The organism is Amycolatopsis sp. 3B14, from assembly GCF_050958625.1.
Taxonomy (GTDB): Bacteria; Actinomycetota; Actinomycetes; order Mycobacteriales; family Pseudonocardiaceae; genus Amycolatopsis_E; species Amycolatopsis_E thermoflava.
On the sequence record NZ_JBHZEN010000048.1, the window covers coordinates 1 to 55,587 of the forward strand.

Annotated in this window: 54 protein-coding genes, 2 tRNA genes and 1 pseudogene (1 of these 57 only partly in view); 23 read left to right on the plus strand and 34 right to left on the minus strand. The window is 71.6% G+C overall.

Annotation, left to right across the window (positions count from 1 at the left end; all coding sequences use genetic code 11):
- Positions 1-356 precede the first annotated feature (356 nt).
- From ACCP09_RS25685 to ACCP09_RS25700, 4 genes are all read right to left on the minus strand, one after another.
- Positions 357-1,748, minus strand: a complete 1,392-nt coding sequence (locus ACCP09_RS25685) for an FGGY-family carbohydrate kinase (RefSeq protein WP_433750975.1) — start codon at positions 1,746-1,748, stop codon at positions 357-359.
- A complete protein-coding gene (locus ACCP09_RS25690; RefSeq protein ID WP_027933656.1) occupies positions 1,745-3,076 on the minus strand; it encodes an MFS transporter in 1,332 nt (443 codons plus the stop codon). The genes ACCP09_RS25685 and ACCP09_RS25690 overlap by 4 nt, the downstream gene beginning before the upstream one ends.
- Before the next feature lie 73 nt (positions 3,077-3,149).
- Complete coding sequence (locus ACCP09_RS25695; protein ID WP_017985392.1) at positions 3,150-3,938, minus strand: DeoR/GlpR family DNA-binding transcription regulator; 789 nt, start codon at positions 3,936-3,938, stop codon at positions 3,150-3,152.
- Positions 3,939-3,947: 9 nt separating this feature from the next.
- The gene (locus tag ACCP09_RS25700; RefSeq protein WP_433750980.1) at positions 3,948-4,553 is read right to left on the minus strand and encodes a histidine phosphatase family protein; all 606 of its coding nucleotides are present in this window, start codon (positions 4,551-4,553) and stop codon (positions 3,948-3,950) included.
- Between the two features lie 68 nt (positions 4,554-4,621).
- Here ACCP09_RS25700 and ACCP09_RS25705 point away from each other — a divergent pair, with 68 nt between their 5' ends.
- The 7 genes from ACCP09_RS25705 to ACCP09_RS25735 are packed head-to-tail and all read left to right on the plus strand — an operon-like array spanning position 4,622 to position 11,129.
- A complete protein-coding gene (locus tag ACCP09_RS25705; protein ID WP_027933658.1) occupies positions 4,622-5,299 on the plus strand; it encodes an HAD family hydrolase in 678 nt (225 codons plus the stop codon).
- Entirely contained in the window at positions 5,296-6,984 is a 1,689-nt protein-coding gene (gene dhaL / locus ACCP09_RS25710) for a dihydroxyacetone kinase subunit DhaL (RefSeq protein ID WP_433750983.1), read from the plus strand. The genes ACCP09_RS25705 and dhaL overlap by 4 nt, the downstream gene beginning before the upstream one ends.
- Positions 6,984-7,448, plus strand: a complete 465-nt coding sequence (locus tag ACCP09_RS25715) for a ribose-5-phosphate isomerase (protein WP_017985389.1) — start codon at positions 6,984-6,986, stop codon at positions 7,446-7,448. Before dhaL ends, ACCP09_RS25715 begins: the two co-directional genes overlap by 1 nt.
- 28 nt (positions 7,449-7,476) lie before the next feature.
- The gene (locus ACCP09_RS25720; RefSeq protein WP_433750987.1) at positions 7,477-8,508 is read left to right on the plus strand and encodes a 2-hydroxyacid dehydrogenase; all 1,032 of its coding nucleotides are present in this window, start codon (positions 7,477-7,479) and stop codon (positions 8,506-8,508) included.
- Positions 8,505-9,953 (plus strand): FGGY family carbohydrate kinase, encoded by a 1,449-nt coding sequence (locus ACCP09_RS25725; RefSeq protein WP_431905351.1) that lies wholly within the window; start codon positions 8,505-8,507, stop codon positions 9,951-9,953. Before ACCP09_RS25720 ends, ACCP09_RS25725 begins: the two co-directional genes overlap by 4 nt.
- On the plus strand, positions 9,950-10,600 hold the full coding sequence (locus ACCP09_RS25730; RefSeq protein WP_378364679.1) for a class II aldolase/adducin family protein: 651 nt from the start codon (positions 9,950-9,952) through the stop codon (positions 10,598-10,600). The genes ACCP09_RS25725 and ACCP09_RS25730 overlap by 4 nt, the downstream gene beginning before the upstream one ends.
- Positions 10,601-10,637: 37 nt before the next feature.
- The gene (locus tag ACCP09_RS25735) at positions 10,638-11,129 is read left to right on the plus strand and encodes a GNAT family N-acetyltransferase (RefSeq protein ID WP_433750991.1); all 492 of its coding nucleotides are present in this window, start codon (positions 10,638-10,640) and stop codon (positions 11,127-11,129) included.
- On the opposite strand, the gene ACCP09_RS25740 is transcribed toward ACCP09_RS25735, so the two are convergent.
- Positions 11,126-11,431 carry a hypothetical protein gene (locus tag ACCP09_RS25740; protein ID WP_433750994.1) on the minus strand — a complete coding sequence of 102 codons (306 nt, stop codon included), beginning with the start codon at positions 11,429-11,431 and terminating at the stop codon, positions 11,126-11,128. The genes ACCP09_RS25735 and ACCP09_RS25740 overlap by 4 nt on opposite strands.
- A 120-nt stretch (positions 11,432-11,551) precedes the next feature.
- Here ACCP09_RS25740 and ACCP09_RS25745 point away from each other — a divergent pair, with 120 nt between their 5' ends.
- Positions 11,552-12,004 (plus strand): hypothetical protein, encoded by a 453-nt coding sequence (locus ACCP09_RS25745; protein WP_433750997.1) that lies wholly within the window; start codon positions 11,552-11,554, stop codon positions 12,002-12,004.
- Here the strand turns inward: ACCP09_RS25745 and ACCP09_RS25750 are convergent.
- The 7 genes from ACCP09_RS25750 to ACCP09_RS25780 all read right to left on the minus strand — a co-directional run bounded on the left by ACCP09_RS25750 (position 11,992) and on the right by ACCP09_RS25780 (position 18,390).
- Complete coding sequence (locus ACCP09_RS25750; RefSeq protein ID WP_027933665.1) at positions 11,992-13,425, minus strand: MBOAT family O-acyltransferase; 1,434 nt, start codon at positions 13,423-13,425, stop codon at positions 11,992-11,994. The two genes, ACCP09_RS25745 and ACCP09_RS25750, sit on opposite strands and share 13 nt — an antisense overlap.
- 167 nt (positions 13,426-13,592) lie before the next feature.
- The gene (gene rlmB / locus ACCP09_RS25755) at positions 13,593-14,549 is read right to left on the minus strand and encodes a 23S rRNA (guanosine(2251)-2'-O)-methyltransferase RlmB (protein WP_027933666.1); all 957 of its coding nucleotides are present in this window, start codon (positions 14,547-14,549) and stop codon (positions 13,593-13,595) included.
- Positions 14,550-15,941, minus strand: a complete 1,392-nt coding sequence (cysS, locus tag ACCP09_RS25760; RefSeq protein ID WP_027935722.1) for a cysteine--tRNA ligase — start codon at positions 15,939-15,941, stop codon at positions 14,550-14,552.
- A gap of 31 nt (positions 15,942-15,972) precedes the next feature.
- Positions 15,973-16,659: an HAD family hydrolase gene (locus ACCP09_RS25765; protein WP_027933668.1), complete on the minus strand. Its 687-nt coding sequence runs from the start codon at positions 16,657-16,659 to the stop codon at positions 15,973-15,975.
- Between the two features lie 41 nt (positions 16,660-16,700).
- On the minus strand, positions 16,701-17,168 hold the full coding sequence (gene ispF, locus ACCP09_RS25770; protein ID WP_123684663.1) for a 2-C-methyl-D-erythritol 2,4-cyclodiphosphate synthase: 468 nt from the start codon (positions 17,166-17,168) through the stop codon (positions 16,701-16,703).
- On the minus strand, positions 17,165-17,800 hold the full coding sequence (locus ACCP09_RS25775) for an IspD/TarI family cytidylyltransferase (RefSeq protein WP_027933670.1): 636 nt from the start codon (positions 17,798-17,800) through the stop codon (positions 17,165-17,167). The genes ispF and ACCP09_RS25775 overlap by 4 nt, the downstream gene beginning before the upstream one ends.
- A 98-nt stretch (positions 17,801-17,898) precedes the next feature.
- A complete protein-coding gene (locus ACCP09_RS25780) occupies positions 17,899-18,390 on the minus strand; it encodes a CarD family transcriptional regulator (RefSeq protein ID WP_020417039.1) in 492 nt (163 codons plus the stop codon).
- Between the two features lie 325 nt (positions 18,391-18,715).
- Here ACCP09_RS25780 and ACCP09_RS25785 point away from each other — a divergent pair, with 325 nt between their 5' ends.
- The 3 genes from ACCP09_RS25785 (at position 18,716) to ACCP09_RS25795 (ending at position 21,357) form a co-directional block, all read left to right on the plus strand.
- Positions 18,716-19,375, plus strand: a complete 660-nt coding sequence (locus ACCP09_RS25785; RefSeq protein WP_433751005.1) for a hypothetical protein — start codon at positions 18,716-18,718, stop codon at positions 19,373-19,375.
- Positions 19,376-19,408: 33 nt separating this feature from the next.
- Positions 19,409-20,767, plus strand: coding sequence for a DNA repair protein RadA (gene radA / locus ACCP09_RS25790; protein WP_027933672.1), 1,359 nt, complete (start codon positions 19,409-19,411; stop codon positions 20,765-20,767).
- A gap of 374 nt (positions 20,768-21,141) precedes the next feature.
- Positions 21,142-21,357, plus strand: coding sequence for a hypothetical protein (locus tag ACCP09_RS25795; RefSeq protein ID WP_433751009.1), 216 nt, complete (start codon positions 21,142-21,144; stop codon positions 21,355-21,357).
- A 51-nt stretch (positions 21,358-21,408) separates the two neighbouring features.
- On the opposite strand, the gene otsB is transcribed toward ACCP09_RS25795, so the two are convergent.
- From otsB to ACCP09_RS25810, 3 genes are all read right to left on the minus strand, one after another.
- Positions 21,409-23,940 carry a trehalose-phosphatase gene (gene otsB, locus ACCP09_RS25800; protein WP_123687190.1) on the minus strand — a complete coding sequence of 844 codons (2,532 nt, stop codon included), beginning with the start codon at positions 23,938-23,940 and terminating at the stop codon, positions 21,409-21,411.
- Between the two features lie 47 nt (positions 23,941-23,987).
- Complete coding sequence (locus ACCP09_RS25805; protein WP_017985373.1) at positions 23,988-25,430, minus strand: alpha,alpha-trehalose-phosphate synthase (UDP-forming); 1,443 nt, start codon at positions 25,428-25,430, stop codon at positions 23,988-23,990.
- An 82-nt stretch (positions 25,431-25,512) separates the two neighbouring features.
- Positions 25,513-27,033 carry a threonine/serine ThrE exporter family protein gene (locus tag ACCP09_RS25810; protein WP_027933674.1) on the minus strand — a complete coding sequence of 507 codons (1,521 nt, stop codon included), beginning with the start codon at positions 27,031-27,033 and terminating at the stop codon, positions 25,513-25,515.
- A gap of 151 nt (positions 27,034-27,184) precedes the next feature.
- Here ACCP09_RS25810 and ACCP09_RS25815 point away from each other — a divergent pair.
- Positions 27,185-27,257 (plus strand) — tRNA-Thr (locus ACCP09_RS25815).
- Positions 27,258-27,319: 62 nt separating this feature from the next.
- On the opposite strand, the gene ACCP09_RS25820 is transcribed toward ACCP09_RS25815, so the two are convergent.
- The 4 genes from ACCP09_RS25820 to ACCP09_RS25835 form a co-directional block, all read right to left on the minus strand.
- Entirely contained in the window at positions 27,320-28,159 is an 840-nt protein-coding gene (locus ACCP09_RS25820; protein WP_433751015.1) for a hypothetical protein, read from the minus strand.
- 59 nt (positions 28,160-28,218) lie between these two features.
- A complete protein-coding gene (locus tag ACCP09_RS25825; protein WP_433751018.1) occupies positions 28,219-29,508 on the minus strand; it encodes an SLC13 family permease in 1,290 nt (429 codons plus the stop codon).
- 10 nt (positions 29,509-29,518) lie between these two features.
- Entirely contained in the window at positions 29,519-29,959 is a 441-nt protein-coding gene (locus tag ACCP09_RS25830) for a CBS domain-containing protein (RefSeq protein WP_027933676.1), read from the minus strand.
- A gap of 194 nt (positions 29,960-30,153) precedes the next feature.
- Positions 30,154-30,978 (minus strand): HpcH/HpaI aldolase/citrate lyase family protein, encoded by an 825-nt coding sequence (locus tag ACCP09_RS25835; protein ID WP_433751021.1) that lies wholly within the window; start codon positions 30,976-30,978, stop codon positions 30,154-30,156.
- A 326-nt stretch (positions 30,979-31,304) separates the two neighbouring features.
- On the opposite strand from ACCP09_RS25835, the gene ACCP09_RS25840 reads away from it, so the two are divergent.
- From ACCP09_RS25840 to ACCP09_RS25855, 4 genes are all read left to right on the plus strand, one after another.
- Complete coding sequence (locus ACCP09_RS25840) at positions 31,305-32,117, plus strand: HpcH/HpaI aldolase/citrate lyase family protein (RefSeq protein ID WP_433751024.1); 813 nt, start codon at positions 31,305-31,307, stop codon at positions 32,115-32,117.
- A gap of 13 nt (positions 32,118-32,130) precedes the next feature.
- On the plus strand, positions 32,131-33,225 hold the full coding sequence (locus ACCP09_RS25845) for a Glu/Leu/Phe/Val family dehydrogenase (RefSeq protein WP_433751026.1): 1,095 nt from the start codon (positions 32,131-32,133) through the stop codon (positions 33,223-33,225).
- 51 nt (positions 33,226-33,276) lie between these two features.
- A complete protein-coding gene (locus tag ACCP09_RS25850) occupies positions 33,277-34,086 on the plus strand; it encodes a PrsW family intramembrane metalloprotease (protein WP_037322836.1) in 810 nt (269 codons plus the stop codon).
- A gap of 113 nt (positions 34,087-34,199) precedes the next feature.
- On the plus strand, positions 34,200-34,637 hold the full coding sequence (locus ACCP09_RS25855) for an ester cyclase (protein WP_017985363.1): 438 nt from the start codon (positions 34,200-34,202) through the stop codon (positions 34,635-34,637).
- 13 nt (positions 34,638-34,650) lie between these two features.
- Here ACCP09_RS25855 and ACCP09_RS25860 read toward each other — a convergent pair whose 3' ends face one another.
- The 5 genes from ACCP09_RS25860 to ACCP09_RS25880 all read right to left on the minus strand — a co-directional run bounded on the left by ACCP09_RS25860 (position 34,651) and on the right by ACCP09_RS25880 (position 39,821).
- On the minus strand, positions 34,651-35,859 hold the full coding sequence (locus tag ACCP09_RS25860; protein ID WP_433751031.1) for an RNA polymerase sigma factor: 1,209 nt from the start codon (positions 35,857-35,859) through the stop codon (positions 34,651-34,653).
- A 2-nt stretch (positions 35,860-35,861) separates the two neighbouring features.
- On the minus strand, positions 35,862-36,206 hold the full coding sequence (locus ACCP09_RS25865) for a YciI family protein (RefSeq protein WP_020417026.1): 345 nt from the start codon (positions 36,204-36,206) through the stop codon (positions 35,862-35,864).
- Between the two features lie 97 nt (positions 36,207-36,303).
- The gene (locus ACCP09_RS25870; protein ID WP_400983882.1) at positions 36,304-37,212 is read right to left on the minus strand and encodes an endonuclease/exonuclease/phosphatase family protein; all 909 of its coding nucleotides are present in this window, start codon (positions 37,210-37,212) and stop codon (positions 36,304-36,306) included.
- 75 nt (positions 37,213-37,287) lie between these two features.
- Complete coding sequence (locus ACCP09_RS25875) at positions 37,288-38,583, minus strand: MFS transporter (protein ID WP_123684673.1); 1,296 nt, start codon at positions 38,581-38,583, stop codon at positions 37,288-37,290.
- Between the two features lie 119 nt (positions 38,584-38,702).
- On the minus strand, positions 38,703-39,821 hold the full coding sequence (locus ACCP09_RS25880) for a PucR family transcriptional regulator (protein WP_433751036.1): 1,119 nt from the start codon (positions 39,819-39,821) through the stop codon (positions 38,703-38,705).
- Positions 39,822-39,929: 108 nt separating this feature from the next.
- On the opposite strand from ACCP09_RS25880, the gene ACCP09_RS25885 reads away from it, so the two are divergent.
- Positions 39,930-40,706 (plus strand): SDR family NAD(P)-dependent oxidoreductase, encoded by a 777-nt coding sequence (locus ACCP09_RS25885; RefSeq protein WP_433751039.1) that lies wholly within the window; start codon positions 39,930-39,932, stop codon positions 40,704-40,706.
- A gap of 1 nt (position 40,707) precedes the next feature.
- On the opposite strand, the gene ACCP09_RS25890 is transcribed toward ACCP09_RS25885, so the two are convergent.
- Genes ACCP09_RS25890 through selD form a run of 3 tightly spaced genes read right to left on the minus strand, consistent with a single transcriptional unit; the run spans position 40,708 to position 44,296 of the window.
- Positions 40,708-41,112: a CoA-binding protein gene (locus ACCP09_RS25890; protein WP_378333430.1), complete on the minus strand. Its 405-nt coding sequence runs from the start codon at positions 41,110-41,112 to the stop codon at positions 40,708-40,710.
- A 28-nt stretch (positions 41,113-41,140) separates the two neighbouring features.
- Positions 41,141-43,288, minus strand: a complete 2,148-nt coding sequence (locus ACCP09_RS25895; RefSeq protein WP_433751043.1) for a P-loop NTPase fold protein — start codon at positions 43,286-43,288, stop codon at positions 41,141-41,143.
- Between the two features lie 15 nt (positions 43,289-43,303).
- Positions 43,304-44,296, minus strand: a complete 993-nt coding sequence (gene selD / locus ACCP09_RS25900) for a selenide, water dikinase SelD (protein ID WP_433751046.1) — start codon at positions 44,294-44,296, stop codon at positions 43,304-43,306.
- A gap of 66 nt (positions 44,297-44,362) precedes the next feature.
- Between selD and ACCP09_RS25905 the strand changes: the two genes are divergently transcribed.
- From ACCP09_RS25905 to ACCP09_RS25920, 4 genes are all read left to right on the plus strand, one after another.
- A tRNA-Sec gene (locus ACCP09_RS25905) sits at positions 44,363-44,457 on the plus strand.
- Between the two features lie 18 nt (positions 44,458-44,475).
- Positions 44,476-45,756 carry an L-seryl-tRNA(Sec) selenium transferase gene (selA, locus tag ACCP09_RS25910; RefSeq protein ID WP_433751049.1) on the plus strand — a complete coding sequence of 427 codons (1,281 nt, stop codon included), beginning with the start codon at positions 44,476-44,478 and terminating at the stop codon, positions 45,754-45,756.
- On the plus strand, positions 45,744-47,441 hold the full coding sequence (locus tag ACCP09_RS25915; protein WP_433751052.1) for a SelB domain-containing protein: 1,698 nt from the start codon (positions 45,744-45,746) through the stop codon (positions 47,439-47,441). Before selA ends, ACCP09_RS25915 begins: the two co-directional genes overlap by 13 nt.
- A gap of 72 nt (positions 47,442-47,513) precedes the next feature.
- Positions 47,514-47,993, plus strand: a complete 480-nt coding sequence (locus ACCP09_RS25920) for a hypothetical protein (protein WP_020417016.1) — start codon at positions 47,514-47,516, stop codon at positions 47,991-47,993.
- Here ACCP09_RS25920 and ACCP09_RS25925 read toward each other — a convergent pair.
- Genes ACCP09_RS25925 through ACCP09_RS25940 form a run of 4 tightly spaced genes read right to left on the minus strand, consistent with a single transcriptional unit; the run spans position 47,990 to position 50,897 of the window.
- Positions 47,990-48,874: a TIGR03564 family F420-dependent LLM class oxidoreductase gene (locus ACCP09_RS25925; protein ID WP_433751056.1), complete on the minus strand. Its 885-nt coding sequence runs from the start codon at positions 48,872-48,874 to the stop codon at positions 47,990-47,992. The two genes, ACCP09_RS25920 and ACCP09_RS25925, sit on opposite strands and share 4 nt — an antisense overlap.
- Positions 48,871-49,524 (minus strand): TetR/AcrR family transcriptional regulator, encoded by a 654-nt coding sequence (locus tag ACCP09_RS25930; RefSeq protein ID WP_433751059.1) that lies wholly within the window; start codon positions 49,522-49,524, stop codon positions 48,871-48,873. Before ACCP09_RS25930 ends, ACCP09_RS25925 begins: the two co-directional genes overlap by 4 nt.
- A 39-nt stretch (positions 49,525-49,563) precedes the next feature.
- On the minus strand, positions 49,564-49,947 hold the full coding sequence (locus tag ACCP09_RS25935; protein ID WP_433751062.1) for a cupin domain-containing protein: 384 nt from the start codon (positions 49,945-49,947) through the stop codon (positions 49,564-49,566).
- A complete protein-coding gene (locus ACCP09_RS25940) occupies positions 49,944-50,897 on the minus strand; it encodes a helix-turn-helix transcriptional regulator (RefSeq protein ID WP_433751065.1) in 954 nt (317 codons plus the stop codon). The genes ACCP09_RS25935 and ACCP09_RS25940 overlap by 4 nt, the downstream gene beginning before the upstream one ends.
- 62 nt (positions 50,898-50,959) lie before the next feature.
- Between ACCP09_RS25940 and ACCP09_RS25945 the strand changes: the two genes are divergently transcribed.
- Entirely contained in the window at positions 50,960-52,036 is a 1,077-nt protein-coding gene (locus ACCP09_RS25945; protein WP_378333415.1) for an epoxide hydrolase family protein, read from the plus strand.
- Positions 52,037-52,081: 45 nt separating this feature from the next.
- Here the strand turns inward: ACCP09_RS25945 and ACCP09_RS25950 are convergent, their stop codons facing one another.
- From ACCP09_RS25950 to ilvD, 3 genes and pseudogenes are all read right to left on the minus strand, one after another.
- Positions 52,082-52,498, minus strand: a complete 417-nt coding sequence (locus ACCP09_RS25950) for a hypothetical protein (RefSeq protein ID WP_123684683.1) — start codon at positions 52,496-52,498, stop codon at positions 52,082-52,084.
- A 202-nt stretch (positions 52,499-52,700) separates the two neighbouring features.
- Positions 52,701-52,828, minus strand: a pseudogene (locus ACCP09_RS25955) (IS982 family transposase); the annotation flags it as partial.
- A gap of 38 nt (positions 52,829-52,866) precedes the next feature.
- The gene (ilvD, locus tag ACCP09_RS25960) at positions 52,867-54,534 is read right to left on the minus strand and encodes a dihydroxy-acid dehydratase (protein WP_433751070.1); all 1,668 of its coding nucleotides are present in this window, start codon (positions 54,532-54,534) and stop codon (positions 52,867-52,869) included.
- Between the two features lie 77 nt (positions 54,535-54,611).
- On the opposite strand from ilvD, the gene boxC reads away from it, so the two are divergent.
- Positions 54,612-55,587, plus strand: the 5' portion of a protein-coding gene (gene boxC, locus ACCP09_RS25965) for a 2,3-epoxybenzoyl-CoA dihydrolase (protein WP_433751073.1). The gene runs 641 nt beyond the window's last position; the window shows 976 of its 1,617 coding nt (coding positions 1-976); the start codon lies at positions 54,612-54,614; its stop codon lies off the right edge, out of view.

The following is a 55,587-nucleotide window of genomic DNA, read 5'->3' on the forward strand; positions in this document are numbered from 1 at the left end:
CTTCTGGTTTCTGCCTGTCGGCCAGCCCTGGGCGTCCGATTCTTCCTGCCAGGCCTGCCCGGGCTTCCGCTTCTGCCTATCGGGCCAGCCGCGGTATTCGGGTTTGCCTGTCAGGCCCCGCCCCGGTTTCCGGCCTTGTCCTGCTAAGGCCAGCCCGGCTTCGGTTTTTCCTGCCATCAGCTTTAGCTTCCGGTTTGCCTACCCAAGGCAACCCCTAGCTTCCGATTCGCCTGCCAGGCCCCGCGCCGGCTTCCAGTTCTGCCTGTCAGACCAGCCCCGGTATTCGGGTTGCCCGTCAAAGCACCTCTGGCTTCCGGTTCCCTGCCACAGCTTGCCCGGGCTTCCGGGTTTGCTCGCTAAAGCCAGCCCCGGTTCTTCAATTCCTCTTTGAACCGCTGGTAGTTCTCTTCCATCGGCTCTTGTTCCGCCGTGTCCGGCTCAACAACCGATTCTTCTCCGCCGATCATTTCCGCCGCTTCGGTCAATCCCCCCGGCAGTACCGCCGCGGCTGCGAGCATCGCCGCTCCGTAGCCGGTTTCGGCTTGGGGTGACACTCGCAGTTCGATTCCGCTGACCGTCGCTCGGATGCGGGTCCACAACGGACTCTTGCTTCCCCCGCCCGCGGCCACCAGCGGGCCGGTCACGGGCACCCCCAGCTCGCGCAACCGCTCCAACGCCAGCCTCTCCACGAACGCGACGCCCTCCAGGCGGGCCCGGTGCAGCTCCACCTCGTCCTGCGGCTCGCCCAGTACGAAGCCCCGGGCGTCGGGCGTGACGAACGGGAAGCGCTCGCCCGCGCGCTTCAGGGGGTAGGCCACCACTCGCGCGGGGCCGCGCCGCGCCGCCTCCGCATCCAGTTCGGCGAGGTTGGGGACACCGGCCACCGCCTCACCGCCGGTGTTCGACGCTCCGCCAGGTAGCCACCAGCCGTCCGGGTGGCGGTGGCTGTACAACGCTCCGGACGGGTCTCGCACCAGGTGCTCGGTCACGCCCTTCAACACGTAGGTCGTGCCGAGGATCCCTGCGAAACGGCCCGGCGTCACGGCGCCCGTCGCCAGCTGGCCGGCACAACCGTCGGTCATGCCGGCCACCACCAGGCAACCCTGGGGCAGGCCGGCGACCGGGCGGGGCAACTCGCCCAGCACGGTCGTCGGCCGCACGACCTCGGGGAGCCAGTCCACCCCGAAGTCGAACACCTCGGCCGCCCACTCCTCGCGCAACGGGTCGTACCCGCTCTTCAGGGCATGCGAGGAGTCGGTCGCCACCGGGCGGCCGAGGAGTTTTTCACCGATCAGGTCCGGTGTGTGACGGACACCGGCGGCATCCGGGTAGGCGCGGCGCAGCCAGTTGATCCGGCCCAGCGCCGCCGTCGGCGACACGCTCATCCCCAGCTCGTGCCACCGCTGCGCCCCCACCTCCGCCGCCTTCGCGTTGTCGTCCGCGCCGCGCCGGTCGTCGTACATCAGCGCCGGGCCCAGCGGCTCGCCCCGGCCGTCGACCGCGACGATCGTGCCCGAGGTGGCCGACACCGCGACCGCCCGCACCGGCTCGGCGACTTCGGCGGTCACCCGCCGCAGCACCGACTCGACCGCGGGCCACCACGCCCGCGCGTCCTGCTCGCTGCGGCCGGACTCGTCCCGGACCGGGGCGGGCAACGGCTCGGCAGCCGTCGCCCGCACCGAGCCGTCGCCGCCGACCGCGAAGGCACGCACCCCCGCGGTCGCGACGTCGACACCGACAACCGTCACGGGCGGACCGCCGTCACGTCCTGCAAGCTGACGTCCTCGTCGATGGCCTTCCGCGTGGCCTCCGGCAGCTTCAGGAACCGGGTGAGCACCGCCGCCACGATGTACAGCGCGGCGAAGATGATCACCACGCCGGCCGCGCCCGCCGGGCCGAGGAACAGCGACACGATCGCCGGCCCGACGAACGCCGCGGCACCGGCGCCCAGGTTCAGCAACGCCATCGCGCCGCCCTTGTTCTCCGGCGCGAGCGAGGGCAGCAGCGCCGAGATCGGCACGAACCCGGCCAGCGTCGCACCGTACAGCGCGCCCACGAGCAGAGCCACCCAGTAGTAGTCCGCGCCCAGCGACGTCGGCACGAAGTACAGCAGCAGGATCGAGATGGCGCAGCCGATCGCGCCGAACCAGAAGATCGTGCGCTGCCAGCCGATCCTGTCCGAGGCCACACCGAAGATCAGGTTGAAGAAGATGTTCGTGCCGTAGATGACCGACACCAGCAGCAGCCACCGGCCCTCGCCGAACCCGATCTGGTCGGCGAAGATCGTCGGGAAGAACACCAGCATGCCGAACTCCGGCGCGGTGTTGATGATCCGCACGATCATCCCGACGCCCACGCGCGGGTTCTTCCACGCGATCGACACGCTGGACACCAGGCTCTGCACCGGCTGGACGCCCTCCGGCGCGAGCCGCGTGAACCCGGTCCGCTCCCGCACCCCGAGCACGCACAGCAGACCGCCCGCGGCCAGGATGCCGACCGACAGCCACAGCGTGCCGTAGTGGCCGAGCACCGGGTTGGTGAAGCTCGCGACCAGCGAGCCGAGCGTCGGCAGGCCGCCGGTGAACGCGAAGTAGAACCAGCCGACCGCGGCGCCGAGCCGCGCGACCGGCGCCACCGCGGTGATCCACACCAGGAACCCGAACGCGAACATCGGGTACCCGAAGCCGCGGATGCCGTAGGTGATCAGCATCAGCGGGTAGTTCTCGCTGGGCACCGCCACGGCGAGGAACAGCACGTCGAACACGAGCCAGATCGCCAGGCCGATCCACATGACCCGGCGCGGCCCCCACAGCTCCGACAACGCGCCGGACAGCCAGGACGCGAGCATCACGGCCACGCCGTACGCGGTGATCACATAGGACGCGTGAATTTCGTCCCCGGCGCCGTGATCGGCCATGAACGGGGCGATGAACCCGGACTCCACCCCGTCGCCGACCATGAACAGCAACAGGCCGACGTACCCGAGGAACAACGGGGCCGGTAGCCCCCACCTGGCGAGAAGCCCCCCGAACCCCCTGTCCGGCTGGGACAACCTCGATGTTGCCGTCTGCGTCATCACGCCTCCATGAGTGTGCGAAACCCAAGTTATCATGGAGCACGTGAAATTAACACGCAAGGGTGTGATGCGATCAGACCTCGGCGACGAGCACGTTCGTCTGGTCCTCGTACTGGTCGAGCAGGTACGCGGACACCGCTGAGTCGACCACGAGGTGGTGGAAGTCCTCGATCTCGGCCAGCCGGTGCAGCGCGGTGCGCGGCATCTTGCTGGAGTCCATGAGCAGCACCCGGATCTCCGCGCTGGCCAGCATCGCCCGCTTGACCATGACGATCTCGGGCTCCTGGTGGAACGTCATCTCCGCGTTCATCGCCGAGGTCGACACGAACGTCACGTCCACGGTGAGCCGCTCGACGGCCTCCAGGCAGGGCATGCCGAGGAACGAGTCGTGGGTCGCGGAGTAGTCGCCGCCGAGCCCGATCAGGCGCACGTCGTCGACCTGCTTGAGCACCTCGATGATCCGCAGATAGTTCGTCGCCACGGTGAGCGGCGTGACCTGGTGCAGCAGCTTGGCCAGGGCGAGCGCGGTGGTCGAGTCGTCCAGCAGGATCGACATCCCGGGCTCGACCAGCGACAACGCCTTCTCGGCGATCGCGGCCTTCGCCTCGACGTGGGCGTTGAGCCGGTACTCGGTGTTGCTCTCGAACACCGTCGACGGCTGCGCGGAGACCCCGCCGCGGTACTTGCGCAGCAGGCCGCGCCGGGCCAGTTCGTCCAGGTCGCGGTGCACGGTCATCACGCTCACGCCGGTCAGCTCGGCCAGTTCCGCTGCGGACGCCTGGCCCTTCTTCACGACGTAGTCGGTGATGCGCTGCTGCCGGATGTTACGGGAGCGCGCGCTCCCGCTGGACTTGTCTTCCACGGGACAAGGCTAGGACGTGGGCAGGTTGAAGCGCCGCAGGCTCGTCGCGTCGCCGTCGATCCCGATCTCGGTGATGGCCGCGTTCTCCAGGCGCGGGAACACGCGGCGGTAGTCGCGGACCGGGATGCCGAGCAGTTCGCACAGCGTGACCCGGATCAGCGTGTTGTGCGCGACGACCAGCACCCGCCCGCCGTCTTCGCGCTTCGCGATGTGCCGCAGCGCCGCCGCTCCCCGGCGCGCGGCCTCGGCCGTCGGCTCGGCCCCGGGGAACGCGCCGGCCACCGGATCCGCCCGGAACGCCGCCACGACCTGCGGATCCAGCTCGGACAGCACCTTGCCCTCGGCGATCCCGAAGTGCACCTCGCGCAGCTCGTCGAGCACGACGGGCTCGAGGCCGAGCGCCCGCGCGGACGGCTCGGCGGTGACCCGCGCGCGCCCCTGCGGCGACCGGTAGAGCGCGGTGACCGGCTCGCCGGAACCGGCCAGATACGCCGCCAGCCCCTCGGCCTGTCTGCGGCCCCGCTCGGTGAGGCCGACCTCGCTGGTGCCGGCGTAGCGGTTCTCCGCGTGCCATTCGGTCTCGCCGTGGCGGACCAGCAGCAACTGCGTTCCCATCGGACCTCCCGTGACAAATCTCGGCGGCGGTGTTAATTTAACACCAACGGCGTGAAAGGGGTTGTTGCATGGGTTTCGCCGCGGTGGTGTTCGACCTCGACGGTGTCCTGGTCGAGAGTGAACACCTCTGGGAGGAGAACTGGGTCGCCTACGCGGCGGCCCACGGTGTCGAGTGGACGGCCGCCGACACCGCCACCGTCCAGGGCATGAGCGCGCCCGAGTGGGCCGCGTACCTGGCGGAGCGCAGCGGGACCCCGGAGACCCCGGAGCAGGTCGAGAAGGCCGTGGTCGACGGGATGATCAAGTCGATCGCCGACGGTGAGGCCCCGCTGCTGGACGGCGCCGACGCGATGGTGCGCGACGTGGCGGCCCGCGTCCCGGTCGCGCTCGCGTCCTCGGCGGCGCGCCGGGTGATCGACGCGGTGCTGGAGACCCACGGGCTGACGGGGGAGTTCTCGGCCACCGTGTCCAGCGCCGAGGTGCCGCGCGGCAAGCCCAGCCCGGACGTCTACGCCGAGGCCGCGTCCCGGCTCGGCTTCCGCGGCGAGGAGTGCCTGGGGGTCGAGGACTCCAGCAACGGCATCCGCGCCGCCGCGGCCGCGGGGCTGACCGTCATCGCCCTGCCCAACCCGACCTACCCGCCGAAGCCGGACGCGCTGGAGCTGGCCGCACAGGTCGCGGAGTCCAACCACGACGTCCGGAAGCTGCTGCTCGCCTACCTCGCCGGGGAGCTGGTGCGCTCATGACCACGCTGGGAACGGCCGCGACGTTCAAGCGGGACTGGCTGGACGGCTTCGTCACCGCGTACGGCCGCGAGGTGCGCAAGGTGCCCGGCGCGTACGGCGTGCTCGGCCGGAACGTGCCCCGGCGGGGCAAGGTCGCCGTGGTCATCGGCGGCGGCTGCGGCCACTACCCGGCCTTCGCCGGCCTGGTCGGGCCCGGCCTCGCCGACGCGGCGGTGGTCGGTGACGTGTTCACCAGCCCGAGCGCCGAGCAGGTCTACCGCACGGCCCGCGCCGCCGAGGGTGGCGCGGGGGTGCTGTTCGCCTACGGCAACTACGCCGGCGACGTCCTGCACTTCGGCCTCGCCGCGCGCCGCCTGGCCGCGGAGGGCATCGAAAGCCGCACCATCCTGGTCACCGACGACATCGCGAGCGGACCGGCCGACGCGCCGGAGAAGCGCCGCGGGGTGGCGGGCGACTTCATCGTCTTCAAGGTCGCGGGCGCCGCGGCCGAGCGGGGTGACGACCTCGACGCGGTGCACGCGGCGGCGGTCAAGGCCAACGCGCACACCCGCACGTTCGGCGTCGCCTTCGGCGGCTGCACGCTCCCGGGTGCCGACCAGCCGCTGTTCACCGTGGGCGAGTCCGAGATGGAGCTGGGCCTCGGCATCCACGGCGAGCCGGGGGTGCGCACCGTCGGCCGCCTCGGCGCGGCGGAGCTGGCCGACGAGCTGGTCGACGGCCTGCTGCCCGAGCTGCCGCGGGGCGACGGCCGGGTCGCGGTGCTGGTCAACGGCCTCGGCCGGACCAAGTACGAAGAGATGTTCGTGACCTACACCCGGATCCACGAGCGCCTCGCCGGCGCCGGGCTGACGCCGGTGCACACGGAGGTCGGCGAGTTCGTCACCTCGCTGGACATGGCCGGGGTCTCGCTGTCGGTGCTGGTGCTGGACGACGAGCTGGCCGAGCTGTACGGCGCGCCGTGCGACACCCCGGGCTACCGCAGCGGCGGGGCGATCCTGGAACCGGTCGAGCTCTCGTCCACAGTGGACAAGCAGTTGGCGCGCCCGGAGGGTGAGGGGGTCGAACTCGTCGACCGCCTGCTGACCGCGGCCATGCGCCGCATCGAGGACAACGAGTCCGAGCTGGGCCGTCTGGACGCGGTCGCCGCGGATGGTGACCACGGCCTCGGCATGACCCGCGGCATGCGAGCCGCCGTTTCGGCCGCCCGCGAGGCCGCCGGGTCTTCGGTGGCCGACACGCTGCTGGCGGCCGGGACCGCGCTTGCCGACGCCGCCGGTGGTGCGTCCGGCGCCCTGTACGGCGTGCTGCTCGCCGAGACCGGCGCGGGGCTGCGGGTGGACGAGATCACCACCGCGGTGGTCGCGGACGCGGTCGACGGCGCGGTGTGGGCCTTCACCGAGCTGGGCAAGGCCGAACTGGGCGAGAAGACCATGCTCGACGCGATCGAGCCGTTTCGGCAGGCGCTGCGCAAGCAGGCCGAGGCCGGCGCCGCGCTGCCGGACGCGTGGCGCGAGGCCGCGCAGGCAGCGACGCTCGCCGCCGAGGAGACCGCGAACCTGGTGCCCGCCAAGGGACGCGCGGCCCGGCTGGCGCAGCGCAGCAAGGGGCACGCCGATCCCGGCGCGACCTCGTTCGCCCTGATCGTCACGGCGATCGGGGAAGCTCTGGGCAAGGAGGGGAACTGATGCGGGTCGTGGTGGCCGCGGACAACGCAGGCGTGCTGCTGAAGAACGAGGTGCGGGACCTGCTGGCGAAGGACGAGCGGGTCACCGAGGTGATCGACCTGGGCGTGGACAGCCCGGACGACGACCGCGCGTACCCGATCTTCGGCCTGGCCGCGGCGGAGAAGATCGCCAACGGCGAGGCCGACCGGGGTGTCCTGGTCTGCGGCACCGGCATCGGTGTGGCGATCTCGGCGAACAAGGTGCCGGGGGTGCGTGCGACGGTCGCGCACGATTCATACTCGGCCGAGCGGTCGGTGAAGTCGAACAACTGCCAGATCATCACCTTCGGCGCCCGGGTGATCGGGGCCGAGCTGGCGAAGAAGATCGTCACCGAGTGGCTGGGGTACACGTTCGACCCGGGTTCGCCGAGCGCGGCCAAGGTCGCACACATCACCGAATACGAACAGGTCCACGCGGCCGGCTGAGGCCCGGCGGTTCAAGGAGGAGCCAGAAGTGCGCGTTCTCTGCGCGGGAGACGAGTTCGTCGGCAACAACCTGCTTGCCGACGCGGTCCGGGCCGAGCTGGCCACCGAGCCCGAATTCAGTAAGCTGTCGCTGCCCTGGCCGGTCGAGCCGTTCGGCCCGGTCGGCGGGGTGCACGAGGCGAGCGGCACCGAGGAGCAGGTCATCGAGGCACTGGCCGGGGCCGAGGTCGCGGTCACCCAGATGGCGCCGTTCACGAAGAAGGTCTTCGCCGCCGCGCCCGAGCTGAAGCTGGTGTCGGTGTGCCGGGGCGGGCCGGTGAACGTCGACCTCGCGGCTGCCACCGAGGCCGGCGTCGCGGTCACCTACGCGCCGGGCCGCAATGCGACCGCCGCCGCCGAGTTCGCGATCGGCATGATCCTCGCCGCCATGCGCCGCATCTCGACCTCGTCGGCCGAGCTGCTCGGCGGCACCTGGCGCGGTGACTACTACGCCTACCCGAACGCCGGGCTGGAGCTGGAGGGCACCACGGTCGGCCTGGTCGGCTACGGCGCGATCGGATCGCGGGTGGCCAAGGTGCTGGTCGCGTTCGGGTCGAAGGTGCTGGTCGCCGACCCGTACGCGAAGCCGGAGCAGATCGCGGCGGACGGCGCCGAGCTGGTCGAGCTGGACGACCTCCTCCGCCGCAGCGCGGTGGTCAGCCTGCACGCCCGCCTGACCGACGAGACGCGCCACCTGATCAACGCCGAGCGCCTTGCCCTGCTGCCCGAGGGCGCGGTGCTGGTCAACTCCGCCCGCGGCGGGCTGCTGGACTACGCGCCCCTGCCGGGCCTGCTGAAGTCCGGCCGGCTGGGCGCGCTCGCGCTGGACGTCTACGACGTCGAGCCGCCGCCCGCGGACTGGGCCCTGCGGGACGCGCCGAACGTGATCGCAACGCCGCACCTGGCGGGTGCCAGCCGCCAGACCGCGGAGCGCGCCGCGCGGATCGTCGCCGCCGAGGTGGGCCGCTACGCCCGTGGGGAGAAGCTGGCGAACGTCGCGAACCCGGAAGTGCTGCGATGATCATCGGCGTCGACATCGGTACTTCACTGACGAAGGCCGTCGTGTTCGACGAGGCCGGGGTGTCGCTGCACCAGGCCTGCACGCCGTCGGAGGTGCACCACCTGTCCGGCGGCCGGGTCGAGCAGGACCTCGACCAGGTCGTCGGCACGGTCGCGACCGTCGTGCGCGAGGTCGCGGCGAAGCTGGACGCCCCGGTCACCGCGCTGGCGCTGACCGGTCAGGGCGACGGCGTGTGGCTCCGCGACGAGGACGGCAACGCGGTGCGGCCGGCCATTTCCTGGCTCGACGGCAGGGCCAACGCGCTGCTCGCCAAGTGGCAGGCCGACGGGGTGTCGCGGGAGGTGTTCCGGCGCACGGGCTCGGGCATGTTCCCCGGCTGCGCGGCCGCCGTCTTGTCCTACCTGGACACCCACGAACCCGAGGTGCTGGACCGGGCCGCGGTGGCCGGGTACTGCGTCGACGCCGTGGTGCAGCGGCTGACCGGCGAGATCACGGTGGACGTGTCCGACGCGTCCCTGCCGTTCCTCGACCCGAAGACCCGCCGCTACGACGAGGGCGCGATCGCCGCCGTCGGACTGTCCCACCGGCGGAACCTGCTGGCCGAACCGGCGCCGCCGAAGGCCGTGTTCAGGCTGAACCGCCGTGGCGCCGAACTCCTCGGGCTGCCCGAGGGGCTGCCGGTCACCGCAGGCCCGTTCGACCTGCCCGCCAGCGCGATCGGCGCCGGGGTGCGCGCGCCGGGCGACGGCATCCTCACCGCCGGCACCACACTGGCCTGCCAGGTGCTCACCGACAACGCCGAGTTCGACGGCGAGGGCGAGCCGGCCGGCATGTTCCTGTCCACGCCGACGCCGGGCGAGTACCTGCACGCGATGCCGGCGATGGTCGGCACCGCGAGTATCGATTGGATCTGCCGTCTGCTGGGCATCGAGGTCACCGAGATCGGGACGCTGCTCGCGCAGAGCCCGCCCGGGGCCGCCGGGGTGCGGGCGCTGCCGTTCCTGTCCGCGTCCGGTGAACGGGCGCCGTTCGTCGACGCGTCCGCGCGGGCGCAGTTCGCCGGGCTGAGCCTGGAGCACGGGCGCGCGGACGTGGTGCGTGCGCTGTGCGAGTCGATCGCCTACGCGGCACGGCACTGCTTCGACGCGGCCGGTCTGTCCGGCCGGCTGTACGCGTGCGGCGGCGGGGTGCGCTCCGCCGAGTGGACGCAGATCTTCGCCGACGTGCTCGGCCGCCCGATCGTGATCCCGAGCGATCCGGGTGTCGGGGCGCGGGGTGCCGTCCTGGTCGCGGCCGAGGCGCTGAACCAGCCGTTCGACGCGGAGCTGTGGGCGAGCAGCTCGCGGACCGTGTCGCCGGTGCCCGAAAATGTCGAGTTCTACCAGAGCGGTTACGCGGATTACCAGGCGTCGCTGACCGCCGCGCGGGGGTTGTGGCGACTGTGATCCTGGCCGACGAACGGCGAGCGGTGTGCGAGTACGCGCGACGGCTGACCGCCGACGGGCTCGTGGTGGGCACCTCCGGCAACATCTCCGCCCGCTCGGGCGAGCTGATCGCGGTGACGCCGACCGGGGTGGACTACGGCGTGCTGACGCCGGAGGACATCCCGGTGGTGTCGCTCGACGGGTCCATTGTGGAGGGCAAGCTGCGGCCCACCAGCGAGATGCCGATGCACCTGTCGGTGTACACGAAGGCGGCCGACCCGGACGGCGCGCCGATCACCGGGATCGTGCACACGCACTCGGTGCACGCGACCGCGGTGTCCACTTTGGTCGACGAGGTGCCCGCGGTGCATTACATGCTGGCGACGATCGGCCCGTCCGCGCGGGTCGCCCGCTACGCGACGTACGGCACGGAGGAGCTGGCCGAGTCGATGCTCGCCGCGCTGGAGGGGCGCCGGGGCTGCCTGCTGGGCAACCACGGAACCATCACGTACGGCGATGGTCTGGCGGCGGCGTACAGCCGGGCCGAGCAGCTGGAGTGGCTCTGCCAGGTGTGGCTGCTCGCCCGTTCGGCGGGCGACCCGCGGCTGTTGCCGGCCGAGGAAATCGCGCACGTGGTGGAGAAGTTGCGGGGGTACGGCCAGAAATAGCTCGCGTGTGGTGGGCGCGGTCGGCATGCTGGGCCGGGTGGAGGAGACCGTCACCCATCTCGAGATGACCAGCCTCGCCGACCTGCGCCCGGCGGCACCCGTGCCCGGGGTCGCGGTGGAGCCCATTCCCGCCGACTCCCCACTGGTGCGCCCGACGACGGTGCGGATCGGCGAGCCGTACAACTGGCCGAGCTCCCGCTGGTCCGACGACGACTGGGAGTGGTACCTCTCCCGCGAGGGCCGCCACTGCGTGCTGATCCGTCATCTGGGCGAGATCGCCGGCCTGGCCGACTACCAGTCCCACGGCGACGGCGAAGTGGAGATCACCACGTTCGGCCTGGTGCCGGAGTACGTGGGCAAGGGCATCGGCGGCTACGCGCTGACCCTGGCGGTCGAGCAGGCGTGGCACCTCCCCCTGGACGTCCGCCGCGTCTGGCTGCACACCTCGGACCTCGACCACCCGCACGCCCTGCCGAACTACCACCGCCGGGGCTTCCGCACGTTCCGCACCGCCCGCGGACAACGCTAACCGTCCTCCCGCCTCGGCAGCGGCTCACCGCGGAGAAACGTCTCGTAGGCTTCCCGGGCGTCCTCTTCGACCTCCGGAAGCCCGGGGCCGTAGCGGGTGTCGGTCCGGTCGCGTTTCGGGCCGGAGAGCCAGAACAACTCGTCCGTCTCGACGTCGACGAAGTTCGCGCTCGGCAGACCGGTCCACCGCCGCAGCGTCCGGCCGTGGAAGTAGGCCGTCTGCCACGTCCGGGAAAACCGCACCCACCCAATCCACGACGGCCCGCGATCGGTGTCGAAGCCGGTCTTCAGCTGAACGAACATGATCCGCTCCGGCACGGCATCCCCCTCACCCCGGTGACACTGGGAAACGTAACGTTGAGCAGGGGAAACAGCCACTGGTTAAGTCGCGGGCAGGGGCAGGGCAAGACAAGGAGCCAGCCGATGTTCCAGAACTTCGGGTTGATCCCATCCGTGCGCAGCGGTGCCGTTCTGGGGCCTGCCACGCGCACGCGACGGGAGTTTCTGGACTTCGTGATCGATGGCCGGCCCCTGTTGTCGCTCTTCGACGGGGAGGACGTGGTTTCTGCGCTCGCCACTGATCTTCCGCCGCGTGCCCTGAGCAGGGAAGTGGACCGTCTGCGGCTCCGCGGTCCGTCCAGCCTTCCGAACGGGCGGCAGGTGCTCTACTGCTGTCCGGAGTGCGGTGATCTCGGCTGTGGAGCCATCACGGCGATGATCACCCGGCACGACGAACTCATCATCTGGCGCGACTTCCGCTGGCAGGACTCGCAAGACCAAGTGCTCGAAAGCTACCCGGACGTCGGTCCCTTCCGGTTCAGCGCAGATCAGTACCGGAACGTCCTGGAGCAGGGGCGCTCCACTCAGAACTGGTAGTACAGGAACGGGCTGAACGTCCCGTTCGCGACCAGGATCGCGGCGTACAGTGCGCCCGCCGTCATCACGCCGATCCGCAACCCCACCGCGCCGCGGGTTCGGGCGGACTCCAGCAGTGGCCCCGTGACCGGGTTGGCCGGTAGCGCGAAGATCGCCAGCGCGGCGATCAGGATGACCACCCGCTGGTTCGTCAGCGCCGCCTCGACGACGTCCGTCAGGCCGTCGAAGTCGGGGACCAGCATGTGCCCGATCATGGTGAACGCGTGCCCGATGTCGGCCGACTTGAAGAACACCCAGCCGAACACCACGAGCACCAGCGTGAGCACCCGGCGGCCCACGCGCGCGGCCACCGCGGGCGGGGTGCGGTCCCAGCCGAACCGGCGCTCGATGATCAGCAGCAGCCCGTGGTAACAACCCCAAACCAGGAACGTCCAGTTCGCGCCGTGCCAGAAACCTGTCAGCACGAACACGATGCACAGGTTCCGGTACGTCTTCGCCGCACCGGCGCGGTTGCCGCCGAGCGGGATGTACACGTAGTCGCGGAACCAGCGGCTCAGCGACATGTGCCAGCGCCGCCAGAACTCGGTCACCGTCACCGACGAGTACGGGCGCGCGAAGTTCTCCGGCAGCCGGAACCCCAACATGCGGCCCAGGCCGATCGCCATGTCCGAGTAGCCGGAGAAGTCGAAGTACAGCTGCAACGTGTACCCGACCGCGCCGAGCCACGCGATCGCGAACGTCATCTCGTCGCCGGGCGTCGCGAAGCATGCCTCGACCATCGGGCTCAGCGAGTCCGCGATGATCGCCTTCTTGCACAGCCCCAGCGCGAACCGCGGGAAGCCCGCCGCGATGTCGTCCAGCCGGTGCGACCGGTGCTGCGGCAACTGGTCCGCGATCTCCCGGTACCGCACGATCGGCCCGGCCACCAGCTGCGGGAACATCGCGATGTAGGTCACGAACGACACCGGGTTGCGCAACGCCCGCCGCTCACCTCGGTAGATGTCGACGACGTACGAGATGTGGTGGAACGTGAAGAACGAAATGCCGATCGGCAGCGCCAGGTGCGCCACCGGGAACGAACCGCCGAAGAGCTGGGTGAAGTAGTCGATCTGCTGCGTCGCGAACCCGGCGTACTTCCAGACCACCAGAATGCCGACGTCGAAGCAGATGACCGCGATCAGCAGCGACCGCTTCCGGCTCGACCGCGGCTCCCACGGGTTCGGCTCCAGCGCGGTGCCCGCCGCGAAGTTGACCACCATGCACGCCAGGAGCAGCAGGGTGAACGCGCCCGCGCCGCTGGCGTAGAAGACCAGGCTGGCGACCGCGATGATGCCGTTCCGCCAGCTCCTCGGCAGCACCAGCACGGCGAGCAACGTCGCCGGCAGGAAGTACCAGAGGAACAACGGTGAAGCGAACGACATCGACCTGGGGTCCCCCTGTGCAAGCGGATCAGCGCACTGACCTTAGCCGACCGGGTTGGCCCGAAGGAGTGAAACTCACCGCTTCCGCAGCGGGTGTGTGAAGTTCCCCGCTGGACGCCACAAAAAGGAACGGCGCCGGAGCCCCGGCGCCGCTCACGCAGCCACGATCAGATGCGCCCCGTCACGCGACGCCGCCGCGCGACCTCCGCCAGCAGCACCGCCGCCGCGACGGAGGCGTTCAGCGACTCCACCCCGGCGGCCATCGGGATCGACACCGTCTCGTCGCAGGTCTCGCGCACCAGGCGGGACAGGCCGCGCCCCTCGGAGCCCACCACGACCACCAGCGGGTCCGTCGCCAGCGACAGGTCGTCGATCCCGACCGAGCCGTCCGCGTCCAGGCCCGCGATCATCAGGCCCTCCTCCGCCCACAGCTTCAGCTGCCGGGTCAGGTTGGTCGCGATCGCGATCGGCATCTTCGCCGCGGTGCCGGCGCTCGTCCGCCACGCCACGGCCGTGATGCCCGCGCTGCGACGCTGCGGCAGCAGCACCCCGTGCGCCCCGAACGCCGCCGCCGAACGCACCACCGCGCCCAGGTTCCGCGGGTCGGTCACGCCGTCGAGCGCCACCAGCAGCGGCGGCTCACCCGAGTCCTTCGCGATCGCCAGCAGGTCGTCCGGGTGGCTGTACTCGAACGGCGGCACCTGCAGCCCGAGCCCCTGGTGCACCGCGCGGTTGGTCTTGCGGTCCAGCTCCTCGCGCGGGATCTCCAGGATCGAGATGCCCTTGTCCGCCGCCAGCCGCACCGCTTCGGTGACCCGGTCGTCGGCGTCGATGTTCAGCGCCACGAACAGCGTGGTGCCCGGCACGCCCGCGCGCAGGGCCTCGACCACCGGGTTGCGGCCGGCGATGATCTCCGGCCCTTCGCGGCGGTCGCGAGCCTTCTCGGCGCGCGCGGCAGCCGCCGCGGCACGCTTCTGCTTCGGGTGCCCGGGACGCATCTCCGCGCGCGGCGTCGGGCCCTTGCCCTCCAGCCCGCGGCGACGCTGACCGCCGGAGCCGACGACTGCACCCTTCTTGGTGCCCTCTTTGCGAACCGCACCCCGGCGCTTGGAATTGCCTGCCATTTAAGCTTCTTTCACGGTCCACACCGGACCATCGGGAGTATCTTCGACCGCGATTCCCGCCTTGAGGAGGCGGTCGCGCACGGCGTCGGCCCTGGCGAAGTCACGCGTGGCACGCGCCTCCTGGCGCTCCACGAGCATCGCCTCGACCAACTCGGCCAGTGCGGCCCTCGCCGGCGTCTCCGCCGCCGAGCTCTCCGCCCATTCCGGTGCCAGCGGGTCCAGCCCGAGCACACCCATCATCGCGCGCACCGAACCGGCGGCCGCGCGTGCCTTGGCGTCATCGCCGGAGTCCAGTGCCGCGTTGCCCTCGCGGACCAGGTTGTGCACGGCCGCGACCGCCGCCGGCGTGGACAGGTCGTCGTCCATCGCGGCGACGAACTCGGGCGCCAGCTCACCCGGCTCGACCGTGCCCGTCCGCTGCGCCGCCCGGCGCAGGAAGCCTTCGATCCGCCGGTAGCCCTGGGCCGCCTCGGACAACGCGCCGTCGGAGTACTCGATGGTCGACCGGTAGTGCGGCTGCACCAGGTAGTACCGCAGCTCGGCGGCCCGGTAGTTGCGCAGCATCGCTTCGATCGACACCACGTTGCCCAGCGACTTCGACATCTTCTCGCCGGACAGCGTCACCCACGCGTTGTGCAGCCAGAACCGCGCGAACGGGTCACCCGCCGCCTGCGACTGGGCGCGCTCGTTCTCGTGGTGCGGGAACACCAGGTCGACGCCGCCGCCGTGGATGTCGAACTCGGCGCCCAGGTAGGTGGTCGCCATCGCGGAGCACTCCAGGTGCCAGCCCGGCCGCCCGTCGCCCCATGGTGTCGGCCACGACGGCTCGCCCGGCTTGGCGCTCTTCCACAGCGTGAAGTCCCGCGGGTCGCGCTTGCCCTCGGCCAGCGTCTCGCCCTGCTGCACCTCGTCCAGCTTCTGCCGGGACAGCGCGCCGTACTCGGGGAACGTGGACACGGCGAAGTACACGTCGCCGCCCGCCGCGTAGGCGTGCCCGGCGTCGATGAGGCGCTGCATCAGCTCCACCATCTGCGTGACGTGCCCGGTGGCGCGCGGCGCGATCGAGGGCGGGAGGCAGCCGAGGACGGTGTAGGCCTCCTCGAACGCGCGTTCGTGCGTCGCCGCCCACTCCCACCACGGCCGTCCGGCGTCGGCCGCCTTGGTGAGGATCTTGTCGTCGATGTCCGTGACGTTGCGCACGAACAACACGTCCAGTCCACTGTGGATCAGCCAGCGGCGCAGGACGTCGTAGTTCAGGGCGCCGCGGACGTGCCCGATGTGCGGAATGCCCTGCACGGTGGCCCCACACACGTACATGGACGCCGTTCCGCTACGGGCGGGGTGGAACTCCCGCACGCTCCTGCTCGCGGTGTCGTACAGATGAAGGGCCACCCTGAAATGGTACGGGTCACCTTGACGCCGCTCAGAGCACCCCGTGCGTGCGCAGGGCCGTGAGCAGGCCGTCCGGGCGTTCGGTGGTCGGCAGCGGGTCGACGAGGGCGAACGCGCAGCCGAGCGCCTTCGCCCCGCCGTCGGCCTCCTCGCTGTCGCCGACCATGAGCGTGTCCTCCGGCGCGACCCCGAGCTTGTCGATCAGCAGCCGGAACACCTCGGGCTGCGGCTTGATGTAGCCCTCCTCGAAGGAGAGCAGGAACTCGTCGACGAAGTCGGTGTAGCCGCGCATCGCGAACGCGGGCCGGATGTCGAAGGCGATGTTGCTCAGCACGCCGACCTTGACGCCCTTGGCCGCGGTGTCCTTCAGCGCGGCCTCGGTGTCCGGGTACGGCGTCCACTCCGCGGGATCGATCAGGCGGTTGTAGAGCGCCTCGGCCTGGTGGGCGTGCGCGACGCCGGACTTGCGCAGCACCTCGAGGTAGATCTTGCGGTGCAGCGCCGGGTCGAGGTCCCGGTTCTCCCACGCGTGCTGGTACTCGTCGGACAGCTCGACGACCTGCCCGGTCGGGGCGGTCATGCGGCGCATCAGCTCGGTCTGCGCCTCGACGTCGAGCGGGGCGCCGTCGGGGGTCGTGAGGTCGGACAGCCAGCTGGAGTTCTGCTCGAGCCGGAAAAGGGTGCCGGAGAAGTCGAACATCACCGCCTGAATCGTCACAGACCACAGGCTACCGGGGACGACCTCCGGATTCGTGTGACTTATTCGGCCGGCAGCAGCAGGGCGGTGGCGACCGCGGCGATGCCCTCGCCGCGGCCGGTCAGGCCGAGCCCGTCGGTGGTGGTGCCGCTGACGCTGACCGCGCCGCCCGCGGCCTTGCTCAGCACGTCCTGGGCCTCTTCGCGCCGCTTGCCGATGCGCGGCGCGTTGCCGATGACCTGCACCGACGCGTTGCCCAGCCGCCAGCCTTCCGCCTCGACCAGCCGACGCGCCTCGGCCACGAACTCCGCGCCGTGGGCGCCTGCCCAGCGTGGGTCGCTGGTGCCGAACACCGCGCCCAGGTCGCCGAGCCCGGCCGCGGACAGCATCGCGTCGCACAGCGCGTGGGCGGCCACGTCACCGTCGGAGTGGCCGGCGCAGCCGTCGGCGCCCTCCCACAGCAGCCCGGCGATCCAGCACTCGCGGCCCGCCTCGATCGGATGGACGTCGACCCCGGTCCCGACCCTCAACCCTGCTCCTCGAGTAGTGCTTCCGCGACGGCCACGTCGAAGGCCGTGGTGAGCCGGAGCGCGGTGGGGTGCCCGGCCACGGTGCGCACGCTACCGGGCAGATCCGACAGCGGGTCCGCGCCGCGTGCGCAGAGCTCGCGGAGCACCTCGGGGCGGTAGCCGACGGGGGTCTGCACGACGCGCAGGTGGTCCCGGTCCGAGGTGGCGGCGATCACGTCGCCGGAAACGAGTTTGACGGTGTCGGTCACGGGTAGGACCGGGATGATCGCCTCTGCCCCGGCGAACACCGCCTCGGCCACCGCGCGGACGGTGGCGGGAGGCACGAACGGACGCGCGACGTCGTGCACCAGGACGACATCGGATTCCCCGGTGGCCTCGACGGCCGCCCGGACGGATTCGGCGCGATCAGGACCACAGGCCAGTACCCGGCACCGGGAACCGGCGCCGGGTACCGGCCGTATGATCAATTCACAATCCCCGAGCACGGGTTTGGGAACCGCCACCGCCAGGCGGTCCGCGCATCCGGACTCCAGCAGACCGTCCACGGCGTGCCGCAACAGCGGCGCACCGCGCACGAGCGCGCACGGATCCGGCCCCTCGGGGTCGGCGATGAGGACTGCCGCCACCTTCATCGCCGGGGTCTCACTTCGCGGGACGAGCTGTGTCTCATGGGGCACACGCAGTAGATGAGCACGTCTGCCCGGCTCATCTCGCGAGGTCAGCCTGTGCTCTAGACGGCCGCTGTCTCCAGGACCTCGTCGAGCAGCGTCTCCGCCTTGCCCTCGTCGGTGCCCTCCGCCAGGGCGAGCTCACTGACCAGTATCTGCCGCGCCTTGGCCAGCATGCGCTTCTCGCCGGCGGACAGGCCGCGGTCCTTCTCGCGCCGCCAGAGGTCGCGCACCACTTCGGCCACCTTGTTCACGTCGCCCGAGGCGAGCTTCTCGAGGTTGGCCTTGTACCGACGAGACCAGTTCGTGGGCTCCTCGGTGTGCGGCGCTCGCAGCACGTCGAAAACCCGGTTCAGACCATCCTGGCCCACGACGTCCCGCACGCCGACGATCTCGGCGTTGTCAGCGGGCACGCGAACCGTGAGGTCCCCTTGCGCGACTTTGAGGACGAGGTACTGCTTCTCCTCGCCCTTGATCACGCGGGTCTCGATCGCTTCGATGAGTGCGGCACCGTGGTGCGGGTAGACGACGGTCTCTCCGACCTTGAAAACCATGTGTCCTCTGCCCCTTTCGCTGCCTCCATCCTAGCACGCGGCGAGGGGGCCCACCTAGCGGGCCGAGATCGTCGTCGCAGGTCAGGGGCCATCCGGGGGGTTGACAAACCGATAAAGTGCATGCTCATGCAGGTGGTGGGGAACCCTGTCGACATTGATTCTCTGATCCATTGTGGACGGTTTCCGGCTCCCTCGGCGCACCCTCGGTGGCGGGCTTTCCGGCCATAGCTAGGCCCCTCCCGCCAGCCCACCACCACCCTCAACGGAGCCGCTTCGCGGCGCAGATAGGATCGGGCCGGTATAGCTTCTAGGAGGGACTGAGACCGTGAGGCTGCAGAAACGTCGTGTGGTCGGCGCGAGCGTGGTCGCCGTGGGTGCCGCCCTGGCTCTTGCCGGGTGCGGGGCCGGGCAGATCACCCAGACCAACACCATGCTGCCCGCGGTCAACGGCGCCATGGCCCAGGCGGGCAAGCTCGTCCTGCGGGACGCCGGCCTGGTGAACCGCAACGACTGCCAGCAGGCCTACGCGACCGGGTCGAGCGCCCCGCTGACGCTGGTGATCGCCAACGACGGCACCGCCGACGACGAGCTGCTCTCCGTGAGCAGCGCGAACGCGGCGAGCGCCACCGTCGAGGGTCAGAAGGCCATCGTCGCGGGCAGCAAGCTCCTGATCGGCCCGGCCACCGAGGGCGAGTCCGTGCAGCAGCCGGAGTCCAGCTCCGCCGCGCCGAGCTCGACCCAGACCTCGCCCACCTCGTCGGCGTCCGCGTCGCCGACCGCTGGTCCCACCGGGCAGCCGACCCGGATCGGTCACGCCGAGGTCGTCCTGCAGGGCATCAAGCAGGTCGTGTGGCCCGGCCAGACCATCCCGGTCACGTTCACCTTCCGGGATGCCGGCCCGGTCACCGTGAACCTGCCGATCCAGGCGCCCACGGTCGAGCTGAGCTGCCAGCCGTCCGCCGAGGCGGAAGCCGGCGGTCACTAGAACTGTCGGTGGTGCCAGCTAGCGTGACCGACCATGGTCAAGAAGGGCACCAGCTACCGCTGCGGTGAGTGCGGGTACGAGGCCGCCAAGTGGGTCGGCCGCTGCCCGGAGTGCCAGGCGTGGGGAACCATCGAGGAGCGCGGCGACGCCCGCCCGGCGATAGCCCGCGTGGCCGCGGGCGCGCCCAGCGCCCCGGCACGGCCGATCGGCCAGGTCGACATCGAGGCCGCCCGCGCCCGCACCACCGGCGTCGGCGAGCTGGACCGGGTGCTCGGCGGCGGGCTCGTCCCCGGCGCGGTCGTGCTGCTGGCCGGTGAGCCGGGCGTCGGCAAGTCGACCCTCCTGCTGGAGGTGGCCTACCAGTGGGCCCGCGGCGGGTCCGGGCCGGCCCTGTACGTCACGGGCGAGGAGTCCGCGGGGCAGGTGCGGCTGCGCGCCGAGCGGACGAAGAACGTGCACGAGGGTGTGTTCCTGGCGGCGGAGAGCGATCTTTCGGCGATCCTCGGACACGTCGACGCGGTCAAGCCGGGTGTGCTGATCGTCGACTCGGTGCAGACGATGGCCTCGCCGCAGGTGGAGGGCGCGCCGGGTGGCGTCACGCAGGTCAGGGCGGTCACGGCCGGGCTGGTGGCGCTGGCGAAGGAGCGCGGGCTGCCGGTCGTGCTCGTGGGGCACGTCACGAAGGACGGCTCGGTCGCCGGCCCGCGCGTGCTGGAGCACCTGGTCGACGTGGTGCTGCACTTCGAGGGCGACCGGCACTCGACCCTGCGGATGGTGCGCGGGGTGAAGAACCGGTTCGGGCCCGCCGACGAGATCGGGTGCTTCGAACTGCGCGAGGACGGCATCGTCGGGGTGCCGGACCCGTCCGGGCTGTTCCTGAACCGGCGGGAGGACGCGGTGCCGGGCACCGCGGTGACGGTCACGGTCGAGGGCAAGCGGCCGCTGCTGTGCGAGGTGCAGGCGCTCGTGTCGAGTGCCGGCGCGCCGCAGCCGAGGCGGGCCGTGAGCGGCCTGGACTCCGCGCGGGTGGCGATGATCCTCGCCGTGCTGGAGAAGCGTGGCGGGATCAAGCTGGGCGACCGGGACGTCTATTCGGCGACGGTCGGCGGGATGAAGGTCACCGAGCCCGCCGTGGACCTGTCCGTGTTGCTGGCGCTGTGGTCGTCGGTGCGGGACGTGGCGTTGTCGCCGCGGCTGGTGGTCGTCGGCGAGGTCGGGCTCGCCGGGGAGGTCCGCCGGGTCACCGGCGCCGGGCGGCGGCTGGCGGAGGCCGCGCGGATGGGGTTCACGCACGCGCTGGTGCCGCCCGACCCGGGGAAGCTGCCGGACGGGATCCGGGTGCTGGAGGTGGACTCGGTGGCGGCGGCCCTGCACGCGGCCAACTACGCCTGATTCCGGTGTCAGGCGCTGAGTCAGCGCGCGGCGCGAGGGTGTTCCCATGAGTGCGACGACCTGGACCGGGATGTCCACCTTCGAGGACACGGCCCTCGCCGTCACCAACATCCGCGGCCCCGACCGGTCCGTACGCCGCCTGGACGGGCCAGCGCCAATGGCGCCCGGTCGTGGCGGTCTGCGGACTGTTCCTTGGAGGCGTGCGGCTGCGACCTCGACGCGACCGGTGTGGAGCGGCCGATCCTCGTCGGCTGGTCCTACGGCGCGACGCTCGCTGGCCGCGCGGATGTCCGCCGAGCAGCACGCCGAGGTCAACATCGAGTTGAACGAGATCGCCGCGGCTCGCGCCGGTGCTGGAGAGCGTGTCCTGCCCGATGCGCCACGTCCTGGCCACCGGGTCGAACCTCGGCGGCGGCGCGGAGGAGATGGAGGCGTCGCGGGCCTCGCTCGAACCGGTGCTCGCCCGCAACCCGAACCTGCGGATCAGCGCGAAGGTCGCCGGCAACCACTCGAAGATCCTGCAAAAGGACTTCCGGGCCGTCGCCGAGGCCGTGCGCGAGGTCGCGGCGGCCGGCCGGGTGGCCCGTTGAGACGTGAACGGCCCCTCCGGACGTGCCGGAGGGGCCGTTCACGCAGTCGGATCAGGCGCCGGAGAGCAGCTTGGCGCAGCGGATCAGCCCGAGGTGCGAGTACGCCTGCGGGTGGTTGCCCAGCGAGCGCTCCGCCACCGGGTCGTACTGCTCGGGCAGCAGACCCGTCGGGCCGGCCGCGTCGACGAGCTGCTCGAACAGCTCCTCCGCCTCGGTGCGGCGGCCGGTCAGCAGGTACGCCTCGATCAGCCACGCGGCGCACAGGTGGAACCCGCCCTCGCCGCCCGGCAGGCCGTCGTCGCGGCGGTAGCGGTACACCGTGGAACCGCTGCGCAGCTCGGCCTCGATCGCGGTCACCGTGTGCTGGAACCGCTCGTCCGACGGGTCGATCAGCCCGGCCAGCCCGACGAACAGCGAAGCCGCGTCCAGGTCGGTGCCGTCGTAGGCGGTGGTGAACGCCTGGACCTCGTCGTTCCAGCCGTTGGTCAGCACGTCGGTCGCGATCTCCTCGCGCAGGTCGTGCCACCCGGCCGGGATCTCGCGCCCGTACACCTCGCCGAGCTTGATGGCGCGGTCGACGGTCACCCAGCACATGACGCGCGAGTACACCCGGTGGCGCGGCACGTGCCGTTCCTCCCAGATGCCGTGGTCGGGCTCCGACCAGCGCCGCGTGACGGCCTCGGCCATCGCGCGCACCAGCTGCCAGTCCTCGTCCCGCAGCTCGCCGCGCACCTGCGCCAGCTCGGCCACCAGCTCGACGACCGGGCCGAACACGTCCAGCTGCACCTGGTGGTTCGCCAGGTTGCCGACGCGCACCGGCCGCGAACCCGCGTAGCCGGGCAGCGAGTCGATCACGGCCTCGGCGCCCAGCTGGGTGCCGTTGATCGTGTACAGCGGGTGCAGCCGCTCCGGGCCGGCCAGCGTCGACAGCACGCCGTGCAGCCACCGCAGGTAGCCCTCGGCCTCGGCCAGCGAGCCCAGCCCGACCAGCTCCCGCACGGTGAACGCCGCGTCGCGGATCCAGCAGTAGCGGTAGTCCCAGTTCCGCACGCCGCCGATCTCCTCCGGCAGCGACGTCGTGGCCGCCGCGAGCACCGCGCCGGTGTCGGCGTTGCACAGTCCGCGCAGCGTCAGCGCCGAGCGCGCGACCAGCTCCGGCTCCACGTTCGGCAGCTTCAGCGTGGTCGCCCAGTCGCTCCAGTACGCGCCCGCCCGCGCCCGCCGCTCCGGTTCGGACAGCTCGTGTGCGGTCAGGTCGGTGGTGCCGCACCGCAGTTCGAGCACGACCGGCTCGTCCTGCGTGGGCTGTACCAGCGCGGTGGCGGTGTCGTGCAGGCCGTCGGAGGTGATCTCCCACGCCACGCCCGGCGAGCGCAGCACGATCGGCTCCGACGTGCCCAGCACGCGCAGGCCCTCGGGGTCCGGCACCAGCCGGACCGGGACACCGCCGAACTCCGGCCGCGGCGCGAACACCACGGACGCGGCGGCGGTCCCGGAGATCACGCGCACCAGGTCGGTGCGGTGCGGCGGGCCCTCCGGCTCCAGGTAGTCCGTCACCAGCAGCCGCGACCAGCGGGTCTCCACCGTCATCGTGTTCGGCAGGTACCGCTGGCCCAGCGGCAGGCCGTTGTGGTGCGGCTTGATCGAGAAGTGGCCTGCGCTGGTGCCGCCGAGCAGGTCGGCGAACACCGCGGGCGCGTCCGGGCCGGGGTGGCACATCCAGGTCAGCCGGGCGTCCGGGGTGACCAGCGCGACCGCGCGCTCGTTGGACAGCATGGACAGCCGCTCGATCGGCGGCGCCTGCTCGCCGTAGAGCCAGTTGCGGCGCTCCTCCAGCATGAACGCCAGCACCGTGGCGACGTCCTCGGTGCCGGGCACCCGGTAGGCGGCCAGGGTCTCGCCGTCGCCGACCTTGACGCCCACGTCGGGGCCGGACAGCCGCGCGAACGCCTTCTCGTCGGTCACGTCGTCACCGAGGAAGATCGCCGCGGTGGCGCCGACCTGGTGGCGCAGCGTGTCCAGCGCGCGGCCCTTGTCGGTCTGCACGACGGCCAGCTCGACGACCTCCTTGCCGTCGGTGGTCGTCACGCCCTCCCACGTGCACGGTCCACTGTGGACCTCGTCGAGCACGCGGCGGGCGGCGTCGCGGTCGGCGCGGCGGACGTGCACCGCGATGCTGGCCGGCTTGACCTCCAGGCTCACGCCGGGCACGTCGCCCGCGATGCGCTCCAGTTCCTGCTCGACCCTGCGGTGCAGGTCGCGGGCCTGGGCGTCGAGCTCGTGCACGAAGCCGATGTCGAATTCGGAACCGTGGCTGCCGACCAGGTGCACCTCGTGCGGCAGTCGCGACAGGATGGCGAGGTCGCGCAGCGCGCGGCCGGAGATGACCGCGGTTGTCGTCTCGTGCAGCCCGGCCAACGAGCGCAGCGCGCCCACCGACTCGGGCAGCGGGCGCGCCTCGTCCGGGTTGGTCACGATCGGAGCCAAGGTCCCGTCGTAGTCGCAAGCGACCAGCAATCGCGGCGTGCGAGCGATCTGCACGATCGCACGGCGCAGCTCAGCGGGCAGGGACTCGGCGGTCACCACTCCTCCTTAAGGAGCTCAAAAGCGTGTAGCTGCAGGTGGGCCACTCAGGCGGCCGGTTCGGACCCGAGTGCCTCGAGGAACGACCGTGCCCACCTGTCGACGTCGTGGGTGAGGACCTGACGCCGCAACGCGCGCATCCGGCGTCTGCCCTCGGCAGGGTCGAGCGTAATGGCCGCCTCCAACGCGTTCTTAACCCCGTCGAGATCATGCGGGTTGACGAGAAAAGCGCTGGTCAGCTCGGCGGCGGCGCCGGCGAACTCGGACAGCACGAGCGAGCCGCCGAGATCGTGACGGCACGCGACGTACTCCTTACAGACGAGATTCATCCCATCGCGTAGTGGGGTGACGACCATGACGTCGGCCGCACTGTAGAACGCGGCCAGCTCCTTGCGGTCGACCGACTGGTGCAGGTAGTGCACCACCGGGTGACCGACGCGGGCGAACTCACCGTTGATGCGGCCCACCATCTGCTCGATCTCGGTGCGCATCCGCTGGTAGTGCTCGACGCGTTCCCGGCTCGGGGTGGCCAGCTGGACGAAGGTGACGTCCTCGGGCTGGACCCGGCCCTCCTGGAGCAGCTCGTGCAGCGCCTGCAGCCGCAGGTCGATGCCCTTGGTGTAGTCCAGGCGGTCGACCCCGAGCAGGACGGTCTTCGGGTTGCCCAGGTCGCGGCGGATCTGCGCGGCCCGCTCCGCGACCTCCTTGGTGCGGGCGAGCGTGTCCAGGCCGGCCGCGTCGATCGAGATCGGGAACGCCCCGACCCGGACCGTGCGGTTGCCGACCTGCATCATGCCCGGCCGGGACCGGACCCCGACCGCGCCGCGGCTGGGCTCCAGACCGAGCAGCGTGCGGGCCAGCCACAGGAAGTTCTGCGCGCCGCCGGGCCGGTGGAAGCCGACCAGGTCGGCGCCGATCAGGCCGCGCACGATCTCCGCGCGCCACGGGAGCTGCATGAACAGCTCCACCGGCGGGAACGGGATGTGCAGGAAGAAGCCGATGCGCAGGTCGGGGCGCAGCTCGCGGAGCATGCTCGGCACCAGCTGCAGCTGGTAGTCCTGCACCCACACGGTGGCGCCTTCGGCCGAGACCTGCGCGCTGGCCTCGGCGAAGCGGCGGTTGACCTGCACGTAGCTCTCCCACCAGCCGCGGTCGAACACCGGCGGCGCGACCACGTCGTGGTAGAGCGGCCACAGCGTGGCGTTGGAGAAACCCTCGTAGTAGTCGCGGACCTCTTCGGTGGACAGCGAGACGGGGTAGAGGACCATGCCTTCGTCGCTGAACGGGTCGACGTCGACACCCGGCACGCCCGGCCAGCCCACCCACGCGCCCTTGCGCGAACGCAGGAACGGCTCCAGCGCCGACACCAAGCCGCCCGGACTCGCGGTCCAGCGCTGGTTGCCGTCGGCCGTCCGTTCGAGGTCGACGGGCAGCCGGTTGGCGACCACGACGAAGTCCGCCGAAGCCGTGCCGATCCCTGGTTCGCTCACGTGGCCATGCTCCCTTGTCGTCCGCTCGAACACTACCTCGCGACGGCGAACCAAGATCCACCGCGCGGTGGCCCACCAGCGGCTACTCCAGTCGCCGGTCGGTCGTCCGCAGCGGACCCGCCATCCGGGGGCCGGCGAGCTTCCGTTCGAGCCGGCCGAGACCGGTGCGGACCGGCTGCGCGAGGTACTCCCCGAGTACCACGCCTGCGGCCAGCGCAAGCCCGATCGCCGCGGCTTTGATCAGCGTGGAGAGGTTGCCGTTGCTCTGCGTGGCCAGCTCATACAGGCCACGGTACGTGGACAGACCTGGCAGCAGGGGCGTGATTCCCGACACCGCCACGACCAGCGGCGTCACCTTCAGGCGGCGGGCCAGAACGCCGCCGGAGAAGCCGATCACGACGGCCGCGACGGCGGAGGACGTGATGACGTCGAACCGGCCGACGATCACCAGCGCGCCATAGACGCCGGCGCCGATCGCGCCCGCGGCGGCGGCCACGAGCATCGACCGCAACGTCGAGTAGGAGGCGACGGCGAAGCAGGCGGCCGCGGCCGCGCCCGCCGGCACGATCACCAGCAGGCTGTCGGCGGTCTGCGCGGGCAGCACCGGTTCGGCCGGGGTGAAGCCGAGCGCCTTGGCGATGTTCAGCGCGAGCGCGACGCCGGTGATCAGGCCGGCGGACATCAGGATCGTTTCCATCGTGCGGCCCGCGGCGGTCACGTTGTAGCCGGTGATCGCGTCCTGCACCGCGGACACCGTGGACAGACCGGAGAGGAGCACGGTGATCGCCGCGGCGGCGACCAGCGTGGAGAACCGGGTCGGCACGAGTCCGGTGTTGACGGCGAAGGTGGCCAGCCCCGTCGCGACCAGCCCGCCGACGGCCTGCTGGAAGAAGAACGGCAGCGCGACGCGGTTGAGGAGGCGCCCGAGCCGGTCGATGAGGGCGGAGATGATCAGCGCGCCGACCGCGACGTCCAGGGTGCCGCTGAGCAGCAGGGTGATGAAGAAGGCCATGCCGCCCCAGGCCAGCGTGGCGAACCAGCGCGGGTACGGGTGCGGCGCGGTGGTGATCTTGTGCAGCTCGGTGTAGGCCTCTTCCGCGCTGAGGTTGCCGCGCAGGATCTGCTGGACCAGCATCTCCGTCTGCGACAGGCGCGTGTAGTCGAGGCTGCGCGAGCGGACGACGCGCAGGGCCGTGATCGGGTTCGCGTCGGTGCCCCGGTGGCAGGTGACGGTGATGGACGTGAAGATGACGTCCACCTCGCAGTGCGGGAGACCGAAGGCCGCGGTGAGCGACAGGATCGTCGCGGTCACGTCGGAGGCGCCGGCGCCGCTGGCCATCTGCACCTCGCCGATCCGGAGGACCAGGTCGAGGACGAAGTTGACCGTCGCCTCGTCCGGCAGGGCGGGACCGAGTTCGGTGGTCGCGTCCGGCGCCGGCTGCTCACCGGTCGGCGCTTCCAGGATGTGCCAGGCCCGGCGACGCGGCTCGGTCGCCCGCCGCCGCCGGTTCGCCTTCTCGACGCCCGGGTCCTCCGGCGCTTCGAGGATGTGCCAGCCGCGTCTGCGGGTCACCGGGCCCCGGACGCGCTGGGTGCTGTTCATACGGCCGTCACCTCCTTGATTGGCCTCCCGGGTGCCCATCGCCTGGATCACGCCGGTCGTTGCAAAGGGGCAACCGTGGCGTGCGCCACTTCGCCGATCATCCACGAATCCGGGGGGCCCGGCAGCGGTTGCTAGGATGACCCCCGATCAGGCCGACTTAGCTCAGCTGGTAGAGCAGCTGTCTTGTAAACAGCAGGTCAGGGGTTCGAGCCCCCTAGTCGGCTCTTCGCGCGGGCCGGGGTGTTCCCTGTGGTGGGAAACACCTCTGGTTCGTTGCCGGCGGGGCTCAGATCACCGTCCCCCACGAGGCGGCCATCCTGGCGGCGTCGCGAAGCATGAGGACCGCTCGGCGGGCCGGGCGAACCGCGTTCTTCAGGATCAGGCTGATGCTCTCCGCGCCGGCGACCTGACGGGCGAGGTCGTCCATCAGGCCCGCGACCTTGTCGATGTCGCCGACCTCGCCGAGTGCTTTGCGGAAACCGGCCCGTAGCTCGTCGAGAACGGGGGATTGGACGGTCTGATCGAGCACGTTCTTCACCTCGCGGATCAACTTGTCGGTTTCGGCGATGTCCCGCTGGGCGTTGCTCGCGCTTCTTTCCAGTTTCCGCGCCGGCTCGGTGATCACCTCGGCCATCTTGAGGATGGTCGCTTTGTACGCCGCCGGGTCGTTCCCCTGTTCGCCTGCTCGTGCGCCGTATTCGCCGAGCAGCACCGAGACGGCGGTGAAATCCGTTACCGCCTCCTGGAGCGTCATGGCTGTGCGTTCCAGTGCCGGCGTCAGGTTCTCGACCAGTTCGAGCAGACCGGGAGCGTCGGGAACATCGTCCGAATCGAGACCGTGGGCGGCGGGGTCGGCCGGTGTTTCAGTGGCGCGCTCGATTTCTCCGGAGAGGATTCGCGGGAGCTTCTCTTCGACTCGTTTCTGCGCGTCCATGAGCCTGCGCACGAGGCGGTGGATGCCCTCCATCCACTGCTGGCTGTCGCGACCAGCGCGGATGACCTCGTCCGGGTCGGGATGAAGAACGCCGTCCTGCCGACGGCGATGTCGAGCGTCTCCACGCAAATCCTGGACCCAGCCGATGTCTTCGCCGTCGATGAAAATGCGGATTTCTTCGTCGGTCTCCACCGCGTATTGATCCGTCAGGTCTTCTCTGACGTGGTCCGCGCAGGCTCGGCGTCGTGGGCTCACGCCAGCACGAAGTAGCGCAGCCACAGGTACGGCGCCGCCAGCGCGATGGTCATCAGCGTGACCACCGCGCCCTTCCGGGTGAATTCCCAGAACGAGATCGGCGTGCCGGCGCGCGCGGCGACTCCCAGCATCACCACGTTCGCGCTGGCGCCGATCGCCGTGAGGTTGCCGCCGAAGTCGGCTCCCAGGGCCAGCGCCCACCACAGCGCTTGGGCCTCGCCGGGGTCCGGCAAGTCGGCCACGAGGCCCACCACGAGCGGGCTCATCGTCGCCACGTAGGGGATGTTGTCGATGAAACCGGAGAGCACCGCGGAGACCACCAGGATCAGCATCACGGCCAGCAGCGCGTTCCCGCCGGTCGCGTCCGCCGCGAGCCGCGCCAGGTGGCTGATCAACCCGGTGTGCACGAGCGCGCCGATCATGATGAACAGACCCGCGAAGAACAGCAGCGTCTCCCATTCGACCGCGGCCAGGTAGTCCCGCGGGCGGGTGCCCGACACGAGCACGAGGACCCCGGCGCCGAGCAGTGCCACGACCGACGGGTCCAAGTGGAACACCGAATGCCCGATGAACCCGGTGAACACCAGCGCCAGCACAACGCCGCACTTCACCAGCAACCGCTTGTCTCGGATGGCTTCGCGCTCGTCGAGGGTCATCACCTCGGCGATGCGCGCCGGATCCGCGTCGAACGCGCCGCGGAACAGCCGGCGCAGCACCAGCGCGAACACGGCGACCTCGACGACCACGATCGGCGTCAGGTGGACGAGGAAGTCGTTGAAGGTCAGGCCGGCGCGGCTGCCGATGATGATGTTCGGCGGATCGCCGATCAGCGTCGCGGTGCCGCCGATGTTCGACGCGAACACCTCGGCGATCAGGAACGGCACCGGGCTGATCCCGAGCCGGTCGCACACCAGCAGCGTCACCGGTGCGATCAGCAGGACCGTCGTGACGTTGTCCAGGAACGCCGACGCCGTCGCCGTCAGCAGGACCAGCAGGACCATCACCCGCAGCGGCGAGCCCTTCGCGCGCTTGGCCGCCCAGATCGCGGTGAACTCGAAGACCCCGGTGCGGCGCAGGATCCCGACGATGATCATCATGCCGAGCAGCAGGAACACGACGTCCCAGTCGATGCCGGTGTCGTGCGAGTAGAACGCCTCGTCCGAGCCGACCACGCCAGCCGCCAGCACGATCCCCGCCCCGCCCAGCGCGGCGGCCGCCTTCGGGACGCGATCGGTCGCGATCAGCAGGTAGGCGACCGCGAACACGACGATCGCGAGCACGGTCACCGCGCACCGCCTACCGCAGCGCCAGCTCCAGCAGCCGGGACGCGGTGATCACCCCGGTGATCCCGTCGCCGTCCACCACGGCCACCAGCGGGGAGCGCAGCCGCGCCATCGCGGCGGCGACCTCCACGATCGTGTCGTCGGTCTTGACCACGGGCAGCTCCGGCCGGTCCTCGGGCAGCAGGGCACGGACGGTCTTGCCGTGCAGCTTCTCCGCCACGCGGTCGGCCATCGACTCCGACAGCACGCCGGCGAGCGACGGGTCGTCCTGGACGTACTGCGGCACCAGCAACCGCACCACCTGCGACGCGGGCAGCACCGCCACCGGACGGCCGCGCGGATCGGTGACGACCAGGCCGGGTAGCCGGTTCGCGGCCAGCAGGCGGGCCGCATCGAGAGCGTCCGAATCCGACGCGACGACCGGAAAGTCCTCGGCCATCTCCGACGCGTGCATGCCCGCAGCGTACGACGATCTCGCGGCGGTCACCGGTTCTTGCCGGGATCCTGACGAGCACCACCGCGCCACTCCTGCCGTCGACCGTTCACCCGGCCCTGCTCAGGACGGGTGTGCCGACCAGACTTCCCGGCGCGCCGACCGTAAAGATGCCGTACGGAGGCGACCGGGGCAAGCCGGGAGCGAGGAGTGGCTCAGCCGTGTTCGAGCACGCGGCGAGCCCGTTCGATGATCGGCTTGTCGATCATGTTCCCGTGCACATCCGTGCTCGCGCCGTCGGTGGCCGAGTCGAGCACGGCGCGCGCCCACGCGCGGGCCTCTTCGGTCGGAGCGAGAACCTCGTGGATGACCGAGATCTGGGCCGGGTGAATGCACATCCGGCCGGTGAATCCGAGCCGTGCGGCGTGCCGGGTGTCCTCGACCAGCTTCTGCTCGTCGCGGATGGCGATGGTCACGCCGTCGAGCGGCGGAGCGATTCCCGCCGCGGCCGACGCGAGGACGACGGCGGAACGGGCGTGCGCGAGCGCGAGGAGATCGCCGTGGTCGACGCCGAGTTCCTGCGCGAGATCCCCGTTGCCGAAGGCGACGCGGACGACTCCCGGCGCGGCGCAGATCGCCCGCGCTTCCAGGACGCCCGCCGCCGTCTCCAGGGTCGGGACCACACAGGAACCCTCCGGCAGACGGTCGATCAGGTCCTGGACCTGCGTCGGCCCCGTCGCCTTCGGCAGCAGGACGGAGCACGGCCCGTCCTTGAGAGCGGCGACGTCGTCCTCGTACCACGGGCTGGTCGCGTCGTTGACACGCACCAGCCCCGGCCCGCCTGCGGCACGCCACTGCCGCACGTTCTCCCTGGCCTCGTCCTTGCGGCTGGGCGCGACGGCGTCCTCCAGATCGAGCACGATGCCGTCGGCGCCGCTGGTCGCGGCCTTGCCGAACCGGTCGGGACGGTCGCCGGGGACGAACAAGATGGTGCGCGCGGAGGCGATCCGGTCGAAGTCCCTGCCCTGCTGCCCGTTCATCCGCAACCCTTCGAACCGTTCTATGAACCGATCATACCGTCTGGTGAAACCATGGTAGGCGGACTGCGCGTGGCTGGACAAGCCGCCGTCGGAGCCCGGGCGCCGGACGGTCGGTTGAAATCGGTTCCGGTGACCGCTTGCGGCAATTGTTCCGACAATTCATCGGAATGGTCCGGCTGAATTCACTGTCTCCGTCGAGGTGGCGTCGAGCTGCGTAAACAGGCGTGCGGTCAGTGGAACGAAACTCGGCTCCATGTCCCGGCGAAATCTCCCGGTGACATTCTTCGGTGTCCACGAAAAACCCGACGGAGGTTGTGATGACGGCGATGTCCGAATCCCTTGCGCGGGCGCGATCGGTGCTGTTCGTGCCCGGCCACCGGCCGGACCGCTTCGACAAGGCGGCCGCGACGACCGCCGACACCATCGTCCTCGACCTCGAGGACGCGGTCGGTCCGGACGAGAAGCCCGTCGCGCGCAAGAACGTCGCCGAGTGGCTCGCCGGTGGCGGACACGGCATCGTCCGGATCAACGACGCGGGCACGTGCTGGTACGAGGACGACGTCGCGATGCTCGCGGAGCGGCCTGCCGCCGTGATGCTGCCGAAGATCACCCGTCCCGCCGAGGTGGTCGACGTGGTGCGGGCGCTCGCGCCGGGTTCGTGCGTGATCGCGATCCTGGAGACCGCGGCGGGCGTGCTCAACGCCCAGGCGATCTGCTCGGTTCCCGGCGTCGTGCGCGCTGCGTTCGGCAACGCCGACCTCGGCAGCGAACTGGGGCTGGACCCCGCGCACCAGGCCTCGCTGGTCCACGCACGCGCCCAGGTCGTGCTCGGTTCGGCGGCCGCCGGGATCGTGCCCCCGATCGACGGCGCGACGCTCGACCTCACCGACCGCGACGCGATCACTGCCGATGCGACGCATGCGGCGGAGCTGGGCTTCACCGGCAAGGTCTGCCTGCACCCCAGGCAGGTCGACGTGGTCAACGCGGTGTTCACGCCCTCGCCGGAGGCGGTCGAGTGGGCTCGCCGGGTCCTCGCGGCCGCGGACAGCGGCGGCTCGATCAAGGCGGTGGACAACCAGATCGTCGGGAAGCCGATCATCGACCGGGCCAGGCGGCTGCTGGCGCAGGCCGGTTGCTAGCCGGGGAGGTTCGATGCAGCAGGGCGTGTTCGACCGGCAGTCGGGACACGAGCAGGTGGTGTTCTGCCAGGACAGCGAGTCGGGGCTGCGTGCGATCATCGCCATCCACTCCACGGCGCTCGGACCGGCGATGGGGGGAACCCGGTTCCACCCGTACCCGTCGGAGGAGGCCGCGCTGGCCGACGTCCTCGAGTTGGCCAAGGGCATGAGCTACAAGAACGCCGTGGCCGGACTGCCCCACGGCGGCGGCAAGGCGGTGATCATCGGCGATCCGCTGGTGGACAAGTCCGACGCGCTGTTGCGGTCTTACGGCCGATTCGTGGAAAGGTTGCACGGCACGTACATCACCGCCTGCGATGTCGGCACCACGGTGCGGGACATGGATGTCGCGTCGCGGGAATCGCAGTTCGTCCTCGGCCGTTCGCGGGCCGACGGTGGAGCCGGGGACTCCTCGGTGCTGACGGCCTTCGGGGTCTACCGGGCGATGCTCGCGTGCGCCGAGTACCGGTGGGGCACCCCGTCGGTCAAGGGGCTCCGGATCGCGGTCTCGGGAGTCGGCAAGGTCGGATCGCTGCTCGCCAAACTCCTCGTCGAGCAGGGGGCCCGAGTGGTCGCCCACGACATCGACGAGGAGGCCGTGCGGCGTCTCCGCCTGGCCCGCCCGGAAATCCGCGCCGCGGTGGACGGGCGGTCGCTCATGCGCAAGAAGACGGACATCTTCGCGCCGTGCGCGTTGGGCGGGGTGCTGGACGAGACCGCGGTGGGTCTGCTCGGTGCCGAAATCGTCTGCGGCGCCGCCAACAACCAGCTCGCCGAACCGGGCATCGCGAAGGAGCTGCACGACCGGGGAGTGCTGTACGCGCCGGACTACGTGGTGAACGCGGGCGGCGTGATCCAGGTGGCGGACGAGCTGCACGGGTTCACCTTCCAGCGCGCGAAGCGCCGGGCCGCGAAGATCTTCGACGCGACGCGGTACGTGCTGGAACTGGCCGACGAGGATGGCCTGCCGCCCGCCGCCGCGGCCGACCGGCTCGCCGAACGCCGGATGGCGGAGGCACGGCAGCGGGCCGCACGCGCCGGGGAGCGGGCGGAAGCGCCGACCGGGTAACGCCGCCTGGCGTCGGGCCGATTTCTGGTCACCGGCCTGAGCGGAGGTGCCATGCGGACGCGGACCGCGACTTGGAAGGTGACCTGGCGGTGGGCGTGGGTACTCGTGCTCGTCGTGGGGCTCGGGTTGTTCGAGCTCGTCCGGCGGGTTGTGCTGGCCACCGAGAACCCCAACCTGGTGCCCTCCCTGATCCTGCTCGGCGCGGTCGTCGGGCCGGCCACCTTCGTCGTCTTCGTGTGGGGGCGCCGGCTCTCCTTCGGGGTCGATCCGGTGCTCGTCGGGCTCGTCGCGGTGGTCGGGGGCGTCGTCGGCGTCGTCACGGCCGGGGCGCTGGAGTACGACGTCCTCAAGGACCTCGGTCCGTTCCAGATGGCCGGGGTCGGCGTCATCGAGGAGACCGCGAAGCTCATCGCGCCCGCCGTGGTCCTCGTGGTCGTCCGCGACCGCCGCGCGGCGACCGGGCTCCTGCTCGGCGTCGCGTCCGGGGCGGGCTTCGCGGCGCTCGAAACGATGGGCTACGCCCTCGTCGCGTTCCTCAAATCCCAGGGCGACATCAGCGCCGTCGACCAGACGCTGCTGATCCGCGGCGTGCTCAGCCCGGCCACCCACATGGCGTGGACCGGGCTGACCGCCGCCGCGTTGTGGGCCGCCGTCCGGCACCGCGGGCGGTCCCGCTGGATGGGCCGCTTCGCGGCGACGTTCGTCGTCGCCGTGGCGCTGCACGCCGCGTGGGACGGCATCGGCACGACGCTCAGCTACGTCGTGCTCGCCGCCCTCAGCCTCGGCCTCCTCGCACTGGCCGTGCACCGCATCGGCCACCGCCGCTCGCCCTACGGCCGCCGCGTCCGCGCCGCGCGATAAAGAGCCCTAAGCCTCTGTCCGCGTCGCGCGCGCCGGGTGTCCACTGCGGATCGCGGCCGCGGCAGTAGTCAGCGGGCGCCGCCCGCCCCGGCGCGGCCGGAAGGAGGCACCTCATGACTTCCGACGAGCGGCGCGAACGGTTGCGCCGGGTGCTGGACCTGATGTGGAACCAGGGCGAGCTCGACGCCTGCGAAGAGCTGTGCGCGCCGCACTGCACGTTCCACGACCCGAGCTTCGAGGTGGACGGCGTCGCCGGGTTCCAGCGCCAGGTCGGCGACCTGCGCACCGCCAACCCGGACCTGCACATGGACATCCACGACGTGCTCGTCGACGGCGACCTGTGCGCGGTGCGGTTCACGATGGGCGGCACCTCGCGGGCGGAGTTCCGCGGCCTGCCCGCGACCGGCAAGACGTACGTGATGACCGGCATGATGTGCGCCAAGTGGGCCGACGACCGGATCGTGGAGATGTGGGTCAACTACGACATGCTCGGCGCGTTGCAGCAGCTGGGCATCATCTCGGAGATGGCGCCACGCGAGACGGCAGGCTGAGCACCGCAACGCCTCAGCCCAGTTCGGCGAGGCGCAGGCGCAGGTGGGCGGCCTGCGGTTCGCTCATCCCGAGCGCCAGCGCTTGCCGGTACGCGGTCCGCGCCTCGGCTGCCGCGCCCAGCCGGTGCAGCAGTTCGGCGCGGGTCGCGTGCCACCACGGGTACGAAGTCAGTCCGGGGATCGCGTCCACCAACGCCAGACCGGCCGCCGGGCCGTCCCGCTCGGCCACCGCAACCGCGCGGTTCAGGCGGACCACCGGCGTGCCGGAGATGCGCAGCAACACGTCGTACCAGGAGATCACGGCGTCCCAGTCCGTCCCGGCGTAGGACGGCGCCAGCGCGTGGCAGGCGGCGATCGCGGCCTGGACGACGTACCGGTCCGGTTCCACCGCGCGCCGCAGGCCGCGGCCCACCAGCGACACGCCCTCCTTGATCGCGGAGCGGTCCCACCGCGACCGGTCCTGATCCGGCAGCAGCACCGGGACCCCGTCGGCGTCCACCCGCGCGTCGCGACGGGAGTTCTGCAGCAGCAGCAACGCGAGCAGCCCCAGCACCGTCGGCTCGTCGGGCATCTGCGAAGCCAGCAGCCGCGCGAGCCGGATCGCCTCCGCGGTCAGCTCGGCGCGCACCAGGTCGGCGCCCGCCGCGGCGGCGTAACCCTCGTTGAAGATCAGGTACACCGTCGCGGCGACCGCCGTCAGCCGGTCCGGCAGCTCGGCCGCCTCCGGCACGCGGTACGGGATCCGCGCCCGCGCGATCTTCTGCTTCGCCCGCGTCAGGCGCTTCGCCATCGTGGCCTCGGGCACCAGCAGCGCCCGCGCGACCTCGGCGGTCGACAACCCGCCGAGCGTCCGCAAGGCGAGCGCCACCTGAGCCTCCAGCGACAACGCCGGGTGGCAGCAGGTGAACACGAGCCGCAACAGGTCGTCCGCGACCACCTCGGCCGGTTCCGGTTCGACGAACGGCATCGCCGCCGCCTCCTTCCCGGATCGCGCGGCCTCGCGGCGTAACAGGTCCACGGCCCGCCGCTTCGCGGTGACCAGCAGCCAGCCACGCGGGTTGTCCGGCACGCCGTCGCGCGGCCAGGTCTCCAGCGCCCGCATGACGGCGTCCTGCACCGCGTCCTCGGCGAGGCCGACGCTGCCGGTGACGCGGATCAGCGTGGCCAGCACGCGGGTCCCCTCGTCCCGCACCAGCCGCGCGACCGCGTCACCGGCCTCCACGGTCAGAACTCGATCACCGGGCGGACCTCCACGACGCCGTCCCAGGCCGCCGGGAGCTGCGCGGCGAGCTTCACCGCCTCGTCGAGGTCGGCGCACTCGAGCAGGTAGAAGCCGGTGAGGGCCTCCTTCGTCTCGACGTAGGGGCCGTCGCTGGTCAGGATCTCGCCGCCCTTCCCGCCGGACACCCGCACGGTGGTCGCGGTCGAGGTCGGGTACAGGGCTTTCCCGCCTCTGATCACGGCTGCGGCGGCTTCGCCGAACTCCCGGTACTCCTTGATCGTCTCCGCGTACTCCGGCTGCGACCAGTCGACGTCCGCGGCGTACAGCAGGGCGGCATAGGTGGGCATGGCTGCTCCTCCCGTGTGGGCACCGGCGCCGGTCGCCGGTGTTCACGATAAGGACGAACAGCCTCCCACCGCGCTGGACACCGCGGCCGGACTTTTTTCAGACCAGCCGCACCAGCGCCTGCACCGGCACGTGGTCGGACGGGTAGCGGCCGTCGACGCGGAACGTGTTGATCGCCGCCGCCAGGACCGACACCCGCGGGTTCGCCAGCACCCAGTCGATGCGGTTCGCGCCGAGCACCGGGTCGCGGTAGTTCGGGAACGTGCCCCACTCCGGCGTGAGCTGCTTGGCCGCCGTGCGCCAGGTGTCGGACAGGCCGCCCTCGATCAGCGTCCGGTACGACACCGAGTCGGCCGGCGTGTTGAAGTCGCCTGTCAGCACCACCGGCAGCGCCGGGTCGAAGCCGGCGATCCGGTCGCGCACCAAGGCCGCGCTGCGCTGCCGCGCGTTCTCCGACTGGTGGTCGAAGTGCGTGTTGACGTGCACGAACTCCTTGCCGGTGCGGGCATCGCGGAAGCGGACCCAGGTCACCATGCGGACGACGTTGTTGCCCCACGACTTCGACCCGATCACGTACGGCGTGTCGGACAGCCAGAAGTGGTCGAAGTCGAGCGGCTCGACGCGGCGCGTGTCGTAGTAGATCGCCATGAACTCGCCGCGCCCGCCGCCCTCGCGGCCGAGGCCGATCCACTCGTAGTGCTTGGGCAGGTCCGCCGCGATCTCCTTGACCTGGTGGTACAGGCCCTCCTGGATGCCCAGCACAGTCGGCTGCTCGATCTCCAGGAACCGCGCGAGCACCGGCCGCCGGTCGGTCCACGAGTCCGGCGTGCCCGGCGCGGCCTTCGTGTCCAGGCGGATGTTGAACGTGGTCACGTGCAGTGTGTCGCCGGCGGCGCGGCCGATCACCGCGCCGTCCCCGGGCTGGGCCTGCGCCCCGCTCGCGGTCATCAACGTCACCGCACCCGCGCCGGCGAGGCCGAGTGCGCCCCTTCGAGTGATGTCAGACATGTGCGCACTTTGTCCGTTCCGCGTGTGGCGGTGCCGACCGTCAGGCGACGCCCGGGCGAACAACGCGCGTCGATCTCACTCGAGTTCGTTGCCCCGGGTCTCGCGCAGGAACCAGACGCACACCGCGCAAATCACCGCTATCCCGGCGACGTACCCGGAAACCGGCAGGGACGAACCCGTCGCGGCGATGAGTTGCGTGGCCAGGATCGGGCTCACGCCACCGCCGATCACGCCGCTGGCGTTGTACGCGATCGACGCCCCGGTGTAGCGGTAGCGGGTCGCGAACAGCTCCGGCAGGAACGCGCCCATCGGCGCGAACAACGCGGCGAACGCGATCATCCCGACGGCCATCGCGAGCGCGATCAGCACCGGGTTGCCCGTGTTGATCAGGGCGAACAGCGGGAACGCCCAGGCCACCGCGAGCACCGCGGCGCCGAGGCACACCCGGCGACGGCCGACCCGGTCCGACCACATCGCGAGCAGCGGGGTCGCCAGGCCCATCACGAGCGCGCTGATCATGGCGCAGATCAGCAGCATGTTCTTGTCCAGCTCCAGCACCGTGGTGCCGTAGGAGAGCGAGAACGTGGTGATCGTGTAGAAGAGCGTGTGCGCCAGGATGAACGCGCACGTGCTGAGGAACAGGGTCTTCGGCTGCCGCCGCAGGACCTCGACGATCGGCACCTTCGCCTTGTCGTGCTCGGCCATCGCGCGCTCGAACACCGGCGTCTCGGCGATCTTCATCCGGATGTAGTAGCCGATGACGATCAGCAGCGAGCTGGCCAGGAACGGGATCCGCCAGCCCCAGTCGTCGAACGACTCCTGCGACATCGTCCCGCCCAGCACCAGGAACGCGCCGCCCGCGATGATGAACCCGATCGCGGGCCCCATCTGCGGGAAGCTCGACCACAGGCCGCGCCGGTTGCGTGGCGCGTACTCGGTGGCCAGCAGCACCGCGCCACCCCACTCGCCGCCGAGCCCGAAGCCCTGCAGGAACCGGCACAGCACGAGCAGGATCGGCGCGCCGATGCCGATCGCGCTGTAGGTGGGCAGCGCGCCGATCGCGACTGTGCCGGTGCCCATGACCAGCAGCGACGCGACGAGCATCGCCTTGCGCCCGATCCGGTCGCCGAAGTGCCCGAACACGACCGCGCCGACGGGTCGCGCGACGAACCCGACCCCGAAGGTCGCGAACGCGGCCAGTGTGCCGGCGAGCGGGGAGAACGTCGGGAAGAACTGGTGCCCGAACACCAGCGCCGCGGCAGTGCCGTAGAGGTAGAAGTCGTAGAACTCGATGGCCGTGCCGATGAAACTGGCGATCGCGATCCGCGAGGCCGACACCGGGGCGGCGGACGTCTGCGCGGCGGTACTCATCGGCTGCTCCTTCGGGGCCGGTTGATCCGGTGGGAGTATCTGCGCAACCCCGGCGGGTGACGACCTACGGTGGTCGGGTTTTGCCGGCCGCGATTCCTCATCCTGTCGAAATGGGCAGGTCAGTCGCGCACCAGGGGGAGCAGTTTCAGGCCGAGGTGCAGGGTGAGCCGGTGCTCGCCGTCGGCGAGGTCGAGTCCGGTGATCTCCTCGATGCGGTGCAGCCGGTAGTACAGCGACGTGCGGTGGATGTGCAGCGCGGCGGCCGTGTCCAGGCTCGATCCGGCGTGGTCGAGGTAGGCGGCGAGGGTTTCCACGAGCCGTCCGCCCGGGTCCTTGGCGACCAGCGCGAGCAGCGGTTCGGGCAGGTGCGCCCTGGCCGGCGCGGGGACGCGCAGGAGCAGGCCGTAGGCGCCGAGGTCGTCCCAGTGCGCGATGCCGTCGAAGCGGGGCAGCGTCGCGGCGGCGCGGACGGCGACGGCGGCGCGGTCCCGGGCGATCCACGCCTGGCCGTCGGCGGACGTGCCGATGCCGGCGACGCAGCGGGCGCCCGCGCCGAGGACGTCCTCGGCCTGCTTGACGATCGCCACGGCGTCCGCGGCGCCGAGCAGCACGCCCTGCCGTCCGCGCACGTAGAAGGACGGTTCGCGGCCGCGGGTCGCGGCCTCCAGCGCCGTCCGCAGCGCCACCTCGATCCGCGCGGATTCGCCCGAGAGGACCTCGGCGATCAGGACCGTGGACGTGTCCGGGAAGTCGTGCGTGACCGTGCGCTCGGCCGGGTCCGCGCTGAGCAGGCGTCGCAGGGTCTCCTCGCGGGCCGCGCGTTCCGAGTCGGCGACCAGGAAGTCCCGGTAGAGCAGGGCGGCCATGGGCTCGGCAGCGGCCTTGATGGCGTCCAGGTCGGCGGCGGTGAGGGTGCCGTCCGGGTCGATCACCATCAGCAGGCCGAGGAGGGTGCCGCGCCAGCGCAGCGGCATGCTGACGCGGGCGAGCATGTCCAGGTCGGGCCGGGGCGGGATGACGCCGGGGCCGGTCCAGCGGGTCACGCCCTGGGCCAGGATGTGGCCGATCGCCTCACTGCCCGCGCTGCGCTGCAGCATCGCCCGCACCCGCACGGCGTCCTCGTCGCCGAAGTGCCTGCTCGCGCACAGCAGCCGGACCGACGGGTCGTTGATCGCCACCGACCGGCCGAGATCCTCCGCGAGCGCGTCGACCCTCCGCTGCAGTTCGCTCCCGACCATGACCCCATGATCCACCAGGCCGTTCCTCCGGTTTTCGGAACGGCCGCCGCATGGTCTTCGACGTCCGTCGGTTCCGGGCGGGCCGGTGGCGTGCCGATACTGCGGGGCATGGGGAGACTGGCCGGCAAGGTGGCGCTCGTCTTCGGCGCGGGCTCCAGCGGTGACGGGATGAGCAACGGCAAGGCGGCCGCGCTCGCCTTCGCGCGGGAGGGGGCGCGCGTCGCGGCGATCGACATCCGGGCCTCGGAGGCGACGCGCACGGCCGCGGCCATCACGGCGGCGGGCGGTGAAGCGGTAGCGCTGACCGCGGACGTCACGGACGAAGCGCAGGTCGCCGCGGCCGTCGAGGCGGCGTCCGCGCTGGGGCCGCCGTCGGTGCTGCACAACAACGTGGGCGCGACCCGGGTCGGGGATGTGGCGGACCTGTCACTGGCGGAGTGGGACGCCGCGCTGGCGGTGAACCTGCGGCCGGTGTTTCTGACCTGCAAGCACGTGGTGCCGCGGATGCTCGCGGCAGGCGGCGGCGCGGTCGTGAACGTCTCGTCGATCGCCGCGATCCGCGACACCGGTTACGTCTACCCGGCCTACAGCGCGGCGAAGGCGGCGGTGAACCAGCTGACGGTCTCGCTGGCGCTGCGGTACGCGGCCGCCGGGATCCGGGTCAACGCGATCCTGCCGGGGTTGATCGAGACGCCGCTGGTGACGCGCGGTATCGCGGCCGACCCCGGTGAGCTGGCGCGGCGGCACGCGGCCAGCCCGACGGGGCGGATGGGCAGCCCGTGGGACGTGGCCGCGGCGGCGGTGTACCTGGCCTCGGACGAGGCGGCCTACGTCAACGGGGTCTGCCTGCCGGTCGACGGCGGGCTGACCGCGCGCTGCGCCTGACTCACTTCCGGATCCGGGCGAGGGCGCGCACGACCGCGATGCAGCGGTCCTCGACGTAGTTCAGCCCGCCGGACTCGGCGATGCGCCGGGCTTCCGCCGAGACGATGCCCTGCTGCAGCCACAGCGTCTTGGCCCCGATCGCGACGGCCTGCTCCGCCACCTGTGGCGCCTCGCGCGCGGGCCGGAAGACGTCGACGATGTCCACCGGCTCGGGGATGTCGGCAAGGCTGCGGTAGACCTTCTCGCCGAGGAGCTCGTCGGCGGAGGGGTGCACCGGGATCACCCGGAACCCGGCGGCCTGCATCGCGGCCGGCACCGAGTGCGCGGCCTTCGCCGGATCGCGGCTCAGGCCCACCACGGCGATGGTGTTCGCGGCTTTCAGGACTTCTTCGGCAAGGTCGGCCATATCCTGGAAAACCGTTGCCGGACAGGCGCTATTCCACCGCGAGCCCGCGGGCGGCGCGGAAGGACGCGAGCAGGTCCATCGACACCCGCGGGTCGAACGCCATCTGCTGCCGGGCCAGCGCGAGCAGCTGTGGCTCGCCGCCGGGCACGCCGTACAGCCGGTCGCGGGTGAGGTCGTCGGTGAACACCTCCAGGATCGTCGCGCTGAACAGCAGGTACGCGGCGGCCTGCGTGCGCAACGCGGCGAGCCCGTCGCCCGAATCGATCTTCGTCGCCAGCGCGCGCAGCTCCCCGGGCCCGCGCACGGTCGGGATCGACACCAGGTCCGCGATGAGGCCGGACCGCTCCGGCGAGGGTTCGATGCCGCGCGCGGCCCCGGTGAAGGCGTGCGCCTTGCGGTCCAGCTCGCGCCGGACCAGCACCTCGACGACGGCGCTCAGCGGCTGCCCGGCAGGCACGTCGAGCAGTTCGACGACCGTGCGCCGCAGATCGCGGGGCAGGCCGCCGGACAGGCAGTGGCACAGGCAGACGAACTGCTCCGGCAGCCCGAGGACGCGGCGGCTGATCCAGTTCCGCGTGTCTTCCGGGGTGAAGTTGTCCAGCCGCACCATCTCGGAGAAGGCGCTGTCGAACGCGTCGCGCGCGGGGATGCCGCGGCGCTCGAAGGAGACGATCGCGTCGTCCGACACCGACACCAGGAACAGGCACCCGGGCACGTCGAAGACGCCCTTGATGTCGTTGATCAGCTCCTGCGCCTTCTCCGGCTCGGCGATCTTGTCCAGCTCGTCGATCGCGATGACCACCCGCTCGGTCACGCCGGTGGACCGCAGCACCTCCGCCGCGTGTTCGGCGAAGGCGCGGAACTCGTCGACGACCTCGGGGTAGCTGAGCTGTTGTTCGGCGCTTTGCGTGGAGCGGGTCCAGCCGGCCTCGCTCTTCAGCGGCAGGGTGAGCTTGCCGGACCAGCCGGTGGTGTAGGTCTGCAGGAACCGGATGCGCCGCAGCTGCTGCCCGGCGACCGCGCGCAGCTCACGCAGGCGCGGGTCGGCCGGCCGCACCGGGCGCAGCCCGCGCACCGCCCGCCAGGCGAACGCGCCCAGGTCGGCGACGACGGCCAGTGCGACGAGTCCGGCGAGCACCAGAACCGCGATCCGCCAGCCGGTCAGGTCGCGGAACAGCGGCGGCGGATCGGTGACGAACTCCAGCGGCGGCCGTCCCCACGCCCACGCGCCGAGGAGCACCGGCACCGCGATCGCGACGAGGTGGGCCAGCAGGGAACGGACCACGTGCACGGCCCGTTCCCGCCGCCGGACCGGCGCCGCCAGGCGCGCGAAGGTCGCCCAGCGGTGCGGCTGCCCGGCGCCGTGGGTGCGGGTGATGACCTCCTTGCACAGCAGGGCGTGCAGGTAGAGGACGAAGTCGCGGGCGTCGTAGCGGGCAGGCGCGGACGCGACCACGGCGAGCGGCGGCCGGTCCGGATCACCGAGCACCCCGCCCGCGACGAACCGGATGGCGGTGGTCTTGCCGACCCCGCGGTGCCCGGCGAGCGCGATCGCCCCGGTCTCCGACCGTGCGACGGCGGTGCGCAGACGCTCCCCGGCGCCCGTGATGACCGGCGTCGCGCTGGGGGATTCCCGGTAGAGGCCGTCGACCGCGCGGTAGGTGAACTCGGTGCTGTCCGGCGGAGTCCGCTTCTCCTCGACGTAGCGGACCAGCGCCGGCCACACGATCTGCTCGACCGCGTACACCCGCCACAGGTCCTCGACGGGCAACGCGCCGACGCGGCGGAACAGCCCGCGCAGCGGCGCGATCCAGCGGTACCCGATGCGGCAGGCGATCGCCAGCACGGCGAGGTAGGCGGCCACCGCGAACGCGGCGAACCCCCACGGCAGCTGCGGCCAGGCCTGGACGAGCAGCAGGTGGTAGCCGAACACGACGGCGAAGGCGGCGGCGAGCCGGAGGTCGACGAGCCGGTGCTCGGGCAGCCTCGACGTGATCACGCCTTCGAAGGCGGGGTCGCGCAGGAAGGTGGCGCGGCCGCTGGTCAGCCGTTCGCGCAGCTCCGGGTCCGCGGACAACGTCTCGTGCGCCTCGCGCAACGGGATCCGCTCCGCGGCGAGCAGGTCGCGCGCGTCGTCACCGAACAGGACGCCCGCGATCAGCTCGTCGTCCCCCATGGCGATCAGGTTAGATCAGCGCACCACCACGACGTGCTCCCCGCGCGGGACGAACTCGCCGATCACCGGGGCGCCGGGGATCTCGCCTGCCAGCAGGAGGCCGCCCGAGGTCTGGGCGTCGGCGAGGAGCAGGGCCTCCTCCTCGGCCACCGCGGACAGGTCGGTGTGCGGCCGCACCCAGTCGAGGTTGCGCCGCGTGCCGCCGCTGACGTAGCCCTCGGCCAGTGCCGCTCGTGCGCCGTCCACATAGGACACGACGGCTGAGTTCACGACGGCGGTCACCCCGCTGGCCCGCGCCATCTTGTACAGGTGCCCGAGCAGGCCGAAGCCGGTCACGTCGGTGGCCGCGGTGATGCCGGCGTCCAGTGCGGCATCGGCGGCCGGGGCGTTCAGCGTGGTCATCACCTCGATCGCCTCCGGAAAGCGCTCGCCGGTCGCCTTGTGCCGCGAGTTCAGCACCCCGATGCCGAGCGGCTTGGTCAGCGACAACGCCATCCCGGGCCGGGCGGAATCGTTGCGCAGCAGGCGATCCGGATCGCCGACACCGGTGACCGCGAGCCCGTACTTCGGCTCCGGGTCGTCGACGCTGTGCCCGCCGGCGAGGTGGCACCCGGCGCCGGCGCAGACGTCCGCCCCGCCACGCAGCGCCTCCGCCGCCAGTTCGAACGGCAGCACGTCCCGCGGCCAGCCGAGCAGGTTCACCGCCACCACCGGGCGGCCGCCCATCGCGTAGACGTCGGACAACGCGTTGGCCGCCGCGATGCGCCCCCAGTCGTAGGCGTCGTCGACGACGGGCGTGAAGAAGTCCGTGGTGGCGATCAACGCGAGCCCGTCGGAGATCCGCACGGCGGCCGCGTCGTCGCCGTCGTCCAGGCCGACCAGCAGTTCCCCGGCCGGGTCGGTCGGCTGCCTGCCGACCAGCCCGCGCACCACGTCCTCCAGCTCGCCCGGCGGGATCTTGCACGCGCACCCGCCGCCGTGCGCGTACTGCGTCAGTCGATGGCCCATGCCATCATCGTGCCGTCTTCGCGCTGCGCGGGCCGCGCGAAGTTGCGATCATGGGGTGTCCCCCGAGGAGGCGTATCCGGTCTGGTGACCGGCGCGGTCTTCAAAACCGTTGGGCGGCAGCCGCTGTCGCCGGCGGGTTCGATTCCCGTCCGCCTCCGCCACCCAGGGAGGAGCGAGGAGTGACGGACCCCCGTCGCCGCGTGCCGCGGACCGACGTGCTGCTCGCGCACCCGCGCCTGGCCGAGGCGGAGCGCGTGCTCGGCCGCGCCCTGGTCAAGGCCGCGGTCGTGGCGGCGCAGGACCGGGCGCGCGCCGGGGAGATCGAGCCGGAGCAGGTCGCCGAGCAGGCCATCGCGGCGCTGCCGTCGTCCGCGACCTCGCTGCGGCCGGTGGTGAACGCGACCGGGGTCGTCGTGCACACCAACCTCGGCCGGGCCCCGTTGTCGCAGGCCGCGCTGGACGCCGTGGCCACCGCGGGGCGCAGCACCGACGTCGAGTTCGACCTCGCCACCGGCCGCCGGGCCCGCCGCGGCCGGGGCGCGCTGGCGGCGCTCGCCGAGGCGGTGCCGGCCGCGGGCGGGGTGCACGTGGTGAACAACAACGCCGCGGCGCTGCTGCTGGCCGCGCTCGCGCTGGCGCCCGGCAAGGAGATCGTGATCAGCCGCGGCGAGCTGGTCGAGATCGGCGACGGGTTCCGCATCCCGGAGCTGCTGGCGTCCACCGGCGCGCGGCTGCGTGAGGTCGGCGCCACGAACCGGACCAGCCTGCGCGACTACGCCGCGGCGCTCGGCCCGGACACCGGCTTCGTGCTGAAGGTGCACCCGTCGAACTTCCGCGTCACCGGGTTCACCGCGGAGGCGTCGGTGCGTGAACTCGCCACGCTGGACGCGCCGTTGGTCGTCGACATCGGTTCCGGGCTGCTGGCGCCGCACCCGGTCCTGCCGGACGAGCCGGACGCGGCCACGACCCTGCGCGACGGCGCCGACCTGGTGACCGCGAGCGGCGACAAGCTGCTCGGCGGCCCGCAAGCCGGGCTGCTGCTGGGCTCGGCCGAGCTGGTGGAGCGGCTGCGCAGGCATCCCGCCGCCCGCGCACTGCGGGTCGACAAGTTGACCCTCGCCGCGCTGGAGGCGACCCTGCGCGGGCCCGAACCGCCGGTCGCGCGGGCCCTCGTCGCCGACCTGGCGGAACTGCAGCGGAGGGCGGACGCGCTGGCCGAGCGGATTCCCGGCGCGAGCGTGGTGCCGTGCCGGTCGGCGGTCGGTGGCGGCGGCGCGCCCGGCGTGGAGCTGCCCTCGGTCGCGGTGAGCCTGCCGGAGGCGTTGGCGGAGCCGCTGCGCACCGGGACGCCGTCCGTGGTGGGCCGGGTCGAGCACGGCCGGTGCCTGCTGGACCTGCGCACGGTCGGCCCGGACGAGGACGAACTGCTGCTCGCGGCGGTGCGCGCGTGTACGTCGTAGCGACCGCGGGTCACGTGGACCACGGCAAGTCGACGCTGGTCGAGCGCCTCACCGGCACCTGGCCCGACAGGCTGGCGGAGGAGCAGCGGCGCGGGCTGACGATCGAGCTGGGGTTCGCCTGGACGGAGATCGACGGGCGGCGGCTCGCGTTCGTGGACGTGCCCGGGCACGAGCGGTTCGTGCCGAACATGCTCGCCGGGGTCGGCCCGGTGCCCGCCGTGGTGTTCGTCGTGGCCGCGGACGAGGGGTGGATGCCGCAGTCGGCGGAACACCTGGCGGCGCTCGACGCGCTCGGCGTCCGGCACGCGCTCCTCGTCGTGACCAAGGCCGACCTCGCCGATCCAGGGCCTGCGACCGCGGAAGCGCTTTCCCAGCTGGCGGTCCTCGGCAGCTGCGACGCGGTGTCGATCGGGCGCGGCGGGGACCTGGCGCCGGTGCGCCGGGCGCTGTGCGCGCTCGTCGACCGGCTGCCCGCCCCGGATCCGGCGGCGGACGTGCGGCTGTGGGTGGACCGGGCGTTCACGGTGCGCGGCGCGGGCACGGTGGTGACCGGGACGCTCGCCGGTGGCACCCTGCGCGCCGGGGACGAGCTGGAGCTGGCCGGGGAGCGGGTGAGCGTGCGCGGGCTGCAGTCGCTCGGCGCGGCGGAAACCGAGGTGACCGCGGTGGCGCGGGTCGCGGTGAACCTGCGCGGGGTGGACCGCGACCGGGTGCGGCGCGGGGACGCGCTGCTGACGCCCGGGGCGTGGGTGCACACGTCGGAGGTGGACGTGGCCGTGCGCGCGCAGGGGGAGCTGCACCGGGAGCTGGTGCTGCACCTCGGCGCGGCGGCGGTCCCGGTGCACGTCCGTCCACTGGGGACGGACGCGGCGCGCCTGCGGTTGCGGGAACCGTTGCCGCTGCGCATCGGGGATGTCGGGCTCCTGCGGGACCCCGGCGAGCACCGGATCGCGGCCGGGGTCACGGTGCTGGACGTGCGGCCGCCGCCGCTGCGGCGTCGCGGTGCGGCGCGTACGCGGGCGGCCGAGCTGGCAGCCGGCCGGGTGGCGCCGCCGCCGATCGCCCGCGCGAGCGAGCTGCGGGCGATGGGATTTCCCTTGACGGGCAAGCGGATCGGCGAGTGGATCGTGGACGACGCGGCCATCGCGCGGGCACGCGAGGAGGCGCTGTCGCGGTTCGACGAGTGGTCATCTCGCAACCCCGTCGCGGCCGGGATGCCGGTGGAGGCGCTGCGCCAGGCGACCGGCCTGCCCGCGGCCGAGCTGGTGCCGGCCGCGCTGGACGGCACCGGATTGGTGATCGCCGACGGCCTCGTGCGGCGCCCGGGCGCGGGGTTGCCCGCGCCGGTGCTGTCCGCGCTGGCGCGGCTGGACGAGCGGTTCCGGTCGCAGCCGTTCCGCGCGCCCGAGGCCGACGACCTCGCCGAGCTGGGGCTGGGCACGCGGGAACTCGCGGCGGCGGTGCGGGCCGGGCGGCTCACCCGGATCGCCGACGGGGTGTTCCTCGGCCCGGACGTGGTTCCGCGGGCCGCCGAGGTGCTGGGGACGCTGCCGCAGCCGTTCACGGTCAGCGAGGCCCGGCGAGCGCTGGACACGACGCGCCGGGTCGCGGTGCCGTTGCTGGAGCTCCTCGACGCCCGCGCGATCACCGCCCGGACCCCGGATTCGCGGCGCCACCTGCGCTGAGCTGCCACGACACGCGGGTTTCGCTCGGAAGCGTGACGGGTACTCGACTCACGGTGAGGAGAGGAGCTCGTCATGGACACGAACGCCTATGTGGCCTTCCTCGTGATAGGCGCGCTGATCGTCCTGGTCGACGGTCAGTTCGTCTACCACAGCGGGAAGCGGTACCTGGCGAACGGGCAGGGCGAATCGGAATCGGGGGCGTCCATGGCCCGGCTGGTCGCGGTGCTGTTCCACATCGCGACGCTGGGCGTGCTCGCGCTCATCTCCACGATCGATTTCCCCGGCGGCACCACGCCGACGGCGATCGTGGGACGCATCGGCGTGTTCCTGCTGGTGCTGGCGCTGGCCCACGGCATCACCATCGCCGTGCTGTCGCGCCAGCGCGAGGAACAGGTCGTCGAGCAGATCAACACGCGGATGAACGCCCCGCGCCCGGCGGACCACTCGCTCAACGACCCGGTCGTCTCGCCGGTGCCCGGGCAGGAGGGCCGCGACCCGCGGGTCAGCCCGAGCATCGAGAGCGGCACGCCGTACACGACGGACCGGTACTAGGAGTTCAGGCTCCGCAACAGTTCCAGCGTCCGATCCTGCTCCGCCGGTGACCCGACGAGGGCGGCGGCGAACTCGGTGGCTCCGGCGTCCAGCTGACGCCGGAGTTCCCGTTCGACCGCGTCCTCGTCGCCGGCGACGACGACCTCCGCGATCTCCCGCACCCCCTCCCGGTCGAGGACCGCGCGGTACGCGGGCAGCGTCCCGGCGATGCCGTACTCCCGCGCGACCCATGCGCGGATAGCGTCCGGCTCGTCGGTCACCGCCACCACCACGCCCGCCACCACGCGTGGCTCGGCCCGCCCGGCAGCGGCCTTCCTGATCTTCGGGACGATGTGCTCGCCGAGCGTGCGTGGCCCGGCCCAGGTGGTGATCGTCCCGTCCGCCAGCTCGCCCGCGACGCGCAACGTCCGGTCCCCGAGCGCGGACACCAGCAGCGCGGGCGGCGTCGCCCCGGTCACTTCCAGCCGCGCTCGTGCCGTCAGCGTTTCCCCTTGGTGGGCAACGGTTTCCCCGCGCAGCAGCGGCCCGAGTGCGCTCAGGTACTCGCGCAGGTGCCTGGCCGGCCGGTCGTAGGGGAGGCCGTACTGGCCTTCGACCATGACCGGGTGGCTGAGCCCGACGCCGAGGCTGAGCCGGTTGCCGGTGGCCGACTGCGTGCTCAACGCGCGCGTGGCCAGGGTGATCGGGTGCTGTGGCCAGGTCGGCACGATCGCGGTGCCGAGCTCGATCCCGGGCACCTCCCGCCCGGCGACGGCCAGCGCGATCAGCGGGTCCCAGCCGAACCGCTGGCCCAGCCACAACGCGGGCAGACCGGAGCGGGCCGCCGCGACGATGTCGTCGATGGTCTTGCCCGCGTCGTCGAGCATCAGGCCGATCCTCATGGGTTTCCCCCGTCGTAGAAGGTGCGGTGCTCGTTCCCGATCTCGGTGAGCAGTTCGGCGGCCCGGGGCGCGAGCGCGGCCAACAGCGCCGGGTCCGGTTCGCCCGCCGGTTCGAAGGCGCCGCGCACGGTCGCGGCGAGCAGGTCCGCGGCGCCGGGGTGCGGCGGGGACAGGAAGAAGCCTTCGAGCGTGGCGTGCCAGGCGTAGCGGAGGTCGTCGAACGGCAGGTCGTCGCGCACCAGGCCGTGCTCGGTGAGCAGCCGGAAGTAGCCGGCGAGGGCCTCGTCGTGCCGTGACTCCGCCCGTTCGCGGGCGAGCTTGCCGAGCACGTTCGGATCGGCTCGCGTGAGCGCCCGCAGGAGGGGGCGGCGGTTGACCGACTCGAAGTTCACGCGGGTTAGCTCGTGCAGCAGGACCGTGCGCGGATCCGCGCGGACGGCGGCGACGAGTTCGTCGGAGGCCGCGGCCAGCTCGCGCCGGAACACCGAGTGGAACAGGTCCTGACGCGACTTCCAGTGCAGGTAGACGGTGCCCTTGCCGACCCCGGCCCGTTCGGCCACGTCGTCGACCGTCACCTTCTGGTAGCCCCAGCGCAGCAGCAGGTCGGCGGCCACGTCGAGGATGCGTTCCGCCCGCTCCCGGCGATCCATGTGGCTATCTTATGACCAATTTTGAAATTCAGTCAACAGTCACCAGTGGCCGGCCGCGGGCGAGGCCTCCTCGCCCGCGCCCGGCCACGGTGGCGTCGTCACGGCGACCACCGCCAGCCCGTCCGCGCCCGCCCGGAACTGGAACGCCGTGCCGAGCGGGATCGTCAGGCACACCCCGGGCGCCAGCTCGGTGACCTCCTCGCGCGTGCCCTGCCCGCGCCACATCCGGCCGCTGCCGCCGACCACGTACCAGATCTCCTCCACGGTCGCGTGCGAAACGGCCTGCGACACCTGCTCCGGCTCCAGCGCGAAGTGCGCGAAGCTCGCCACGCCCGGCAGTGTGCACAGTGGACGGACCGCGGACCCGTCGGGCGCGGTGACTTCGACGGCGTCCGCGAGACGCGTGGTCTGGAAGGGTTTCACGACACGGCCTTCCGGTAGCGCCGCGACAGGACGCGCAGCCGTTCGACGAGTTCCGGCGGCCCGGTCACGGTGAAATCCAGGTCCAGCAGACCCAGGTGCACGGCGATGCTCTGCACGGTTTCCGCGCCGGTGTGCAGCACGCACCTCGTCGCGTCGATCGCCTCGACCGCGCCCACCGCCGGGTTGATCCGCTCGCGCACCACGTCCGCCGGGGCGTGCACGGTCACCTCCGCGTGGTGCCGCCACGCCGCCGCCGACACCCCGCGGCGCACCCGGTCGGTCACCTCTTCCGGCAGCTCACGCGGGGTGAACCGGGGGCCGGACGGGATCTTCGGCTCCATCCGGTCCACGCGGAAGGTGCGCCAGTCGCCGCGGTCGCAGTCCCAGGCCACGAGGTACCAGCGGCGCCCCCAGTTCACCAGCCGGTACGGCTCGGCGACGCGCCGGCTGGTCGTGCCGTCGTGGCCGGTGTAGTCGAACCGCAGCCGCTCGTGGTCGCGGCACGCCGCGGCGAGGAGGCTCAAGGTTTCGCCGCTCACGCGTGGCCCTTCGCTGTCGGTGGGCGCGCGGACGGCGTACGTGCTCAGCGCTCGCACGCGGCGCCGCAACCGCGACGGCAGTACCTGTTCCAGCTTCGTCAGCGCCCGCAACGCCGTTTCCTCGACGCCGGTGAGCGAGCCGGCCGCCGTCCGCAGGCTGATCGCGACCGCCACAGCCTCCTCGTCGTCGAGCAGGAGCGGCGGCAGCGCGGCGCCCGCGCCCAGCCGGTAGCCGCCGACCGAGCCGCGTGTGCCGTGCACCGGGTAGCCGAGGTTGCGCAGCCGCTCGACGTCGTTGCGGACGGTGCGGGTGCTCACCTCGAGCCGTTCGGCCAGTTCGGCGCCGGTCCAGTCGCGGGGTGTCTGCAGCAGGGACAGCAGGCGGAGCAGTCGGGCTGAGGTCTCCAGCATTTTCCCGAGTCTGCCCGATCAATAGGAAAGAAGTCTTCCTATTTGGCTTCTAGCTTGGTGTCATGACCGAGATCAAGCCCTTCCGCATCAACGTCCCGCAGGCCGACCTGGACGATCTGGCCGATCGCCTCGCCCGCACCCGGTTCAGCGAAGAGCTCGCCGACGGCGGCGCCGACTACGGCGTGCCGGTCGCCCGCGTGCGTGAGCTGGTCGAGTACTGGCGCGACGGCTACGACTGGCGCGCCTTCGAAGCGAGTTTGAACGCCCATCCGCAGTTCACCACCGAGATCGACGGCCAGAACGTCCACTTCCTGCACGTCCGGTCGGCGCGCGAGGACGCGCTGCCGCTGATCCTCACGCACGGCTGGCCTGGTTCGGTGGTGGAGTACCTCGACGTGATCGAGCCGCTGTCCCGCGACTTCCACCTGGTGATCCCGTCGATCCCGGGGTTCGGCTTCTCCGGCCCGACCCGCGAGCGCGGCTGGAACCGGTACCGCGTCGCGAAGGCGTGGGCCGAGCTGATGGCCCGCCTCGGCTACGAGCGCTACGGCGCGGTCGGCAACGACGGCGGCTCGCTGATCTCACCCGAGGTCGGCCGGGTGGACCCGTCGCACGTCGTGGGCGTGCACGTCACGCAGATCTTCTCGTTCCCGTCGGGTGATCCCGCCGAGATGGCCGACCTGACGCCGGAGGAAGGGTCCGCGCTGGAGCACCTGCAGTGGTTCTGGTCGAAGATGGGCGCGTTCAACCAGCTGCAGGCCCAGCAGCCGCAGACGCTGGCCCACGCGCTGGCCGATTCGCCGGCCGGGCTGGCCGGCTGGAACGGCCAGCTGCTCGCCGGCCTCGACGACGACTTCGTGGTGACGAACCTGGCGATCTACTGGCTGACCGGAACCACGGCGTCCTCGATGCGGTTCTACTGGGAGGACGCGCAGACCGAGCCGCCCGCCGAGCCGACCACGGTGCCGCTCGCACTGGCCGGCTTCGCGAACGACTTCCAGTCGATCCGCCGCTTCGCCGAGCGCGACCACAAGAACATCGTCAGCTGGCACACCTACGACGTCGGCGGGCACTACGCCGCGCACCAGGCCCCGGCGGAGCTGGTGCAGGACATCCGGCAGTTCTTCGGCTCCCTCTAGGAGCGGACGGGGCCGGACCGCGTGTCGGCGGTCCGGCCGCGGTCGTCAGGCGTAGAGCGTCGGCGAGTACAGGCGCGCGTCGTTGCCCACGCCGTCCACCCCGAAGCGGATCGTGCTGTCCTCGCGGAAGTCCTTGTCGCACACGCCCCAGTGGCCCGACCCGAGGTTGTTCCGGCACGTGCCCTGGCGGTAGGGCGACCCGTTCAGGTTGTTGTACCAGCGGACCTCGGCCGATTGCCCGTTCGCCTTCGTGTCGCGGACGTAGAACAGGTCGCCGTAGGGCTGGTAGCAGCCCTCCACCCCGGTGTCCGTCACGCAGTAGTACCAGTAGTTGCCGCTCGGGCCGCTGGAGGCCGTCGCGATGTTGTAGTCCGAAGCCGCGGCCGTTCCCGGGACGAGCAGCGCGAGGACCGCGCCGATCGAGGTGGCCAGGGCGACGAACAACGAACGTCGTGCACGCATGCGGGAACTCCTTCGCCAGGAATGGGCGCACTGTGTGCTGCCCCCAGTGGCGGAGGACATTATTGGATTGTTGAACGATTCGTCAATACTACGTCTAGATGTAAGTCCGATCTTGGTTAGTGGTCGTAGGCGATCAGGGATCGGGTGGTGGGTTGGCCGGTGGCGCGGTTGTGCCAGATGGCGGCGGTGAGGGCGAGGAGTCGTTGCGGCCGGGCAGATACGGGAACGCGCCCGGCACGTGACGAGGCACGAACCGCAGCCACCGGGCCTCGGAACGCACCCCAGCAGCACTTGCGCCACCGCCAGCGTCAGCGGTTCAGCATCCTTCACCCATCTCCACACCCCACCCAGGGTTAGGACTTACTCATCTACGAGCAGACGGCTCCCTGTGCCGCGGAACCGACCAGACGGGCGTACTTGGCCAGCACGCCGGTGCGGCGCGGCGGCGGGGGCGCTTCCCAACCGGACCGGCGTTCGGCCATCTCCGCCTCGGAAATGTCCACATCGAGCGTTCGCGTCTCCATGTCGAGCACGATCGGGTCGCCGTCGCGGACGAAGGCGATCGGGCCGCCGTGCGCGGCCTCCGGGGCGACGTGCCCGATGCACAACCCGGTGGTGCCGCCGGAGAACCGGCCGTCGGTGAGCAGCAGGACATCCTTGCCCAGCCCGGCGCCCTTGATCGCGCCCGTCACGGCGAGCATCTCGCGCATCCCGGGCCCGCCGCGCGGCCCCTCGTACCGGATCACCACCACGTCGCCGGGCTGCAGCGTCGGCATCGCGTCCATCGCGGCCTGCTCGCCGTCGAACACCCGCGCCGTGCCCTCGAACCGCGACGAGTCGAACCCGGCGCTCTTCACCACCGCGCCCTCCGGCGCGAGGCTGCCGTGCAGGATCGTGAGCCCGCCGGTCGGGTGGATCGGGTTGGACAGCTTCCGCACGACCTCGCCGTCCAGCTCCGGCGGGGCCAGCTCGGCCAGGTTTTCGGCCAGCGTCTTGCCCGTCACGGTGAGACAGTCGCCGTGCAGCAGACCCGCGTCCAGCAGGGCCTTCATCACCACCGGCACCCCGCCGACCCGGTCGACCGCGGTCATCACGTGCCGCCCGAACGGCTTGACGTCGGCCAGGTGCGGCACCCGGTCACCGATCCGGGTGAAGTCGTCCAGCGTCAGATCGACCTCGGCCTCGTGGGCGATGGCCAGCAGGTGCAGCACCGCGTTGGTGGACCCGCCGAGCGCCATCACGACGGCGATCGCGTTCTCGAACGCCTCGCGCGTCAGCACGTCACGGGCGGTGATCCCGGCGCCGAGCATCCCGACAACGGCCTCGCCGCTCTCCCGGGCGAACCGGTCGCGCCGCCGGTCCACCGACGGCGGGCTCGCCGAACCGGGCAGCGACATGCCCAGCGCCTCGGCCGCGCACGCCATCGTGTTCGCCGTGTACATCCCGCCGCACGCGCCCTCACCGGGGCAGATGGCGCGTTCGATCTTGTCGACCTCCTCGCGGGAGATCAGTCCGCGGGCACACGCGCCGACCGCCTCGAACGCGTCGATGATCGTCACCTCGCGGCCGTCCACATTGCCCGGGAGGATCGACCCGGCGTAGAGGAACACCGCCGCGACGTCCAGCCGTGCGGCGGCCATCAGCATCCCGGGCAGGCTCTTGTCGCACCCGGCGAGCAGCACCGCGCCGTCCAGGCGCTCGGCCTCCATCACCGTCTCCACCGAGTCGGCGATGATCTCCCGCGACACCAGCGAGAAGTGCATGCCCTCGTGGCCCATGGAGATGCCGTCGGACACGGAGATCGTGCCGAACTCCATCGGGTAGCCGCCGCCGGCGTGCACTCCCTGCTTGCTCGCCTGGGCGAGCCGTTGCAGAGACAGGTTGCACGGTGTTATCTCGTTCCATGAGGACGCGATGCCGATCTGCGGTTTGGCGAAGTCCTCGTCGCCCATCCCGACCGCGCGCAGCATGCCGCGAGCCGCCGCGCGTTCCAGTCCATCCGTCACGTCCCGCGACCGGGGTTTGAGGTCAGCCATGCTGAGCACGATAGGCGCGAGATCCACTCTCTACACAACGTTGACGTTCGGGAAAAACAAGTAGAGAATCGAGAGCCATGACGACGGTGTCATTCGATCGGCGACCGGAGGACTACCGGCACTGGCGGCTCCGGATCGAGCCGCCGCTGGCGTGGCTGGAGATGGACGTCGACGAGCAGGGCGGCCTGGTCCCGGGTTACGAGCTGAAGCTCAACTCCTACGACCTGGGCGTGGACATCGAGCTCTACGACGCCGTGCAGCGGCTGCGCTTCGAGCACCCCGAGGTGCGCGCGGTGATCCTGACCAGCGCCAAGGACAAGGTGTTCTGCGCCGGCGCGAATATCCGGATGCTGGCCGGCTCCCCGCACGAGTGGAAGGTGAACTTCTGCAAGTTCACCAACGAGACCCGCAACGGCATCGAGGACGCCACCGAGAACTCCGGCCAGATCTACCTCGCCGCGGTCAACGGCAGCTGCGCCGGCGGCGGCTACGAAATCGCCCTGGCCTGCGAGAAGATCCTGCTGGTCGACGACAACTCCTCGACCGTCGCGCTGCCCGAGGTGCCGCTGCTCGGCGTGCTGCCCGGCACCGGCGGCCTCACCCGCGTCACCGACAAGCGCCGCGTCCGCAAGGACCGTGCCGACGTGTTCGCCACCCGCCCGGACGGCGTGAAGGGCCGCACGGCGGTCGACTGGCGGCTGGTCGACGAGCTGGTCCCGCGCCAGGAGTTCCGCGCGGTCGTCGAGCAGCGGGCCCGTGAGCTCGCCGCCCGCAGCAACCGGCCGGAGAACGCGCAGGGCATCGTGCTCGAACCGCTCGACCGCACCGAGGACGACGATCGCATCACCTACCCGAACACCACCGCCGAGCTGGACCGCGCCGCCGGCGTCGTCACGATCACCGTGCGCGGACCGAGCGGCGACGGCTGGCTGCTGGCGATGACCCGCGAGCTGGACGACCTCATCCTGCGCCTGCGTACCAACGAACCCGAGCTGGGCACCTGGGTCTTCCGCACCGAGGGCGACCCGGACGCCGTGCTCGCCGCCGAACGGG

Excerpts from the sequence above, each read along its gene's own strand:
- ACCP09_RS25690 (WP_027933656.1), bottom strand. The coding sequence starts at position 3,076 with ATGACGCAGACGGCAACATCGAGGTTGTCCCAGCCGGACAGGGGGTTC.
- ACCP09_RS25700 (WP_433750980.1), bottom strand. The coding sequence starts at position 4,553 with ATGGGAACGCAGTTGCTGCTGGTCCGCCACGGCGAGACCGAATGGCAC.
- ACCP09_RS25705 (WP_027933658.1), top strand. The coding sequence starts at position 4,622 with ATGGGTTTCGCCGCGGTGGTGTTCGACCTCGACGGTGTCCTGGTCGAG.
- dhaL (WP_433750983.1), top strand. The coding sequence starts at position 5,296 with ATGACCACGCTGGGAACGGCCGCGACGTTCAAGCGGGACTGGCTGGAC.
- ACCP09_RS25715 (WP_017985389.1), top strand. The coding sequence starts at position 6,984 with ATGCGGGTCGTGGTGGCCGCGGACAACGCAGGCGTGCTGCTGAAGAAC.
- ACCP09_RS25725 (WP_431905351.1), top strand. The coding sequence starts at position 8,505 with ATGATCATCGGCGTCGACATCGGTACTTCACTGACGAAGGCCGTCGTG.
- ACCP09_RS25740 (WP_433750994.1), bottom strand. The coding sequence starts at position 11,431 with ATGTTCGTTCAGCTGAAGACCGGCTTCGACACCGATCGCGGGCCGTCG.
- ACCP09_RS25745 (WP_433750997.1), top strand. The coding sequence starts at position 11,552 with ATGTTCCAGAACTTCGGGTTGATCCCATCCGTGCGCAGCGGTGCCGTT.
- ACCP09_RS25750 (WP_027933665.1), bottom strand. The coding sequence starts at position 13,425 with ATGTCGTTCGCTTCACCGTTGTTCCTCTGGTACTTCCTGCCGGCGACG.
- rlmB (WP_027933666.1), bottom strand. The coding sequence starts at position 14,549 with ATGGCAGGCAATTCCAAGCGCCGGGGTGCGGTTCGCAAAGAGGGCACC.
- ACCP09_RS25775 (WP_027933670.1), bottom strand. The coding sequence starts at position 17,800 with ATGAAGGTGGCGGCAGTCCTCATCGCCGACCCCGAGGGGCCGGATCCG.
- ACCP09_RS25780 (WP_020417039.1), bottom strand. The coding sequence starts at position 18,390 with ATGGTTTTCAAGGTCGGAGAGACCGTCGTCTACCCGCACCACGGTGCC.
- radA (WP_027933672.1), top strand. The coding sequence starts at position 19,409 with ATGGTCAAGAAGGGCACCAGCTACCGCTGCGGTGAGTGCGGGTACGAG.
- ACCP09_RS25795 (WP_433751009.1), top strand. The coding sequence starts at position 21,142 with ATGCGCCACGTCCTGGCCACCGGGTCGAACCTCGGCGGCGGCGCGGAG.
- ACCP09_RS25810 (WP_027933674.1), bottom strand. The coding sequence starts at position 27,033 with ATGAACAGCACCCAGCGCGTCCGGGGCCCGGTGACCCGCAGACGCGGC.
- ACCP09_RS25830 (WP_027933676.1), bottom strand. The coding sequence starts at position 29,959 with ATGCACGCGTCGGAGATGGCCGAGGACTTTCCGGTCGTCGCGTCGGAT.
- ACCP09_RS25835 (WP_433751021.1), bottom strand. The coding sequence starts at position 30,978 with ATGAACGGGCAGCAGGGCAGGGACTTCGACCGGATCGCCTCCGCGCGC.
- ACCP09_RS25840 (WP_433751024.1), top strand. The coding sequence starts at position 31,305 with ATGTCCGAATCCCTTGCGCGGGCGCGATCGGTGCTGTTCGTGCCCGGC.
- ACCP09_RS25845 (WP_433751026.1), top strand. The coding sequence starts at position 32,131 with ATGCAGCAGGGCGTGTTCGACCGGCAGTCGGGACACGAGCAGGTGGTG.
- ACCP09_RS25850 (WP_037322836.1), top strand. The coding sequence starts at position 33,277 with ATGCGGACGCGGACCGCGACTTGGAAGGTGACCTGGCGGTGGGCGTGG.
- ACCP09_RS25855 (WP_017985363.1), top strand. The coding sequence starts at position 34,200 with ATGACTTCCGACGAGCGGCGCGAACGGTTGCGCCGGGTGCTGGACCTG.
- ACCP09_RS25865 (WP_020417026.1), bottom strand. The coding sequence starts at position 36,206 with ATGCCCACCTATGCCGCCCTGCTGTACGCCGCGGACGTCGACTGGTCG.
- ACCP09_RS25870 (WP_400983882.1), bottom strand. The coding sequence starts at position 37,212 with ATGTCTGACATCACTCGAAGGGGCGCACTCGGCCTCGCCGGCGCGGGT.
- ACCP09_RS25875 (WP_123684673.1), bottom strand. The coding sequence starts at position 38,583 with ATGAGTACCGCCGCGCAGACGTCCGCCGCCCCGGTGTCGGCCTCGCGG.
- ACCP09_RS25880 (WP_433751036.1), bottom strand. The coding sequence starts at position 39,821 with ATGGTCGGGAGCGAACTGCAGCGGAGGGTCGACGCGCTCGCGGAGGAT.
- ACCP09_RS25885 (WP_433751039.1), top strand. The coding sequence starts at position 39,930 with ATGGGGAGACTGGCCGGCAAGGTGGCGCTCGTCTTCGGCGCGGGCTCC.
- ACCP09_RS25890 (WP_378333430.1), bottom strand. The coding sequence starts at position 41,112 with ATGGCCGACCTTGCCGAAGAAGTCCTGAAAGCCGCGAACACCATCGCC.
- ACCP09_RS25895 (WP_433751043.1), bottom strand. The coding sequence starts at position 43,288 with ATGGGGGACGACGAGCTGATCGCGGGCGTCCTGTTCGGTGACGACGCG.
- selD (WP_433751046.1), bottom strand. The coding sequence starts at position 44,296 with ATGGGCCATCGACTGACGCAGTACGCGCACGGCGGCGGGTGCGCGTGC.
- ACCP09_RS25920 (WP_020417016.1), top strand. The coding sequence starts at position 47,514 with ATGGACACGAACGCCTATGTGGCCTTCCTCGTGATAGGCGCGCTGATC.
- ACCP09_RS25925 (WP_433751056.1), bottom strand. The coding sequence starts at position 48,874 with ATGAGGATCGGCCTGATGCTCGACGACGCGGGCAAGACCATCGACGAC.
- ACCP09_RS25930 (WP_433751059.1), bottom strand. The coding sequence starts at position 49,524 with ATGGATCGCCGGGAGCGGGCGGAACGCATCCTCGACGTGGCCGCCGAC.
- ACCP09_RS25940 (WP_433751065.1), bottom strand. The coding sequence starts at position 50,897 with ATGCTGGAGACCTCAGCCCGACTGCTCCGCCTGCTGTCCCTGCTGCAG.
- ACCP09_RS25945 (WP_378333415.1), top strand. The coding sequence starts at position 50,960 with ATGACCGAGATCAAGCCCTTCCGCATCAACGTCCCGCAGGCCGACCTG.
- ACCP09_RS25950 (WP_123684683.1), bottom strand. The coding sequence starts at position 52,498 with ATGCGTGCACGACGTTCGTTGTTCGTCGCCCTGGCCACCTCGATCGGC.
- ilvD (WP_433751070.1), bottom strand. The coding sequence starts at position 54,534 with ATGGCTGACCTCAAACCCCGGTCGCGGGACGTGACGGATGGACTGGAA.